Genomic DNA, 57,671 nt, shown 5'->3' on the forward strand with positions numbered 1-57,671 from the left:
TACTGTTGATCTTGTATTCGGTTCAAACTCCATTCTGCGTGCCATTGCAGAGGTATATGCGCAAGACGATAACCAAGAAAAGTTTGTGCGCGACTTTGTAGCTAGCTGGGTCAAAGTAATGAATGCGGATCGTTTCGATCTGAAGTAAAACTTACTTATAACCATGTAAAGCAAGGAGCAGTATTTAACGACAAATACTGTTCTTTGCTATAGTTTTATTAAAGTTCAAAAAAGAAAATAAAGGAAAAGAAGGGGATCATAATGAGTAAGGAGACGATATTAGACCATATGAAAGAAGAAGGGCTGCGTCTTACTCCCCAGCGCGTTCATATCGTCGAGCTCTTATTCGAATTGTCACATCCGACAGCGGATCGGATTTATACACTAATGACCGAGAAATTTCCTTATGTCAGCCAAGCGACAGTCTATAACACGCTAAAGAAATTGAAAGAAATTGGAGTCGTCAAAGAGCTCAAGAATGGCGACAAATCCAGTAACTTTGAAGTCAACGAAATGGAACACTGGCATTTCAATTGTAAGGTTTGCGGTGAGATCTACGATTTGGAGCCGGCGAAGACCGAAGCATTGATGGCAGTTGGTACACAAAAAGGTGCGTTCCAGGTTGAAAGCTATCAGGTCGAGTTTTATGGCGTATGTGCGAAATGCATGAATTCGTTGTGAGAAAACCACAGTATGCAGCAGCCAGTTAAGTTTTAACAGGCTGCTGCATGCTGTGGTTTTTTAAATGTTATTTGAACTTTAAGGAATTTATTTAAAATGTCCCCGTGTTGATCTAACTGACGGGGGAGCTAAATAACAACGCCGGGTGTAACGGTAGCCGCGTTACGCTAACGGGCAGGTTAATTCCAATATGTGGTATAATTATACAAACCATATTCATTCTTTCAAAGAGGCTTTTTATGAACGTTGTGAATGCTACAAAAGATGATCTGAACGGATGGTTGGAATTGGCTATTGAAGTTGAATACTTATTTGGCCCAATGGTAAGCGATCCTAAATTTATTCAGACGCTAGAGAAAAATATTAACCAGAGCAATGCATTCTGCGTTAGGGAAGATGATGGAGCTTCAGGATCTTTCTTACTAGGTGGAATTTTATTCTCATCAGTAGGTGCGCCAAGTTACAAGATCGGATGGTTAGCTGTTTCCTCTCGAGCAAGAAATAAAGGCATAGCAACTGAACTACTGAAGCACGTACTAAAAGTCGTTGATTTCCCGGCAGAAGTAACAGTTATTACATTTGGTAATGATATCCCAGACGGAGAGCCTGCAAGAAGGCTATATCAAAAGTTTGGATTTGTACCTCAAGATGAACCGGTTCCGAATGGTCCTGAAGGTGGTAGTCGTCAAAGATTCAAACTGGTAATAACACAAAAGGCTTAACCTAACGAGAAACAGTAGTTCAACGATAAAACGCATAGTATGGAGGGACTTGTAATATGTCGATATGCGATGTATGGGTTTTACGTATCATTCCTGCGGATGCGGCGGACCAGGTTATAGGCCAGCAAGATATCAGAAGTTGAAGAGTTCATAATCAGAAATAAAGAATTTAGATCTGCTGGAGAGCTATTATTCCAAAAATTAACTATTAAAAATTAAAACCACATAAGAAGCTAATGTTACAAGCTAACCGGAGAACGTTAGTTCAAACAAAGCAGGGAGAAGATCGCCGCGGCAGCTGCCCTTTTAAAAATTAATACAAGACATAAAAGGTGGGTGATTCGTATTCAAACTATTTATGCCCGTGTTCGTCATTGGTTATTTTGGTACGGAGTTTATGAATTCTGCAGTCAGAGCTGTAATGATGAAATTACACTTTATTCTGATCAGGATCAAAAAAACTATTTAGGTTATTTTGAACTTACAACAATGACAGGTCTTAATAACTTATTGAAATACGATATGGATATTATAGGCGATGATAAAGAATATTGTGATGAGATTGAACAATTCATAAGTGGAAACCAAGATATTCACTATAATTACATATACCCAAGGGACTCAGAAGATGTATCTCGCCAAGTTTCTCATTTTGCTCCTACAAATATAGAGGGCTATAAACCAGTCTATATTAATATGTGGACAAAATTATCTAAATCTTGGGATATTAATGAGATTAAGAAAAGCGTGAGAATACTTGCAAAAGATTTTTTAGACTTGAATATAAAAAATGTTGAAATGATAGAAATTCCAACGTATACAGAAACAAAATTATCGTACGAAGAAGATTATAAGCCTTTCATAAGAAAAGTTGATTAAACTAACCGGAAAAATGATTGAATTGTAGAGGATAATTGAACGAACATGAAGAGAGAACAAGTAACAAGACGTGAAACAAGTCATCTGTAAAATAATATTGTCGGGTGACAAGAACATTATCTCATTAAAAGTCGCATAAATTGCGGCTCTTTTATTTTATGGGATAAAGTTCTTGTCAAAACCAAATGACAAGAACTTTATCCCATTCCCGACAGATGGTTGGGGTGAATGAGGTGGATATAGAACCTCCTAACCAGAGGGGTTTCTAAGATTTGAGACCACACTTTTTGACAAGCAGTCAACCCGTTAAACGGTTCAGGCAAGTTGCACAGGAGGTTACCGTTAGGGATACTGCAAAGCAGTCTAGGATTTATAAGTATGAAATAGCTTCCTGTGTTGTCCAAGTAGCACTGGCAAATGCTTTGTAATTCGTAACGGCTGCTTGAAAATCCCTTTCACTAATTGTTGCCGTGGCATCGTATACAATAGCTGTTTCAAACCCATTCTCGATTAGATGTCTCATATGTGACTCTACACAAATGTTTGAAAGTACTCCTGCAATGATCGTCTTCTCTTTTCTATGTTGTCGCAACTGATATACCAAGTCATTTGTTTGTGGACTAGCAACCTTGTGTGGAGTTGAAACTACGGTTCTCCTATCAAAAATATAAGGTTTGAAAGAATGAACAAAATCAGCTCCAACAGACGGTGGTGTATACTCATTTGCCTTTTGATACATTTTAAGACCTAATAGCATACTTTGTTCATTTCCTGTAAATTGCCAACCATAATCATGAGGGTATAAATAATGGGGTGATATGAAAAGTTGGTATCCTTTATTCAGGGCAGCTCTCATTAATAGCTCAAGGTTTTGTATAGTGTTGTTTTGCTCAATATTATCTTTTGTCAGATGATAGCCTTTCCCCCCAGGACTCATAAAGTCATTTTGAGGGTCTGTAATTACAATTGCGGTATTATTGGGATGTGGTTTAAACATCTTTTTTTTCCTCCTTCCCAACTTCATTTACAGCCATTTATATGTCATTTGCAGTTTGTCTAATGTACGTTGCTTAAAGAGTTAGTGTGCAACTTTCACAATTGGTTGATTTTGACGATGTTTTTTGTCTGGAATGGGATAAAGTTCCTTGTGATTTATGACATCAAGTATTAAAAACATCTGTTTCTTCAATTGCACCATTCCATCACTGCCTTCTCCTCGTATGAAGGTGAGTTCGACACATCGACGACAACCTGAGCGCCATTAAGCGCTTCGGCCTGCCCCTCGCCGGTGACGGCATTGATCCCTTTGGAAGGGATGCCGCCACGGCTTCATGGCCAGTCATCTTGTCATATTTTTGGAGTTTTCCTATAAGGAAATCAGAAAGAGAAAGGATACGGATAGAAGTGGGAAAGAGCTGTATAAGCAATATAAAGTGCTGCTGTTTAAGCTAGACTACCGGCTGAGGATCGGTTTCCGATGCGGAGGATGCGGTGCATGACGTGTTCCTGAAGATCTATGACGTACCGCCGGAGAGGCTTGCCGAGCCGAAGACTTATTTATGCAAGATGGTCACGAACTGCTGCCGGGATTTGCAAAAGGCGGCGCGAAAGAAAGTGGGAGCAATATTTCGGAGACTTGCTTTTTGAGCCGTTTCTTAGTTCGAAAGATTCAATGGAAACATCCGCTATTCGCGACGATCTCTTGTAAGCTGGGGTGGGCATTACGATTTCACCAGCTCACAAAAAAAATCTTTAATATTTGTATGGGTGTATTTATACTCATTTCCTTGCTGTTCTTTCTTTCGCTTGTTGCTTTCACTGGTGACGAATTTAAATAAATCGGCGTCGCTTAGGTGATCTACTTTTGGCAGTGGTACAATAAATCAGTTTCTGAATTATTTGACAACATTAGATTTAGACCTTAATGCAATGCTAGTAATTATAAATAGTAACGGGATATAGGCAAAGATGAAATAAAATCCTAACTCATGTATGAATTTTTCTAAAGCATCGATCTTCGTTCGTTCGTTAAACGTAAGCGCGACGATGAAAAGGGCCGCCAGTATAATAGGTAATGACAGTCGAGGTTTAAGCGTAGTAACTCTTTTCATAATTCTTGTACAGCACCAAATAGGGATACAAACCGTCGGGATGATAACCATAAGCCACATAAAAATATAAAAATATTCGAACCTTGCAATGAAGGATAACTCAATGATTTTCGACATCGCCAAAATTGGCCATAGAGTATGTTTCAGTAGTCCCTGACTAAAATACATTAGGGTTACAATGATAATTGCCGTATATTTGAATGTAGTGAATAGCAAGGCGAAATGCGCCCATTTTACGTTTTTTTCGGGTAATTTTAAGAAAGGAAAGTAAATAAGCAAAGCTTCAAGTCCGAAGAAAATGAAACTGGATGATTTAGAACCTTTAAGCAAATCAAGAAAAGAATGATTGAGTAAAGGCAATAAATTATGGAAATTGCCTTGTCGAGTCGGGAAGTAAAGCAAAAAGAGTATAGGGATCAGAGCCACGTAAAAAAAGCTAAACCCGGCAACAACCCTGAACCCGCCGGAAACGACATAAAATATCACGCAAATTAAGAACCCTGCCATAGCCCATGTTCTAATGGTTGGAAATACCCACACTTGAATGATTTCAATGTAAGCTCGGAAGTAAAATAGAGCCATTATGAAATAGTATCCGACTAATAACAGAGAAACGGCATTGCCTATGAATTTGCCGAAAATCGTTCGATGTAAGTCAATTACGTCTTTAGCTGGATAACCGAGCATCTTATAAACCATCCAGATGATTAGATGCAGGCTCAAACCCATGAGGATAATCGATATCCAAGCATCTTGATCGGCATCCCCAAGGACAAGACTTTGAAAATTTAAAATGTTAGCGGCAGCTTGGGAAACGCTGATTAAGAAAAATACAAAATATCCGGAAATCGTGTAATTTTCCTTTACCTGATTCTGCACTAATGTCCAACCCCTGAGTGTAAAATAATAATCTTCGTTTTAACTTCAAAATCCAGATTAGGATAAATTGTTCCATAAAATACGTTCTCTCTATAATTTCTATGCTGCCACCTATATTGCTCTCCGAAGCCGATAGGATCGACGTTGTTCTTTTGTAATCGGATTAGCATCGTTTTGATTTCCGATGATAATTTATCTTCGATTTGCTTCTTTACTTCATGCAAATCGTCTTTTTTCTGAATGTTAATTTTTTTCGGAATTTCTCTAAGCGCTATGGTTAATTCAAGAGATATCGTTGTCTTTCCGTTTTGCGCAATGGCTATGTTGCTCTTTCCGCTTAGAATGATAAAGGAATACATATCTTTTGGACCGGTCATGAAATCATATTGGCCTGTCAGGGCTTTGTCTTTAAGAAACTTTACATATAATCCTTCTTCGTTGGTCAACCAAAGCTTTAATTCGTCTCCTTTAAAGACGGCGATACCATCCATATGCAATATGCCCTGATCTTTATTGATAACGGGTAAATAAACATCCTGTCCTTCTCCATAATATTGATTTACGAATGAATGATAATTTGTCATCGGCGTATTCCCATTGTTCATATTTTGTTCGATAAGCTCAGTCAAGAAAAAGGGTGGTTTTTTTGAGGTTTCGGATATGATTGAGCTTGCATGTTGTTTTGTTATAACAATGGTAGCATTGCTGCTTTTAATGAAATCTCGATTGATGTAGTCGGCAAGCTCAGAGATGGCTTCTCTTGCGAATTTTTCGCTAATTACCAATGTGCGCATTTGTCCCAATTCGACAGGTTGAGAAGACTTGGTAGTTAGGGCTGTGAAAATCCCGTACATATTTTTCGACTCCGCGGTTATCGGGGATACGGATTGTTGCCGAGAAGCTTTTATATACGTTGGATAAGAAGCGCTCAACTTAATTGTCTCGCCTTCGATGTCTACGCCCATACTTTGGATGATATTTATCCGGTTGACTATCCGTTCTTGCGCGCAACCGGATAATAGGCAGCAACAGAAGAGAGCTAGGATATGCTCTTTCATTATTTCATCCTCCAAACTGCATACCACTATTCATTATTATAATCGTCGCCGATATCTTTATTTTTTTGTACGGAATATCTTTTTGTCGAGAGCGGACGCGGAGTAAGAAATCGTCTAGAAGTAAGGGTGAAGGAAGAGCGTATAAAACTGTCGCTGAAACTGTTGTGGCGAAAAGGGAACAGGGGTACAATATATGGCGCACCGAGCGATTTCAAACGCAATAAATGGCCTAAAATAAACATTAACCCAATCATTATGCCTAAACCACCGCAAAAGGATGCCAAGATAATCAATGGAAACCGCAAAAAGCGTATCGTATTGGATATTTTAAAGATAGGCGTGGTAAAGGAAGCCAATGCCGAAAGAGAAACGATGATAAGCAAAATATTACTGGTTAAACCGGCTTGCACAGCTGCTTGCCCAAGTATGATACCTCCTACAATGCCCAACGTTTGACTGACTTTTGTAGGCAATCTCGAACCGGCTTCGCGCAACAACTCGATGGTTATTTCCAAGAACAGGACTTCCAACACAGGAGGAAAGGGAACGTTTGCTCTAGATTCAATAATCGGACCTAAAAGATCCCTGGGAATGACGGTGTAATGAAAGGTAAGAATCGCAACATAAAAGGAGGTAGCCAGTATGGAAAACGTAATCCCAAAATAACGAATGAGACGAAAGAACGAACCCATAATCCATGGCAAATAGTAATCTTCGGGAGAAATGATAAAGCTAAATAAGCTCGTGGGTCCCGTAATAATAGAAGGAGAACCGTCGCATATAATGGCTACTTCCCCGTTTAACACAGCATACATGATTCTGTCCAGGCGTTCACTGGACAAAAATAACGGGAAGGGAGAATTCGAGTTGTCAGTGATAAGTTGTTCCAGAAGAGAAGTTTCAAATACCACGTCAAAATCGAGATCCATGAGCCTCTGCCTTGCCGTATTGACATGTTGAGGATTCGTAATACCCTCTAAATAAGCGATTACGACTCTCGTTTTTGACATAGAACCAACGATGAGTTCCTCAAATTTAAGTTTTTCGGTTACAAGCCCTCTTCGAAGTAAATTCAAATTGGTATCTATATTTTCGACAAAACCGACCTTCGGACCGAGTACGCTGTATTCATTTTCGGTATCATTATGATCACGATGGCCCAGTTTTAAATCCGCGATGCCCACTATAAGTCCTTCATTTAGATGGGGATCCAGTTGAAGAAAGATTGAACCGCGAACCAAGCTTTGTAAAATTTCTTCCAGGTTTGAAGTAACTTTGATTCCATCAATGGGAATCAAAGCTTTCAAATCATCCAAATTTTTGATTTCATAATTCGGGATTTGAAAAAAAGAGAGTAAATCATGGTGAAATTGTTCATGGTTTATAAGCGTTTTATAGTAAGAAAAATGAATAAGATTATCTTTTATATTTATGGTTGTTTGCAGAAAATCATCTGATTTTGAGATCTCTTTTAAAGACTTATGTATATTTGGGAGCAAACGACGTACCACCTGTCTAAGAAAAATTACTCGTTTTATTATGAAGTTCTGATGTTGAAGTTATACCCTTTTTTTAATAAAAGCGCAATCGGGCAGGGGATCTATAAATTGCTCTTGTTTTTCTTCGATCCAATATTTTTGAGATTAATGTCACACATGAACTTCGCCAGTTGTCATATCATTGAACCAAAATGCATTTGAAACAGTAAAACTGAAGACATCACCCACATGAGACACGATACGATTTCATATTTTCATATGCTTTTCTTATACTTATGGATAAACTGATACCTTTGGAGCGAGCTGTGTTTATATTACGAGAAGTCTTTGCATATGAGCATAGTGAGATTGGCGAAATGTTCAACAAAACAGAAGTCAACTGCCGTAAGATCTACAGTCGTGTCAAGAAAAAAGTAGCTTTATTATCTTCCGAGAATGTTGAAATGGCACCCTCGCATCGACTTGAGGAAAAGGAATTGGTTACTCGCTTCATTTCCGCTCTTTCGAATGGGAATATTCAATCAGTGGTGAACATGTTAACCGAAGATGTAATATTTATTGCCGATGGTGGCGGGAAAGTGTCCGCCGCAATTAATCCTATTTATAGTAGAGAACGTGTTCTGGTCATTTTAAACGCTCTTTCGTCAAGTCGATTCCCTCAATCAGAAGCAAAGCAGGTCGAAGTCAATGGTCAGCCAGGGATATTATTAACAAAAGATGGCATTCTAACGGGGGTCATTTGTTTTGAATGGGATGTCCAATCGATGACCGTACAACGAATTTACTTTATTGTGAATCCAGATAAATTACAACATGTAAACTAAATCAAATAGATCGTGGACATTATTTTTCGTTCGTTAAGGATGAAACACTTTGAACATATGCAATTGTCCGGTTTGCCTTGTTGGTGTTGTTAAGCCTTTTGGTTATATTGAATTAAAGGAAGGACCGTTGGAATTCAAGCTTAGTCGATTTCCACCTGACAAAAAGACGGCTATTACCATCGGGATATGTAGTAGGGAACCTTGTCAGCATATAGGAATGGGGGCAACAAAGAAATCCACTACACTGGCCAAAAGTCTATTAAGGGAGCTGGTTTTATCCTTGGAAAAAAATTAAATAAAAAATCGTTTTATGTCACACATTGAAGGTGCCAATTGTCTTAATATTGTATCAAAAAAATAGGAGGTATATCGAAATGACACAGCGAATTAATTATATGCAGCAATCACCAGAGCTTTTCAAGAAAATGATGGAGTTCAGCAACGCAGAGAAGGAAAGTGCAATTGAAGAGAAAATCCTTGATCTCGTTCACATCAGGGCATCGCAAATAAATGGGTGCGGATTTTGCTTGGACATGCACGTTAAGCAAGCGAAGATTCATGGAGAGAGCGAGCTTCGCCTTTATCATACTTCGATTTGGAGGGAATCCAATCTTTTTGATCCACGTGAAAGAGCTGCGCTGGCTTGGACTGAGATCCTGACCAGTCTGCCTGAACACGGTGTGCCAGACGAAATTTATGATGGCGTTTGTGGTCAGTTTAGTGAAAAAGAAATCTCTGACCTGACATTCTCGATCATGGCGATTAATGCTTGGAACCGAATCAATGTAGCATTTAAGACTGTGCCGGGTTCGGCTGACGCAGCATTTGGGTTGAAGAAAGCTGGACTGAGCTGACCAAAATTTTCTGCGCCGCCATGGCACTTTCGGCCAGCTTAATTGCAGCGGCAATCTTGCGAACGTTCGGGCAATGGGCAACGAATGTAAAAGACTATTAGAGAAATGAAATGGAGGAGACCTGACGGTAGTGTATTCAGGTCTTTTCGGTTGTTCACTAAGGTTCCTATATTAAGACATCTTACTTGGATAGTGCGGCATCTTCATAAAAGCCGGTTCAAGTCATCGATGCAATAAAGTATTTTTACGAATGGGATAACGTACACAGAGGGGTTCATACCTTGGGCTCATGTGCGACCGATGCCTACTCTTGCGAGGGAAAAAGTTGCTCATTTTATTCATGCGCGATCGGAGCAGGAAATTATCTTCACCCGCGGAACCACATCAGTAAAGTTCTTGTCATCCGACAATATTGTAAGAGGACAAGAACATATATCTATAGAGATCCGCGCTCAGCGCGGATTTATTATTTTATGGATGTAAGTTCTTGTCTTTTTCGCAAGACAAGAACTTACATCCTTTACCAATACTGGACAAGAACAAACATCCTTTGCCGTGGTGGAGTTCAACGCATCATAATTCATATTTAAGAAGTGTTACATATAACTTTTGCCGTAAATATAGACAAGAACTTATATTCTTAGCTGATTTTTTGGACAAGAACAAAGTATTATTGCCATGGCATGAAATTTTACAACAAGAGGTGATTTGTTAACCTTTACAATTCTCAATCAGACGGTCAAAATCAACGCATTGAACGAATTTCCACATCTCACCTTGTTGTGGGTATAGATATCGCGAAGGAAACTCATGTAGCACAAGCAACTAATTTCCGCGGCATCTTACATTCTCAAATACAATTGAAGGATTCGAATTATTAGAACGATGGATCGAGGGAATTAGGGAGAAACACCGCTTAAAGGCTCTCATAATCGGCATGGAGCCGATCGGACATTAGTGTACGACTGCAGAATCGGATCATTCGTTGGTTAGACATTCGGTTCCTCGAGTATTTCTCGGTGTTTAAAGACTGGACCTGCAAACATTCCTTAGCTACTCTTAAGAAATTTCCTTCTACGGCAATCCGATGGGCCCGATGCTGTTGACCTCCTCGGGACAACTGCGACGGTAAAAAAAATCGCTCTTTCCGGTCTCAAGACGGGGAGAGCGAATAAATATTATTATAGAGGTTATTCGTCTGGGGAGGATGAGATCGTGAACGGAAATAAAGTAGCGATTATCGGGTCGGGAATCGGTGGACTCACGTTAGCTTACGCATTAGCCAAGGACAGCCGGTTTCAAACCACAATGTTTACTTACAAAGATGCAGAGGAAATTCGAAACGGTCGAATTCCATCAACTCAAGTTCACTTTGACAGATTGCTCAACACTGAAGCACGCTTTGATATACCGGATTATGGAGATGTATATGAAATCAAAAAACTCGAGTTCCTCGTCAACGGACAAAAGATGTTTAAAGGGAATGTGAAGAATAGAGCTGTTAGCGTAGATCAGCGTATTTATCTGTCTGTTTTACTCGACGGCCTCGGCAATAAAGGAGTGGACATTCGAAAATCCCGTATTTCCAAAGAATATTTGTCCGATCTGACGGACGAATTCGACATTATCGTTGATTGCACCGGTAAAATCGGTCCGATCGCTCCTTTCCCGGTATGCGGAGAAATCATGAATACTCCTCATACGCCGTTAAGAGTTTGCTCCGCCGGCTTTTTTCATGGGTTGGCGTCGGATGAAGGCAACAAAATGAGTTATAACATAGTTCCCGGGCAAGGCGAGTTATTTGAACTATCAACCACGACCAAGCATGGATTAGTCCGTACTTTATTTCTCGAGGCAATTCCCGGAAGCGAATTGGATCGAATGAAGGGCGACAAGGGAGCGGAGGATTTTGCGATTGGATTGAGGGATATACTGGAAACTTATTTTCCTCATATTTTCGATAGAGTCAATAGGAAGGATTTCCGCCTTGTGGATCCTATGGCTTACATTCGAATCGCAATTAAACCGGAGGTTCGCATTCCGTATACGACGGTTAACGGTACGTTAATACTAGGCTGCGGAGATAGTGTAGTTCTCAACGATCCTATCACAGGTCAAGGAGCCAATGCTGCTTCATATTGTGCCGAAATGCTATACAACGTATTGTCAGAAAACATTCATACGAAATGGGATGGTTCCCTAGGAGAATTATATTGGGAGCGAATCAAGGAATATATGATCAAGATGTCGGAATGGACGAATGCCATGATGGGCCCTTTGTCGGAACCATTTACCAAGTTTCTGGGAATGGCATCACAAAATCAGGAAATCGCCGATAAGTTTGTAAATATGTTCACAAATCCGATCGAAGCACACGAAGTTTTCTTTAAGAATGGATAATAATAGAGTCATCTGAAGCAGGATTCAGTTAACAGAGAAAAATAGTTCAATATTATGAGGGCTACCGTCGGGTGGCCCTTCGTTACGCTAACGGTGAACTATAGTTGAGGAGCATGCTTCGTGGCTGCTCCTCTTTTTATTCGTTCAAAAGAGCAGGATAACGTGGGAAGTTTAAGTTATAATAGCTGTTAGTAAGAGTACCAAAGGGAACCTCGGAAACTAATGTTTTTCCCTTTACTGTTTACACTAAGCTTAAAGGTACGCGGCTAGCCCCATTTAAAAAACCTCTTATACATCACCATATTTCCTTGAAGGGGGACATCTGTTTTGGATGCGCAGTTTCTAGATTTATTGGCCCAGAAATATGATACGGAAGAAAAAGTTGTAACAGAAATCATCAACCTTGAAGCGATCTCCAATCTTCCCAAGGGAACTGAGCATTTTGTCAGTGATTTGCATGGGGAGTTCCAGGCTTTTCAGCATGTACTAAGAAACGGTTCGGGTACCGTAAAAGAGAAAATCAAAGACTTGTTCCGTGAGGTTTGGACGGATCATGAAATCAATGATTTTACGGCGTTAGTTTATTATCCGGAAGAAAAAATACAGCTGGTTAAAGGAGACCTGTGCAATAAACAAGCCTTGAACCGATGGTACAGAGAAACGATTGAACAAATGCTTAAGCTCATTTCTTATGCCTCTTCCAAATATACGCGCTCGAAATTGCGTAAAGCTCTGCCGGAGGAGTTTGTATATATTGTAGAAGAGCTTCTATACAATACGGATTCGACCAACAATAAGGACCCTTATTACGAAGAAATATACCGGCAAATTATTTCCTTGGGCCAGGCGGACAAGCTCATTATCGGCCTTGCTTATACAACCCAGCGCCTGGTGGTTGACCATCTTCATGTGGTCGGAGATATCTATGACCGCGGGCCGGACCCCGATGAAATTATGGACACGCTGATCAACTACCATTCTGTAGATATTCAGTGGGGGAACCATGATGTCCTGTGGATAGGCGCCTATGCGGGTTCCCTGGTCTGCCTTGCGAATATTATCCGGATCTGCGCCAGATACGACAATCTGGACATCATCGAAGACGTATATGGAATCAATCTTCGCCCACTGCTAAACTTGGCGGAGAAATACTATGATGACAATCCGGCCTTTAGACCGAAGCTGCAGACCGACCATAACGGTTCGGAGCAGGAAATCCTGCAGATTACCAAAATTCATCAAGCTATAGCCATGATCCAGTTTAAGCTTGAAATCCCTATTATCAAGAGACGCCCATACTTTAATATGTCTGAAAGGCTTTTGCTTGAGCAAATCGATTACGACAAAACTGAAATCAAGATCGGTGGAAAAACTTACCCGCTGGAAAATACCTGTTTCTCAACCGTAAATCCGCAGCAGCCTGAAAAATTGCTGGAGGAAGAACAGCAGGTGATGGAAAAGCTGCTCTTCTCCGTTCAGCATTCCGAAAAGCTGGCGAGACATATGAATTTTTTTATGAAAAAGGGCAGCCTTTATCTAAAATACAACGGGAATTTGTTATTTCACGGCTGTATTCCTTTGGATGAAGAAGGAAACATGGAAGAAATGCAGATTGAAGACAAGACGTATTCGGGCCGTAAGCTGCTCGATGTTTTTGAATACTATTTACGTTACGCCTTTGCGCATCCGGAAGAGACAGATGATCTGGCTACGGATATGGTATGGTACATCTGGACAGGGGAATGTTCCTCGCTCTTTGGAAAGAGAGAAATGACCACCTTTGAACGGTACTTTATCCAAGATAAAGAAGCCTATAAGGAGAGAAAGAACCCTTATTACCATTTGCGTGAAAATGAGGATATCTGCCGGAAAATCCTGCTGGAGTTTGATATGAATCCGGATCATGGACATATCATTAACGGCCACACGCCAGTTAAAGAAATTCGTGGAGAGAACCCTGTTAAAGCTAACGGGAAAATGGTTGTCATTGACGGCGGTTTTTCCAAAGCCTATCAATCCACAACGGGCATCGCCGGATATACCTTGTTGTATAATTCCTTTGGCATGCAGCTCGTTGCCCATCAAAAATTTAATTCAAAAGAAGATGTGCTATGTAATGGAACGGACGTATTGTCGATAAAAAGGCTGGTGGACAAAGAACTGGAGCGGAAGCTGGTGAGGGAAACCAATGTCGGGGAGAAGCTGCTGCAGAAAATCTCAAATTTGAAGAATCTCCTGGAATATCGCTACATGAAATGAAAACTGCTAAATGAAACAACTGTTACAGCCGCGTTACGATCCCTCGAAATGATTCAGTTTCCTCACTCAGACTCATGAATTCGCAGGATTTCATCCTGTAGATAGTATGAAGAAGTGGATGGAGGAGGAGCCGGTAGCTTGGGATGGGGAACTATTCATGCATCTATTAACAAAATTGGAAATTAGTAAGTAGGGGGTGAACAAGCTTACGACTGCTGTCTAGTGACAAGAATATAGACTGATAAGCATCCGCAGAAATTGCGGATTTTCTACTTTATCGAAATAAATTCTTGTCATTTCTCAAAGACAAGAATTTGTTCCGATTGCCGATCGAGGACAAGAATATGTACTGGTTACCGGTACCGATTGACAAGAACATTATCTCATTCACGAAGGATTGTAGGAAGTTGGAGCCCATCGATCCGTCAGATTAACGCAACAATGGGTCCTAAATAAGTGAAATCGATATAACCATTTTATGGTAATATATGAAGGAGATCCGTTATATTCGTTTCTCCTGAAAAATTATAGCTAACCTTTTAGAGAGAGGTAGTTGTACATGTTAAAAAAGCTACTTTGTTGTTGAGTATCGTCTTATTCATTTCGAGTTGCAATCAAATTTAAATAAAACCCCCATCTCCAAATTAAAAATAAGAATGAAAAACGGGGATATTGCAGTTATTGAACCTGCCTATAATTGTATTTTTGAAAACCAAAAAAAGACATGCACAATAACAGATGGCGAGGTTATATATACCCAAAATAATATAAAAGTTCGATTAAAATCACTAGAACTATATGATTGGCTCTTAGTTGGTTGGAAATATGAAAGTGTTGGAGCTCCCAAAGAAGAGTTGCTTGAAGAAACTTTATATACCAGATATTTTTCCTACCTCGACAAAACTTACTCAGACTTTATCATGTGTCCAATAATAGATAAAATTGAAAGAATAAATGGCGATACAAGAAGACATATCGTTCATGCAAGTGCGTTAAATTATGGTGCACATCATAGTGACGTTCCTTATGATAGAATTCATATTACGTTAACTGATACTCCAGAAAATGGTATTAAAATAAATATCAGGGCATATCCGTCTTGAATAACGCCGAATATAGCGCTCAGTGTGGAAAGGAGATGGAGCACGCGTCCTCTAAGACCATGAAGCGCAAGCTGTTCCAATTGATCCTCCCGCTCCTTTAACCGGTCACTGAGTGCTTTAAGAAATTTGAGCGCGAGCTGAGGCGATTGATCATCAGCCGTTCGAACTGAGGCTCGGACATGGTGCAAAGAAGCGACGATTCCATCGTTTCAATATAACCCCCCCTGGTTCCGAATGAAAATGAATTTAACTCTCCGAATATATTTCCTCTTGTGCGATAAATACCAGAGCTTGTTCATCGGATATATCGGTCCTCCAAAATAATGTTGGTAAAAGTCATTGGCATTCGTTGCAATAACATTATTGCAACGAACGGATTTTTTTTAAGGCTTCGGACGGTTCCATCCGCGTTCTATGGTTTAAATCTGAAGCACCGGCTATGACGGTTCCTTTTTTATCGATAATATATGTGGCTGTGACAGGAAGCTCAAATGTAGGGTTACCGTTATATTGATGTAGCTCAATACCAGATCTTTTTTGAATGGCTTGCATAAAGTCAGGCAGCTTGTATTTAAGATTATAGTTTTCCGCTGTTTTGTTGTTCGCATCGCTAAGGACGAAGAAGCTCAGTTCATGTTTTTCTTTCGTGGAAAGCGAATGATCCGGTGTTTGCGGGCTAATGGCAATCAATTGAGCACCGGCAGCTTTAATCTCATTCATGATGCGCTCATAGGCCTTCAATTGCAAATTGCAGTACGGACACCATTCACCCCGATAGAACACGATAATGACGGGGCCCTTGGCTAGTTCTTCAGATAATGTGACGGGTTTGCCCGTAGCATCTTCCAGGGTAAAATCGGGAGCCTTATCTCCGATATTCAGTCCCTTGCCTGCACCTTGATCTCGAAGGTCCTGAAGCAATCTGGCAAATGTCGCCGCGGCATCTGGCGACATATTACGGTTTTGAGCCTGGAGTGCATCAAATTCATCTTTTAAGCTTCTTTCCCATTTAGAAACACTGTCCTGGACCATAAGCGAAATCGATTTTTGAATTGGCGGAAATTCAAATCCTAAAGATGCTGCTCTGGCATTCAATATCTTCCAAGTATAAGGAAACATGGCGTAGGGGGATAAAGTTTGTTCTTCATGTCGGCCTACATGAAACAGCGGGGTCTTATTCAAGCGGTCCCCTATCTCATAACAGAGTTCTTGGATGCTTAAGTAACCGCTATTCGCCGCATTGATTGGTCCGACAAAATCGGATTTGGCTCCGATAAATTTAAGAAATTCGGCCGCATCCCACGCTGTCACATAAGTAATAGGGTGCTCGACTTCCAACACGCCGATAGATTTATGTTCAGCAACATGCTTCACATAGTAATCAAAACGACCTGTATAATCGTCGATACCCGATACGACCATGGCTACGCGAACCGCAACGACGGGAAATACCGTATTCCGGAAGAAATAGGCTTCGGCTTGGCGTTTTCCTTCGGCATAATCATATTTCTGAGTGTCTAAATCATAGCTGTATTGTTCCGGCATGAAATCGTCTTCGGTGATTTCAGTATCTTTACTGTTATAAACCGCCATACTTGAGGTTAATACATACCGCTTAACGCGGTTTCCAAACACTTCCAGGGCAATTTTGGCATCTTGAGGATTAAAGCAGATTTGATCGTAGACGACATCATAATAACAATTGCCGAACGCTTCCATCATGGCATCTTGATTCGTCCGGTCCACCTTTATTCGGGTCACGGCGTCGCCAAAATCATCCGGTGTCTGACCTCTTGTTGCAATGGTCACATCGTGGCCATCCCCGAGTAATAAATGGACTAACCGGCGACCGAAAAACGCTGTTCCTCCTAAAACGAGTATCTTCATCCATATTCTCCTTTCACGTTCGTATTCTTATTTTATTAATTAAGCGAATTTTCTCCTGCCATCCAAGACAAATTAAAATTGAATGATAACTCAATGGTTCTTGGCGGTTTAGTTTACAGATTAACATACCAACAGAATCGGCATCTGTCATCTATATTACAGAACTCCGATTTTTTTAGAATTATAATCAAGGTATCATTCGATATTGGAGGTTTCAGAACGATGAGCAACCAAAATTTAACCGAWCAGCTGGAAGTGGCCACACAGCAGTTTAAGGCCAATGCGCCGATTGAAGCGCAGATCAAGATCGGTCAAATGATTGAGGAACTTCAGAAATCGGGGATCGCTTCCGGGAAGCAATCAGGCGARAAGGCGGTGGACTTTAAATTAACAAACGCACTAGGCCGGGATGTAATTTTATTTGAAGAGCTCGCGAAAGGACCGGTTGTGCTGGTCTTCTATCGCGGCGGATGGTGTCCTTTTTGCAATATGCAATTAAAGGCTTACCAGCAGATATTGCCGGAAATCCAGGCGATAGGAGGGCAGCTTATAGCGATTAGCCCGCAAAAGCCGGATCACTCGTTATCCCTTCAGGAAAAGGAAGGATTGGAATTTCAAGTCCTTAGCGATCCGAACGGCTTGGTAACGGCCAAGTACAATCTGCTCTTCGATGTTCCGCAGGGAGTAAGGGAACTCATGGAAGGNGGAATTTCAAGTCCTTAGCGATCCGAACGGCTTGGTAACGGCCAAGTACAATCTGCTCTTCGATGTTCCGCAGGGAGTAAGGGAACTCATGGAAGGTAGCGGACTCGATCTTGCGGAGTATAACAATACCTCGAAATGGGTTTTGCCGGTTCCGGCTACTTTCATGATTGATGAGAGCGCCATTATTCGCTCCGCTTATGTCAATCCGAATTTCATGCAGCGTCAAAGCCCGGAGGAAATTTTGCGAGAGCTAAAAAAACTGTAACGATTTTTGCATCATACATTAGTGAGCAGAATAATCGATTATGGTTAAAACAAGTCTGAAGAAGCGATGCTTAGTATTGGATATCCGTGGGCGGAGCGAGCGGCTGAAGCGGGTTAATGAGGCAGATGCAGGCGGCTGTTGTACATGGGGCAGCTATGCATCTATGCATCTATGCATCTATATTAAATTTTAGTTAAGAAGGAGAATATATCATGACAATGACCAAGAAAGAAATTTTGGAAGCTTATCGTTTTCGGCATGCTTGCAAAGCATTTGATACCAACAAAAAGATTTCGGATGAAGATTTTCACTTTATTTTGGAGACTGGAAGATTGTCTCCAAGTTCATTTGGCTTCNCATGCTTGCAAAGCATTTGATACCAACAAAAAGATTTCGGATGAAGATTTTCACTTTATTTTGGAGACTGGAAGATTGTCTCCAAGTTCATTTGGCTTCGAGCCGTGGAAGTTTGTCGTRATCCAGAATGCAGCTCTTCGCGAAAAATTAAAACCTGTATCTGGCGGTGCCACGGGACAACTGCCCACTGCCAGCCATTTTGTAGTTATATTGGCCAGAAGAGAAGAAGGCTTACGGCCTGACTCGGTTCACGTGAACAAAATGTGGAAAGACATTCATCATATGCCCGAAGAAGTTGTGCAAGATTGGTACGATTTCTACAAATTCTTCGTCGAAACAGAACTCGAAGATAATGATCGTCTCATTTTTGAATGGTCAGTCAGACAAACCTATATAGCATTGGGAAACATGATGACAGCCGCTGCTCAAATCGGAATTGATTCCTGTCCGATCGAAGGTTTTGATAAAAAGCAGGTGACCGCTATTTTACAAAATGAGGATATCATTAACGGCGACGATTTCGGTGTAGCCTGTATGGTCGCTTTCGGATATCGTCAAAAGGATCCCAAACGTCCACAAACAAGACAACATCTCGATGAGATTGTTGAGTGGCGATAAACTTAAGATGATATTTCTCAACATCAGGGGACATGTTTCGCTAATAGGTGCTCAAGTTTAAGAATAGGGTTGCTGCGGGTGCGGCAACTCCTTTTTTATGGTGCTAACGGGTAGGGTTCTTTGGGGGAAAGTGAAAAAAACATTTTAGTACAAGAATGTAACGGCCGCTCACAAGATATGCCTGCACCGTCATCAGTGACGGTAATTATAATATCTTCGCCAATTCTGACGGCTGAGATCTCAATGCTTTAAGATTGGCTGCAAAATATAACAACGCTAAAAGAGGAAATGTCATTTATTTGGGATTTCATCAATTTAAGAAAAGGGAGCGTTTGATTTAACATGGCACAAGTTCTATACATTACTGCTAATCCAAAATCAATTGAAAACTCTGTTGGTCATCGAGTAGGACAAGCTTTTCTTAAAGCATATTGCGAAACTCATGCAAATGATAAGATTCAGGAAATAAATTTATATGAAGAGGAATTTCCAATCGTGGATCTCGATATCCTTACCAGTTGGGAGAAAATGCGTCGAGGGGGAATGCCATTTTCAGAGTTGAGTCAAGTCGAACAGCAAAAAATCAATGCTTTAAATCAATTTATAGATCGAGTAACGAGCGCTGATAAATACGTATTTGTATCTCCTATGTGGAACTGGAGTATTCCACCACGATTAAAAGAATTTATCGATTCCATTGTGGTGGCCGGAAAAACATTTCATTACACCGAAAATGGTCCTGTCGGACATTTAATAGGTAAAAAAGCCATTCATATTCAAGTTAGCGGCGGTATTTACTCGCAAGGACCTTTAACGAAAATGGATCATAGTCACCCGTATTTAAAACAAGTGCTTAACATCATAGGTATTCATAATGTAGAAGTATTATATGTGGAAGGACATGATTTTGACCGAGAGCGAGCAAATGAAATTATTCGCAAGGGTATATCGGATGCAGAAAAGCATGCGATGACATTTTAATCACGATGTCGATTTCGCCCCCCAGCTCGTGGCGCTGTTTCCGAGTGCGGAGCATTGCTCGTCGTCGTCGCCAGAATTAGATGATCCAGTCCGGATGCTCCTCATGGTGCTTGGCTTGTTCATGGATAATTGACGACAACTTAGATTACAAAATAGTGGTTTTACTCAAGCGGATAATCATAGCGAATGAAACCCTTGTAATTGGCAACCTTGTCATAGAGCAAACGAGCTGTGGTATTGTCTTGACGAGTATGCCAGTAGAATCGAGAAGCGTTATTTTCTCGCGCCGATTGCGCTACCCGTTCAATGAGTGCCCGAGCCACCCCATGCCCATGGGAAGCCTCGTCGACGAATAAATCTTGCAGATAGCAGGCATCTTCCATCCAGATAGTGCGATGGAACTGGTATTGGGCTATACCGACTAAATTTCCTTGTAAGTGCGCGCCAAAACCATATATACCATCAGCATTCAACAAACGGTGCCACACCTCATCATATATTGAGTCGTGGAGATCAGTCTCGTAAAAGGTTTTATAACCTCGAGCCAAGATGTTCCAGCTGTTACGATCCTCTGCTCTCAGTGGCACAATGTTAATCGAGATTTGTTTGTTCGATATTCCTGCCATTTTGGCTCATCCTTTCAATTATAGTAAGAGTAGCAAAGGTTAGTATTTATAAATTATTTTAGCTTATTGGGATAAGATATAAAATACTAATATCTTGAATCCAGGGAAGTGCAACCTGCTGGAGCAGCTTCTCATCGACTAATGTTTTGTAATAGGAAATGACTACTTCTTGCTTTCCCAGTGAAACCGTCGTCGTCTTAAAATCGCTCGATTGTGCGGATAGCTGCTTCAGTTGATCCTGTTGTTCGGATTTAAGGCGATTGTTCAGCTTCATAACCCGACTCCGGCGTTAATTTGATTGGCGATGTTATTTTGATGCGGGGAACCCATAACTATACGTAAGGCACAACCCGAAAAATAACACTCGTAATGTGAAATATTTCGCAGAAGGATTCATCTCATTCGGTTAAGATAAGCTCATGAAACATACATCACAATAATAAGGAGTGTTCAAGCATGAAAAAAGTAGCTATTATCGTACATGCCACGGAGAATGAAGGGGGAAGAGTATCTCATGCCCTGCTGTATGGCCAAGAGCTGCACGGGGCTAACTTCGATGTCAAAATTTATTTCGACGGCCAAGGTACGACCTGGGTCAAAACGCTGGAGGATCCATCCCACATGTTCAATCCTCTTTACAAAGCTGCTAAAGGGCTGGGCCTCATCGCCGGAGTTTGCAATTTCTGCGCGAACGTTTTCGGCGTGACCGAGGATGCCAAATCCGCCGGCCTCCCGACATTCGCGGATGTGGAAGGACACCTCAGCATTTCGAAATTGATTGCGGACGATTACCAAATCATCACCCTTTAATTTCGAAGCGGCGTAAACACCGTTTGACAACAGGAAGATGGGCTGGTCAAGACACCTTGATCAGCCCGTTTTCGCTTTCGCTTGACTCTCTCCCGTTTCGGCCATCATACCGCAGGAGGTGTTTAAAATTTACTCCTTACTAAGTAAATAGTTAGAATACAGTCATGGAGAGCAGAAAAAATCAAAATGCAAGCGGATTTCGAATCGATGCCTGAGGCGCTGCAGCACAAAGTAAAAGAAGTGAGCGAAAAGGAACTTTTTATCCTGATCCATATTCTTAAAGCGATTCAGGAAGAAGGTGGCATCGACTCTGCAGCGGAAATCGAACCGCTTGCGATCATGATATTGGCAGGCGGTAAAGGGATTTTGCAATATATCACCGGGTATTCGGAAGGAAATTATCCCATGTTTTTTTCAAACAAATCAATCGGCTTATTCAATAACCCGGCCGTAACTGGCCGGTTCTTATGACTTCAGCGGGAGCAAGGGGGAGACGGAAATAAAGAATGTCTTATTGTATGGAACCGATCATTGCGCCGCATGCGCCGAAGCCATAAAGTTCTTTCAACAGGAAGGAATTCCTTACCAATACAAGGACGTAGGAACCGACAAGGAGGCTTTCGCTGAAATGCTTCGTCTCGGCGGTATCGCGACGCCGTTCATCGTAGCCGGTACGCACGTATTTCATTCGTTTGACCGCCAGAAATTGAAGGAGGTATTGAAACCGCATGGATAAGCTTTGGTATTTATCGAGAATCAGCATTTTTGACTCTCTCTCTCCGGAGGATTTTAAGGAGATCGATATGATGGCTCCGGTAACCCATTTTAATGCAGTTCCCAAAGGCACGCTAATCCAGACTCCTGAACATCATCGCGACGGCTTGTTTTTCGTAAAAACAGGCACGCTCCGGATGTACAAAGTGAACGCCGAAGGCAAGCAGTTTACCGCTGCGATCCTGGGGAGCGGCAATATGTTCGGCGAAATCGACTCCTTATCGTTCGGAACGCACGACATGTACATCGAAACGATCGAAGAGACCTTGATCTGCTCCGTTCTGCGCGAGCATTTCGAAAAGTTCCTCCTGAAAAGACCGGAGCTGGCCATGCGATTTCTGAAGGTTTTAAGCAATCAGCTGAAGGAGAAAGAGGAGCTACTTGAAAAGCTGGCCATCGGTAATATCGAAGATCGCGTGCTGCATTTGCTGCTTAAATTATCCGAGCAGTTCGGCACGGAAAACGACGGCTTCGTCAAAATCGATTTTCCTTTGACCCACCAAGAAATTGCCAATATGATCGGCGTAACGCGCGAATCGGTGACCACGATTTTGAAGGACTTGTCCCAAAAAGACATCCTCCGAACCGGTCGAATGCAGATATCGGTTCATTCGCAAAAATTCAGAGCATACTTGAATCATGCTGAGTTTTAACAATAACGAGCGATTACATGCAAAACGAAAGGGGCGCGAAATAGATCCATTTCTCAATAAATAATGAAGAACCTAGATAAAATGAAGAGACCATATCTCGTTGCTTTGGTCTCTTTCTATGAAGCCGTCAGTAAAATTACTAATTACGAAATTCGCCTCACTCACTTCAACTGTCCGTCAAAGCCTACTGCTGAACCGTTTGATCGCTTCCTCGGTCACCGGCGCGAAGAGGTTAACCAGGTTGCCGTCGGGATCGCGAAACAGCACAGCACGGTTCCCCCACGGAATCGTGGTTGGTTCCTTTACCCACTCGTCGACATACGGCTTCAAGCGCTCGTATTCGGCATCGACATCGTGGACGCGGAACTCAATGATGACAGTGTGATTGTCGGCCGCCACTGCGGAACCGGCACCGAATAGGTACACCGTCTGGGAGTGGCCGATCGCCAGTGTGCACGATGGCACAACGAGTTCGGCAAAGACGGGGGCGGGGCGTTCCGCCGAAACACCCATGACTTTCTCATAGAACTCGACGAGACGATCCACGTCGTCGGTAATGATGCGTACAGAAGCAAAATTCACAAGTTACCATCCTTCCTATAATAAAGGATACAATACCGTATCCTATCATTTTGGCCCAAATACTTCGCATTTATCTCCCACTCCTTTACGAGTACTTACTCCGATAAAAAAACGCTACTGACAACAGTATGTCTGTAGCGTTTTAACATATTTTGGACTTCCTCCTTTAAGCGGGCAAGCTACATCACGGACAAGGCCCTGCTCAATATCGAGCGGGGCCTTTGTTTAGGTAAGCGCAGAGTCTATCCTACAGCCATCCTCCACTTCAACCCGTTTACATATTGGATAAACGTATACTTATGTCGTAATTAGAGGTGTTCAGAGGGTTCAAGCTGAATAAAATCCAAATGTTTCATTCGGTTCATGACAGATAATACTTCATTAATTCTAGGTAATTCAAGCCATCTTTCGAAATCAGGAAAAAAGGAAGAAAATACAATATCCACTCCTTCTCTCTCCATATCTTCGAGAGCTTTTTTGATTTTTTCATGAAGAAAGATGAGGCGATCCTGATTAGTTATAGCGATTTTTCGAATTAAAAAGGCAATAGCTGCAAGCTGGGCGTGTGATGTGATATTGTAAAGCCCTCTGATATCAATTTGTTCATCACCTATCATGATGTATCCCATGGTTGAAACCATCAGCTTTTCTGTACCACTGCCCTGTGGATAGCTCGAAAAGTGATCGGTGGTTATTTTTCTTTCTATCTCCCATTTTGTAAGGGGGATACGTTCGCGTGGTTTGTCGTGTTCACATAATTTTTTTGCTTCCTGGGTTACGTTTTTTGGCATAAAATTGTCCATCAGGATGATTTGATCGGCAACGGATAAAAATTCACCGCTACCTCCAATAACAAGAACGGAAGATACGTGGGCAGCCTCATAAAGCTCCCTGACACGTTCCGTAAAAGGTGTAATGGGTTCATGCTTGATTAATGAACGCATTTTGATGTCTTGAATCATAAAATTCGTCGCACTTCTGTCTTCATCAATAAGAAGAAGCTTACACCCGACGTTTATGGCTTCCATAATATTTGCCGCTTGAGATGTGGAACCTGAGGCGTAGTCAGTCGAAAACTGTTCAGCCGAACTATTGGGTATCCATTTTATGAAAGGCGTAATATTGATATTTTTTATGGAACGGCCTTCCTCTGCAGATATTTCCATTGCACTTTGATCTGTAATCACAAATTCTCGGCCGTCGCCTATGCTGTGATTGTAAATCCCCGAATTTAGTGCATCCAGCAATGTGCTTTTACCCGAATAACCACCGCCGGTGATGACCGTCACACCTTGTTTTATGCCCATTCCTCGCAAACCACAAATTTCAACTTCAACATCTTCCGGGGATGTAAAAGGCAAGGCATCCTCCAGTGGCCCGCTGTTGTCTTTATTTCTTGGCAAAATGCTGCCATTCGCAATAAACGCACAATAATCACTGGATTTCAGCCATTCGCGAATCATATTTTGTTTTTTCACCAATTCATAGGCAGCATTTACTTTGATGAGATCAAACTTAGCAATAAACTTCTCCACTTCTTTTGGAAGCATTTTGCAGAGCATGCGCATAGCTTTTTCATTATTCCTGAATGGAAGTTGAACTGTAGTCATTAAGCATAGATACCATTTTTCCGAGATGACTTCGACAAAGGATGCATTACGTTGCAACACCACATTGGTTGGACGAAAACAATAAAAAGCACCATTTTCTTTATCAGGACGTGACCGGTTATAAATCAATTCATTTAATGCCTCAATATGATCAACCCATTCTCTTAATGCAAAATCTGAGAGAACAACTTGTTCCATATTTTCATCTAAGCCGAGACGGTCAAAAGGTATTTTTATGGTGATACATGGTTTATCCAGTGTGAGTTTATGTGTCCGTTCAATGTAATAGGCAACATCATTATTCCAATAGGTTGGGTCAGGTTCATAAATCATACTGTAAGATGACTGCGCGGATTGTAATGAGCGAAAATATTGAGCGAGTCTTTTAATAAAGCATCATCCTTTCGTATTTGGAAAGCGGTGAATAACGGGAAACGAACCGAAGTTGAAACGATATCTCAAGAAGGGGGCCCCTTATCCTTTGGAACAAGGTAAAGACGAAACGGACCGAGCCTACTCAAACATAATTTTCCGCGAAAAATGAATTCCATCCTAAGTAATTCAAGTTCAATACATATTCCCCCTAATAGAGTTTAGATCAATTTGTAAGCCAAACGATTAAATCCTACCAATTTCAAAATAAAACCACTATTGTTGCCTTGACCAACCCTTTTGTCCAAAAAAAATAACAGCCACTCCGTAAGTGGCTGTCATAGACCGGCAAGAAAGCTTAAACGTTCCTTCTGCCTAAATATAAAAGCCCTGAGAGTCCTACCTCAGAGCCTAATGTATTCGTAAAAGAATAACTAAAAAGCAACATGAGGATAAGACATATATTTTTTTGTTTTCATTGTCCTCACCTCATTACGATTTATTTTTACAACAACACAAATATAACATTAAGATCATCCACAATGTAGGGAAAGATTAATTATAATTAACTCAAACCTTGAAATAGGTAAAAATGCCCCCATAGAATGAAAATACTGGACACGATTTTAGTGAAAATAAGTATTAGACTGGCAGAACGTCATTAAACTAACGGGCAGTTTAGTTTGGAAAAATCATAAAAATACTATAAATTATTTGTTGTATATGCCCAAAGAATGTAATGCACTATGCACACAATAATTAAACAAACACATTGGATATATATATGGTTTTGCTTAATGCTTGTAAAGATTTTACTTAGAGAAAAAATGTATGCAAAAGCAAATATCAATATCATAAGTAGGCTCAAAAATGTTTCGTGATATAATACATAACCACTTGGTCCCCAAAATCCGAGACGCATTGACAAAGGTAGTGTTAATATAAAAAGAAAAGCGTAAAAAAGACTAACTAAAGTTGCTATAAATATTTTCATGTGTAAAAACTCCATTCAACTTATTGGATATTAAACTAAAGGTGAACGATAGTTAAACATCTGAAGGGCTGCCATCGTGGTAGCCCTTCACTCCGAGGGACGGCAGATTAATTCAGCAACTCCTTGATATAATTCGAGGATATAGCTAACTGTTTCATGTTATCTCCTTAGATCGCTTGGTTGTTTCATTTATTTTATCAAAGCATTGACCATTACGCTAACGGAAACGATAGTTTCAATAAAAACACGGAAGCAGCCGATCATTGGGGTCGGCTGCTTCATTACTCTAACGGGCAGATTATCGCAATAGATGATTGTTCATTTAGGACACGGTTCGCCGCAAATTAGCTTACAACCTCGCTGAGTTGTTGGCTAATTTTCTATTTCAAAATTCGTTGATTAGAATTTGAAACATTTCAAATCACTAATTTAAGATTTTAACAGTTGAAATTCTTAAGCCAAATAGTATTTCAATAAATTTACTTTTTGACAACGAAATACTGGTGGGAGAAGGGTTGTATAGGCTTCTGAACGGCTTTGATATGCGTCAGGGAAAGCGTTTTGCGTGGCGTTCAAACAAGCCTTAGAAGGCTGTCTAGGAGTTCTGATGTTGTTATGTTTTAGAAGGTTGGGGGTTACATCAAAATGATGTTGTTTGTGGTGAAACCCCTATAGTGCTTCCACCGTTCGACTATGAGTGAAATTTGAAACGATAACGTTACAATTGAAATGGTTTTTATTGTTCTTACATTAAAAAATCTCAAAAATAAATGTAACCTTTTTAAGATTGAATCGTCTACTCTCCAAGAGGTGAATGAGTTGGACTTTACATACCTAAAATATTTGTCTAAAGGACATGACAAAAAGCAAATACTTCATGATTTAATGCTGGCATATGGTCAAGATGTGTGGAACTTTGCTTTTTCTTTGACTGGACAACGCAATCTTGCTGATGATATAAGACAAGATGTTTTTGTGAAAGCCTTCAATAAACTTGAAACGTTTCGTGGAGATTCCTCACCAAAACTATGGTTACTGTCAATCACTCGTCATGTTGCATTCGATTATAGAAAATCAATGTTTCTTCGTAAAGTTTGCCTTGTTGAATACATAACAGAAAAAACCACTAGTCAATCTGCTGAAAAAGAATATTTCAAAAATTGTTTAATAAAGGATACTTGGCAAGTCGTTTTATCTTTACCTGTGAAACTTCGAGAAGTCATGGTGTTATACATCCATCATCAACTGTCTATTGAAGAAATAGGTGAATTGTTAGATATTTCGGAATCGGCAGTAAAAGTAAGGATTCACAGAGCCAGAAAAAAAGTTAATACTATTTGTAATGAAAGGAAAGGTGAGATTAGTGAGGAAGTTTAAGTATAATTGGGAAAAAGATTTAATACCTCCTCCTCTTTCAAGTGAAAATTCGTCTAATGAATGGATGGACGATGTTAAAAACCGAATTATGAACAAAAAAAGGAGAGTTTTTAATCGTGTTGTACCTCTGGTCGGAAGCATATCCGTTATAGTTTTATCTGTAGGAATATTTGTAGTAAAAAATGATAAGATAATGGATTTGATACCTTATTGGAGTGAAGTTTTAGGGTTTTATGCTACGCTGACAACTTATGAACCAGTCAAGTATCCACCAAGAAACAAAGTATTTGAGAATCAAGAGCAACTTTCAAAAGAGGAACAAAAAAAGGCTGATTTTATACAAAAGATGGCATATGCATATCAAAATATTAAAACATTGAAAGGAATAGCTGAAATAAATATGGATGCTCTTGTTTCAAAGGTTGAATTTCAAATTCGTGAAGGCAAGAATCCAGCTTCATACGAAGTAGTCACTCAACCTGATGGGACTAGAAGTGAATATACAAATGATAATAATTATGGTTGGACACGTTTCAACGATGGTAAGGAGGATGATGTACTACGTGTTGTGCCACGTAATCCAGAAAAGGAACCAAATCTAACATTTGTATCTACTACAGACGGAAATCCATCTTATTACTTACCTAATGACCCAGCTTGGACTAGAAGTGCATCAGATATAGTTGCTCCTTTACGTAATCTTGGATGGATGGTGGTTGACTTAAAATTGTGGTCAATCATAGGCGATGAATCTTTTTTAGGTCGTAACGTCAAAGTTGTTGAAGGGAAGTTACCTTCTTATAATGCTCAAAAAATGCATGCCGTTACATATAAGGTGTGGGTAGATGATGAGACGAATATGGTTCTAAAAAAACAAACTTATGACAGTAATGGTAATGTTGTTGAAGGTATTGAGGTTACTTCAATCGAGGTAAATCCACAACTGGATAATAGTATCTTTGACACTTCGCAAAGGAAAAAATGAGATTTATTAAAGGATTATAAGCCAGCTATAAACTGAATCAATTCAAAAAGGTAATAGAGTAACAAATTTGTGTTTAGATACATTACTGTGAACCTAGCATTAATGGAAGTCAGGTCGTTAAGTAACGCAGAACTATGGTTAAACAAGCAAGGAGCAATTCTGTCGCGGCAGCTGCCCCCTGTTTTCATTCAAGTAACGGGCAGCATAGTTCAATTGGTAGAAGGAAAATATTTTCTTTATAATGGGGAATATTACCTTCAAGTGGAGGTTGAGTTATATTTGAAAACATTAGATCGCATGTTATTCCTTGTGGCAGTATTTAGTCTCCTTTTTGCTCAAATAGTTGGGGCATCAGATGGAGCGGAAGTGTTGGATATTAAAAAAGGTGAGATAATCCTCACAATAAAAAACTCTAATTCGTTGCAGAACCAGGTTAAAGAATGGTTGTCCTCTGTGAATGGTACCGTAGGTTCCTTAAAAATTGAACCAAGCGAGGTCATAGCCATTAAGATCCCTCTTATGCAACCTTACAAAGTTAATAACGATTGGATTACTGGAACAGTTACGGAAGTAGTGATGTTTATTAGTCCGTCCAAAACTTATTTCCCAACTCTACTCGTATTTACGAAAGAAGTAGGTCTTGTTGCTGTTCATGTTAAAAATCACAGTTTAAAGACTTTTTTAAAGAAAAACAAATTATTCAATCCAGAATTAAATCTAGCCGAACTTCCATTACGCTAACGGATAATCTTAGATTCATAAAGACATTGCAAACAAAGCAGGCGCCGTGGCGACCTGCTTTGTTCATTGAGGGACGGGCAGTTTAGTACAATGCGAAAGGGGAATAATGTTCTGTAAAACATGAAGGGTGTTGTTTTTTTGAAAAAATTCAAGATTATTTTTGTTTACATTCTTTCACTAATTGCCATAGTTGTATTAACAATTGGGATTTATATGTTGATTATAGCAGTTCAAGAAAAATTGTTTGTGTCTGAAGAGTATTTAATGTGGATTTTTAAATACCCTGCTTCAAGGCTGGTGTTTATTTATGAGATATATCTATTCGCGGGATTTTTCTATATTTTTAAGAAGGAATTTAGGGAAATGGGTACGGGAGCTTATAGTGCAAAAGATAATTTTCTTAAAAAACACAGAAGACAAATTATACCTATATTTATAACCCTTAACATTGCTTTGTTTTACGTTATTGTTTCTGCTGTTACTGTTATAACTAATAGCAAGATTATTGATTATTCATTTCTTTCACCACAGGGTCGAGAATATAACTACAACGATGTTGTTAGTATTAATACAGGTGTGTATGGAAAGAAACTATACATTCCGTTTACACATTCAAAGGGTGACTTCTTCTACATAATAGAATTAAAAGACGGCTCAAAAATTGATTTAACAGAAGTCGGCGGAGTTAAAAATGAAGAACATGAGGTTTTTATCATCGAAAAGCTTGACAGTGAACTCGTAAAGATGAATGTCCCTAAAGTATCCAGCATGAAAAATTTCAAATATAGCACCGAACATCTAGATAAAATTTATACGGATAAAATACGAAATATATTAGAAAACTCGCAAGCCCTCGGCTGGAAGATGTTATCACGCCGAGCTCAATGCCGAAGAAAATGAATACCAGCTGTGGCTGGAATATATCGATGGCGTAACCGGTTTAGACTTGACCGGTGACATGTATGAAAAGGCCGCGCTGGAGTTAGGGCGCTTTCAAGGCAAGTTGTATGCGGAGCAGCCCGCCGTGCTGCAGAGCCTGACCAACCTGAGCCATGCGGATCTCATGAAGAATACGTACCTGCATTATCGGTCATGGCCGGTCGTCTACGATTATATACGCTCGGAGGACTGCGAATTCCCGCTGCACGTGCGGCAAATGCTCATCGACATCGATGAGCAAGCAGACGAGATATTCGCCCGTATCGAAAAATTACCCCTCGTGCTATGCCACCGGGACTTCTGGGTAACCAACCTGATCTATGCTGAAGGGAATATCGCGCTCATCGACTGGGATACCAGCGGATGGGGCTACCTGGGCGAGAATCCCGCAAGCCTGATCGCGGATGAACCGAGTATCGATCACATGGTCGAATACTACCAGCGATGCGTCCCCGCGTATTACAAAGGCTTTTCGGAGTATGCACATATATCCCGAATCGCCGATCATTGTGTCTATGAGATAATTCTTCTCGTATTCGGGTACAGGCTTGTAGAGGGGTATTGAGTATAGAGCATTTGATTGATCGAGAACGAGATCGTGATTTCTCTTTAATCGTACTAATGTGTGGAATAGCTGGTTCGGGAAAAACTACCTTTTCTCAAAATTTAGAAAAGTATGGTTATATACGTCTTTCTATTGATGAAGAGGTTTGGTCTACTAATGGTCGATATGGAATTGATTATCCCGTTGAAAAATATAGGGAGTACTTGGAAGAAGCGCATATAAGATTACGTAATAAGCTAATAAAGTTAATTGAAGATAAAAAACAGGTTGTAGTCGACTCCAGTTTTTGGAACCGATCCGAAAGGGATGAATATAAGCGGCTTATTAAAAACTCCGGTGGGAAATGGAGACTTATTTACTTGAAAGTACATCCTGATGAATTACGAACGCGCCTTAAGATTCGTAGCCAACGTTTTGATGCCAATGCAGCCTTTACGATAACTGAGGATATATTAACAACTTTTCTCAATGGGTTTGAAGAACCAAGGGATGAAGGGGAAATTGTTATAGAAAATTAAAGAAAGTTCCATACAAGCATAATAGTTACAAAAAAACGTGAACTGTTGCGCTAACGGAACGATAGTGGAGGAGCTTGCAGCGATTCCTCTTTTTCATTGAAGTGGGCAGCCTAGTTTAAAAATAATGGGTAAAGACTTATTCCAATTTAATTAGATCTGGGTTACAAATTAAAATTGATGAATACGTTAAAGCGTTTAATGTTATTTGTCCTTCGTGATGAGTTATTTAAATATGCGACCAGACACGAATGCTAAAACCCAGGCATAATAATAATTTCGTTGAAAATATAAAAAAACCACACATAAACATGCAAAAAGTTCATTTATATGTTTTCAGTCACATGGTATTTTTAAGGAAACGACATAAGGTGTGGATCTATAAAATGAAGATGCCGTTTGAAGTACCAGAGAAAAAACAAATTCGCGTTATCATTAATTCAATAGTTATGCAAGGCGTTTTCCCTTTGAAAGGAAGCGGTTACAAATATCATCGCTTAAACTCGCTTCGCTGTTTTCCTAAGGACACTAATAATTTCAATGAATCTGAAAATTAAGAAGATTTATTTTCCAGGAAACGATGATGCAGAACGTCCAGGATGGGATGGGTTTTTAGAGGGAAATTCATTTTTGGGGGGTGATGGATGTGTAACAATAACCGCAAGAGTAGGGGAATACCAAGGAGTATAAATATAAGGAGGTAGGAACTTATGACCAGAAAGTTAATACCATTATTATTATCCCTATTTGTAGTGATGGGGAGCTTGCAATTTGGTAATGTAGTAAAAGCTGAACAGAATGGTTCCGATGTGAGTGAAGTTGTAAAACTTATTATTGTGGAAAAAGATGGATTTGTTCATCCGGGAATCAGTGTCGATCCAGAAAAGTTAGAGAATACAAGACAAGAATTGATGAAAGGGAACAACCCCTGGATAAGCTATTATAATGCAATGAAACAAACCAAGTATGCTTCTTTAAAGTTCGAATCAGCAAACTTAAAAGCCGGAACGATCGATACACCAAAAGATTCGACATTTAAGAAGTCAGCTGCGAATGTAAATTTAAGCAGTGATGGCTTTAGGGCATATACACAGGCAGTGCTTTATTATTTAACTGGTAACAGCCAATATCGGTATAATGCCATTAGGCTTGTCAGGATATGGGAAAATATGAACCCTAATGAATTTCAGTATTTTGCTGATTCTCATATTCATGTAGGGACACCATTTTACTATATGGTCAGTGCTGCGGAGCTATTGCGATACACCACTGTAGTGGATGCGGTGTACAATGATGGACAAAACGGAATTATGAACTATAACTTGACATGGACAGAAGAAGATACAAATAAACTTACTAAAAATCTTATAGATCCCGTAATCAGCACCTTCTTGTATTCCAATTACAGGTATATGAATCAGCACCTTTATCCGGTGATTGGAGCTATGGCAGGATATATTTTTAAAGATGATAAGGCCCGATATGAAGAAGCGGTCGAATGGGCCATGGTCAATTCCACTACTGAAAAACCGGATATCAACGGCGCCTTGAAAAATCAATTCCATTTAATTGAGGCAAACGATCCAAGAAACCCTACTGGCGTATCATATATACAGCATTTGGAAATGGGTCGTGACCAAGCTCATGGTTCTGGAGACGTTATCGATCTTACTGGGATAGCACGTATTCTGACCCAACAAAAAACAAAGATAGATCCTATAATTGGAACCGTATCAACAGCAGTATATGCCCAGACCCCATACACTTTTCTCAATCAGCGTATTTTAGAAGGAGCTGAGAAGCTTTATAGATATATGGGAGGGTATACAATCCCCTGGACCGAGCTGGGATATCAGGATTTTGGCGGACAAGTTTCAGAAGCATATCGCGGTCGTACAGGCTTATATTTTAATATGAGCGAGCTTTACGATGCTTACAGATATATGGAGGGAATGACAAAAGAAGAGTTAGAAAAAAGGGCTCCTCAACTATCATTTATGGCTAACCATTTAACTTCTCCTAGTTTTTATAATGGATCGAATTTAACTAATTTTTGGGGAAGTTTTAGTGATAATAAAATGACGGAAATAGGGTGCGAGTATTGGTTATCCATTCCAAGCGAACGTAATTTAGACAAGGAGATCGCTATTCCGGCGCAGGCTCAAGATAGTTCTGTTTCATTTGTTGAAAGAGGGGCTATTTTAGATAAATCCTTAGCTTCAGTTAAAAAGGAAGAAGAAACAACTTATATTCGTGTAAAATCTTCAATAAATCAAGAACAGATTAAAGAAACGGATTATGACTCTCAATATCCGAAAGATATAAAAACAATACGTGGAGGAAATCAGATTGCTTTGCCTTCATTAATAAAGATCAATAAACCTGAAAGTGAATTCAATTCCTTGCGGATTCGCTCGAATGGTAATGCCAAGTTATTGATTAGCAGCAATAATTATTATGGAGAAGCCTATCAGGAAGTAACTATCCCCAATACACAGGGGGAGTGGAAAAATATCGTATATAACACAAATGGGAAAAAACAAATTTCTAGGACTGCTAGACAATTGGCAAACTTAGATTTTTATTCGGTAATTTCTGATACTGATGTTCAAGTAGACTTCGATCGTTTGCAATACATAAATGCAAATGGTGGATTGAAAACGAATGTACCAACCTTTAAAGGGAATCTGAGTCAGGTGCAATATCTTCTCAAAAAAGTTCCATTTGAACAGAAAATGGAGTTGGATAATGCCGATAACGTAACATTTAGTTTTGTGAACGCTCCAAAAGGAATGACGATTGACAGCGATGGAACGATTAAATGGACACCTGATAAAAAGACAGACGAACCCATTTTAGTTACGGTAGTCGCTGATAATGGCGTGGTTGTTAATACAGCTCAATTAAAATTTGTTGTTTCCAATAATCACCATGAAGCATATGAAGCTGTTTTATCAACTTATAATCAGAATCAAGTCTATACACAAAAAAGTTTTCTGGAATTTTCGAAACACAAAGAAGAAGTTGAAACATTGCTTAAGGGAAGTACAGAAGATAGCATATTCTTAACAACTTTAAATGAAATGGTGACAAGCATAAATGCGTTGGAACTGCTGAATCCGAAATTGGAAGATGGAACCTTTAATTATTATGCCTATGACTCTATTATTCCGTCTGCAACAACCATGAATAAGGATAATATTAAATGGCTGGTAGATAACGATACGGCAACATTCAGCGGTGATTTGAGAGCACCAAGTATTTTTGATTTTGGACCAGAGTATAAAATCTCAGCGAAAGCATTTTCTTTCCAAGCTAGAAGAGGTTTCCCTAACCGCTCTGAAGGAATGAATGTATATGGATCCAACGATGGAGTGAATTGGATTATACTAACGGAGACTTTTACGACAAAGACAGAAGCAATGGAGACCCTCCGAGTAAAGGATTCTTTAGTTAACGAATCATTCAGATATTTAAAATTCCAAGTGGATTATCCTGGTATTCCTACGGATCCTTCATATCCTGGTATCTCATCTTTCGCGGAACTTAGGATAGATGGAACCAGATATGAAGTGAACGAATAAAGCGGTCGTTAGGGTTCAATAGGTTTCAATATTGGCACAAAATATATAACTTAAAATGGCACAGAAATTGAAGTCCTGTATTGACAAAACCTTGTCAGTACAGGACTTTCTGCATTTTAGCAAGTGCAGCCGATAAATGACATTGTATTGAGATGACATCAAATTATGCATCAATAAAAGTAAGATGATCCCTATTTAGAGGATGACGTTTATGATGATTTAACAGATAGAGTGGTAGAATGGTACTTTAAAAATCAAGAACCGATTTTTAAACCATATGATCCGAACCAGTACCGATAATTCAAATGAGATTCAGGGTAACGTTAGTACAGTTGGTGAATTATCCATTGGTCAAAAAAGGGGAGATTCGGATGTGTGTATCGGTACAGACTCTTGACATTTATCGGAAGAAGTTTCTGACGTTCGACAAAGCCATTTTTTTGTCGGGTGACAAGAACATATATGGTTTCCTGAATCAGGACAAGAACATGGCTTCCCGTAGTTGAGAAGTGTTTTCAATAGTGTGCCAACTAGGAATCATCCTTATAAAGTTATTAACGGGTACGAGAGCTCAATAGACATCAGTGAAGGCTGCCGATAGCAAGATCGGCAGCCTTCATTCAGCTAACGGGCAGCATAGATCAATTAATACCTAATTTGCATCTTCCATTTTGTGTTCTATTTATTGCATCATTAATTAGAGAATTATTGAAACTATATGAAACGATTGGGGGAATATACTTTGAATTTTAAATTAGTTGACTTATATAATCATCTAAACCAGTTAAAAGAATTAGAAAGAACTTCATATTATGAATTTCTTAAGGTACCATCAATGAGTGTAGGGCTCTATAAACTAAATAAAGGCGAGCAGGATAAACAAAAGCCACATACAGAAGATGAGATTTATTTGATAATTGAAGGTAAAGCTTTGTTTCAAAATGGAGACACAATTGCTGATATTAGTAAAGGGGACATCCTATTCGTAGAAGCTAACAAAGAACATAGATTCTATGATGTAACGGAAGACCTAACTACCCTGGTCTTTTTTTCACCAGCAGAACACTCAAATAAATAGGTACTACTTTAAGCTAACTGTAACTATAGCACAATAATTCAGGCTGCCGTTAGGCAGCCTGTTCAAGTAAGGGCAGGATAGTTCCAAAATGTGTTAACATATGAGAGAAGTATTAACATTTTAGGGGGTGTGTTGAAATGAGCAATAAGGGGGATTTTATTGAATTTATGGTTAAATCAAATGTTCTCATATTCGGTGACTTTGTAGCTAAGAGCGGTAGAAAGACACCATACATGATAAACACAGGGAACTTTCAAACCGCGAAGCAAATCGCAATTTTAGGCGAATACTATGCTGATTGTATACACTCAAAATTGGATGAATCAGTAAATGTTCTCTTCGGTCCTGCCTACAAGGGTATTCCTTTGGCGGTAGCTGCCTCTACTGCTCTATATAATAAATACAATAGAGACATCTCGATAACTTTTAATCGAAAAGAGAAGAAAGATCATGGTGAAGGAGGACAAATCATTGGGTATATACCTCAAAATAACGATTGCATTGCAATCATTGAAGATGTGATAACCGCGGGCACAGCTGTAAGAGAAAGTATAAATTTACTAAATAACACCGCGGATGTAAAGATTACAAATTTAATCGTTTCAGTCGACAGATTAGAGAGAGGACTGAGCAATAAAACGACGATTCAGGAATTAAATGATGATTATGGTATTCAAACAAATGCCATCGTAACCATAGAGGATATCCTAAATTATCTACATAATCGCGAAATTGATGGAAAGATTGTAATTGATGGGCTCATGAAAAATACAATAGAAGACCATCTCAACCTTTATGGAGTTAGATAGCTTAGATACTGGGTTTAATTGCAATAACGAGGAACTATTGATCGATCACGATATGACGGCAGCCGGTCACACGATCAGCTGCCGTTGTGCGTTAAAGTAACGGGCCAGTTTAGCGTGGAAGTGAAGACATTAAGCAGTTTGTTGAGGGGGTTCTGTGGGAACTACGATTGACTGACTTTGAGCAAACTATAAAACCGCTACCATCCCAAATTATGGTACTATATAGAAAATTACATAGGGGTATAGTTATATCTTATTTTCATTATACGGGAGTGAAACTATGGGGATTAATGTATTCTTATTGAAACCAACTGTGGAGTTAAGGGATGAATACCTATCATTTTATCAAGAATGGAAGGTTAGCGGAGAAAACATGATTCCGTATGTAATTAAAAGAGACCCTACAGATTTTGAGGAAATGGTGCAAAAGCTTCTTGATAGAGAAAATGGTGTGAATCTCGTTGGAGATAGGGTACCCGATTCTACTTATTGGTTAGTAACTGGAGATAAAAAGGTAATTGGTGTAGTTAATATAAGGTATGGATTAACAGATAAATTAATGAATAGTGGTGGTCATATTGGTTATGGAATACGTCCGTCAGAAAGGCAAAAAGGGTACGCCACAAAATTATTGGCACTATCCTTGGGAAAGCTGAGAGAATTGGGTATAAAAAAGGCACTTGTTGTATGCGATGAAGGTAACATTGCTTCAGAAAGGACCATTTTAAGAAATGGTGGAGTGCCTGACGCAAGTTTTACTGAGGAAGATGGAAACGTTGTAAAAAGATTTTGGATTGAGTTATGAAGTTTAGATGTAAAGGCTTTACAGGGCTGACAGTCCATTAAGCTAACGGGTACAGTGGGGGAGCTGCCGCGAGGACAGCTCCTTTTTTGATGCTCATTGAAGTAACGGGCAGGAATCTTCAAAAATTCTTGTTTTTATACTCATTACAATGGTAAAATATAACAGGAACGTGCGTTTGTGTTTTTGGAAATTATCTGCGTTACAGGAGGAGAAAAACGTGGTTGAAATCGTTGAAAAACAGAAATTTTCGGTTATTGGTAAAACGGGAAAAGGGCTTTCTAATGAAGGTCCAAAGTGGATACCGCCATTATGGCAAGAAGCAAATAGTAACTTTATTGAGATAAGCAACCTCGCTAAGTTGGATGCTGAAGGCAACATTGTTGGAATTTGGGGTGCTATGAGTGATGTTGATGATAACTTTGAAAGATGGAAGGTTGAAGGAAAATATTTAGCAGGATGTGAAGTTGTTGACGATGCAATCACACCGAGTGGATGGGAAAAGTGGGTCATTCCTGCATTTAAATATGTCGTGGTTAAATGTACGCAAGACACGTATAATGAAACTTTCCAGCAGATGATTTCAAATTTCACTCATAGTCGGTCTATGGAAGTGCTAACGGCTTATCTAAAACCGACAAACACGAAAAAGGTGTAAACCATCTCCCCACTCCCTCCACCTCATCAGACCCACTAAAATCCATACTGACGGCTTGTAGACTTTCACATGACATGGATTCTATAAAAAATTGATTGTGCATTATAACAGTTGTTGGTATAATTCCTCCTAAGCAATCCAGTCATATGAGATGAGAACAGTTGAGAAAAGGAAAGGTGAGATGAGATGAGTAGAGCAGAAGTTAAATTAGATTTAAGTCGTATTGTTTTTATTGGAAGAACATTTGAAGAATACATGTTAATGTTCAACCTATCTAAAGAGGAATTGAAAGGGCGAAAAGTCCTTGATTGCCCTGCAGGTGCATGTTCTTTCACTGCAATTGCAAACCAACAAGGTGCAGATGTTACTGCGACTGATATTGCTTATTATCATCCTTTTGAACAGCTTGCTGAAAAAGGGTTTGAAGATATTGAACATGCTATGCTTAATATGGAAAAGGCACAGAAGAATTACAAATGGGATTATTTCAAGTCTGTAGAAGGTTTAAGAAACCATAGAATACAAGCACTAATTGATTGTGCAAATGATATGACAAAATCCCCTAATCGTTATGTACCTGCTGTTTTACCTGCATTGCCATTTGAAGATAAGGAATTTGATTTAACTCTATCTGCACATTTCTTATTCATGTACGCTGATAGGTTGGATTATGACTTCCACTTGCAATCTATACAGGAGTTAATGCGTGTTACAAAGGAAGAAATACGCATATTCCCTTTAATTGACCTATCCTGCAATAGATATGAACATTTGGATAAGTTTGTTGATTTTATACAAAGTCAAGGTTACATTACAGAAGAAATCAAAGTTGGTTATGAGTTTCAAAAGGGTGCTAACAGTATGTTAAGAATTAAGAAAGTTTAATAGTGTCTATAAGTTGTAGTGTACTTTTTGAGTACCCTATTTTACAGTATTTAAAGAAAAAACCACTCCAATTAGTAGGAGTGGTTTTTTCTTTAAATACTGATGTATATCCTATGGTCAAATTGTACCTTGTGCTTAGATACATTACGGTGAACCGTACCATGGATGACAGGTCAGGTCATTAAACTAACGGGTACTATAGTTGAGGGGGTGCTTCAGGCAGCTCCTCTTTTGTTTATTATAGTAAGGGGCGGTAGGAATGTTAAATATGAACGAAACAAATACATGGCAAGTACGTCAGATAATGTAGGGGGTGAATCAGTGAAAAAAATAATATTTATCGTGGCGGGACCTGTTGTTATCGTCTCATGCATTTTGTTATTAATAATAATTGGATACTTTAAAGACCCAAAAATTGAAGGGGCAAATAAGATTAGTCAAATGGAGAGAACCTCCACATCAGAGAAGATATTTAAACAGAACAAAGACGCGGACATTCTATGTGTCTATGGTGCACGTTTTTATAAACGTGTCGAAGATCAGGAGCAATATAAACAAATGGATTTGAAAATAAATCATGAGTTAGGCGAGATAAGAAAAGAGTACAAAGATGGAAATATTTTTGAAGATTACATGGCAACTAAACTCCAAGTTGGGACAAAGATATTTACGATTCAAGGTCAAATGCAATCTGAATTGCTTCTTGTACAACTGGGAGAAAAATACGTTGTTTATGTATATCAGAATTCAAAGGATTTGTAAAAGACCCCTCGTGTGAAGCGATTCATGAAACTAACGGCGAACGATAGTTCAATTACGATATGAAGGCAGCCGGCACACGATCGGCTGCCTTTGTCTATTGAAGTAACGGGCAGTATAGTACGGAAACTCATCTAAGCTAAACTGGGTTTCCTATTGAAGTAACGTGCGATTCCTAATTATGGTAATATAAGAGCAGTGAAATATTTATCTGTGGTTCTGAGGGGGGGAGTATAGGTGGGATATTCAAAACGTAGGTGGTCTTTTGTTATAGGCAGTATAATAATTGCCTCTATTGCTTTAGCAATTGTTGCACCAAACTACTTTATAAACAATCCTCCAGAAAATCCTGTTATAAGAACAATCGCATCCAGCAACGCTTTTGATGTAACCGATACACGTAGGCTTGTCGGGTGGGCAGATAATGTATTTGTCGGGAAAGTATTAAAACAGGATGGAACTAAATCATTGGATGGCACTCCTGAAACTCAGTTTAAGGTGGAAGTGTCTGATAATGTAAAAGGTAAATTTAACGGAACAGTAATCGTAAATCAACAAGGTGGATTCAAAAGAAATGAATTAATACTAATTGAAAATGACCAATTACTTCACGAAGGACAATCATATTTATTTGTAACCAAACATTTGAAGGAAGAAAATTGGAATACCTTAGTACCTGTTTACGGCGACATTCTAATTGCCAATGAAGAAGCAAAAATAGAACTAATTGAGAAATTTACAACTTATAAAAATGAAATACCATTTAATATGAGAGCAAGTCATTAAACTAACGATAGCGTAGGAGCTGCTTTAAAGTTGCTCCTTTTTGGTTTTCGATCGAGGGTTTGATTGGAGGACGGGCAGTTTTGCGTGGTATGGTATACTTTACTTATAGATTGAGTTTTGTATTGGAGTTGAATTAGGTGTTCATTAGAGAGATAACATTAGATGATGCTTCAGATTTTGTAACGCTAGTTAAACTGGTTGAAAAAGAATCAGAATTTATGCTGTTTGGGGCTGGTGAAAGAAAAATTACACCCGAACAACAACTTAATAGAATCGAAATTATGAAAAAACAAGAAAACTCTACAATATTCGTTGCGGAGAATGATTTAAGTGTATTGGTCGGTTACATGGTGGTTATTGGAGGTTTTGCGAACAAGAGCAAGCATTCTGTATCACTCGCAGTTGGCGTTTTAAGACAATATTCAGGACAAGGAATTGGAACAATGATAGGGCAATTGCTCTATATAAGAAAATGGGATTCGAAATTGAAGGAACAAAGAGGGATTCACTTTTTTTAAACGGTAAATATATTGACGAGTATTACATGGCGAAATTAGTTTGACTTTTATTCATAAATCGTTGAAAATACGAGATTGAGCTACGGGGAATGTTAGTTCAAGAAATTACAAATTGAGGCAGCCGCCGCGAAAACGAGTGGCAGCCTCATTAAGCTATCGGGCAGGATAGTTACAAAAAAAGGAAAATATATAGACGTACCGAATATAATAAATATCGTTAAAAAAAAAGGATTTATAAGATAACAGAATCAAAATGAGGAGAATGTTAATGGGATGGAATCCAGATCCTTCAACTCCGTTACTTAATCGGATTATGTTCTTGTTCGTAGATAGGGTATGTAGTATCAATCACGTTCGTGAGCAATGTATAAACTTAGGTTATGCCTCAGAAGACATTGAGTTGGCAATCACAGAAGCTTTAATACATCTAAAATTCACTCCCGCGAAAGATTATTCGGATAACACATAATCCTTGCTGTTGGACCAGTTGACATTGAAGTGGCTTAAACGATGAACGTTGGTGTAGCTGAAAATATATTTGGAGGAGGTATAGTTCGGAATATGGATGTTAGAGAGGATTTTTTAGTCAAAGTAAAATTGCATGAAGATTATCTAAATAGTAAATGTACAATTGGGAGTAACCTTGAAATAGTCGGAGTTAATTTATCAGGTATAGATTTATCAAACCGTCATTTAAGTGGAGCCGATTTAGTTGAGGTAAATTTCAACAATGCCGACTTTACAAACGCTGAATTGTACGGTTGTTTATTGTTTTCGTCTTCATTTAACGAGGCGGATCTATCGGGAGCAAAATTTAACAAAGCAAAACTGAGTGGTGCTTCGTTAGATAATGCTATTTTAACCAATGTATCTGCACTTAAGGCGGAATTTAATCATGCTAGCTTAGTTAAAGCAGATTTATCTAACGCATACTTAGTAATGGCGTATTTTGATGATTCAAATCTTAGAGGCGCTAATCTTAAGGGTGCAAATCTTAAAGAAGCATATTTCACAGGTGCCTTGCTATTTAAGGCAGATTTGCGAGAGGCAACTGGGATTGATACGATCCGAGCAGATTGGATTGATGTAGGTCCCGAAGGCGCACCTCAGAAACTAGAGGGAGAAGAAATGTGGCAATGGTTTCGTATTGCTGCAGGTCATTGAACTAACGAAAAACGACAGCTCCATAATATTGTACTATTTAGGCTGCCGGTGAATCGCTCGGCGGCCTATTTCGCTAACTGGCAGTCCCTTTAACTGAACTCGAACTAAACTTGCTGTTGTCGATACCTTCTACATGGTGTAATCTGGGAATATCTTCATTTAAGTAAGAAAGGGCGGTTTAATAAATGAAGTTTATACTTATATTCGGTCCCCAGGCTGTAGGAAAGATGACAGTGGGGCATGAAATAGAGAAAATCACGCCTTTGAAGTTGTTCCACAACCACCAGACGATCGAGCTGTTACATCCTTACTTTGGCTTTGGACCTGAGATGTGGAGGTTGAGCGATCTATTTCGCAAGGAAATCTTTGAGCAGATGTCTAAAAGCAATAGTTCCGGATTAATGTTTACATATGTATGGGGATTTGATTTACCTGCTGACTGGGAGTTTATCGATCAAATCTGTAACATTTTCGAATCTAAGGGCCATGAGGTATGTTTTGTTGAACTCGAAGCTGACATTGAGGAAAGGCTTGCGCGAAATAAATCCCCTCATCGTTTACATCATAAGCCGACGAAACGGGATGTTAAACGATCAGAAAAGGAATTAATTCATACGATGGAGAATCACCGTTTGAACTCATTACCTGGTGAGATCACAAGGGAAAACTACATTCGAATTCAATCAACTAATCGAACAGCGGAAGAGACGGCACTATTGATTAAAGAGCGATTTCAGCTTTAGATCTTTTCGCTAACGGAAACGTTAGTTCAATAAACAGCAACGGAGGCAGCAGACTTTATTTTTCCAAGTCCTAGTCCGCCGCTGTTTCTTTTACTATATGCCTTGACGTATGTAAATTAATATGTATAAGAATTCCTTACACTCCACATTATAATATAACACCTAGAGAAGGAGTTGGCATAAATGGCTAGAAACAACACATTAGTAGTTCCACAAGCAAAAGCTGCTTTAAATCAGTTGAAGGTTGAAATTGCTCAAGAACTTTCAATTCCATTTCAACCAAATGCATATAACGGAAACCTCACTACACGCGATGCAGGTGCCATTGGTGGCAACATCACAAAGAGATTAGTACAAATAGCTGAACAGCAATTGCAAGGCTTCAATCGCTAATTCTTTGATGTAGAAGCAAGCATAAAAAAAGACTACAAACACCTTTCCTCCTTAAGGTGAATGTAGTCTTTTTTTGTTTATTGAAATCTAAATCATTATTCTTGAGCTGGGTATTCACTTTTGATTAATTCAACTGAAGTATATTTAGCAGTTTCAAAAAGTAATTTAGATACAGATTTGTCCGTTTTTTCTTTCTCGAAAATGAACATTGTCTTATCTAGTTCTTTGAGTAATGGATATTTTTCAATCAGTAACAACACCTCCAAAGGAGTATAAGTTGCAAGTAAATGGGTCGTACAATCCGTCAATACTACTAGAAGCTTGATAATGAGTTTTTAGTTCGACATCAAGATATTACACCATTTTTAATATAGTTTTATTACACTAATCATGTTGTTATAAATTGGATATGATATGAGGTAGAATTAAATGTTTAAGAAATTACCCAGTAGTACTCGTGTCATCTTTGCATCTGTTATGTTATTTGTGGCTTTCTCTTCATCAGCGTTTGCCCATCAATGTTATATTGCTAACAAGCCTGATGGGGCAGGTGCTATCACAAGTGAGGAACAAATGTGGGTTAACAAGGGAGGGAAAGATGTGATGCAAGGTGCATTTGTAAACCCTTCACTTTGGGGTTTAGAAGGATATCAAGACATTTTTATCCGTGGTTATTTTGATACAGCAGCCCAAAAAGGAAGTACAACAAACGGCGTTCAGGAATACGTAATTCCCGAATAAATTCTATTATTTTATCGAGCTTGTAGATATATAGCGCAGAAGGCTGCCGATCATTCCTGTCGGCAGCCTTCTCTTGATATTAATGGCAATAACCCAGTGATGTTGATTAAATATACTCAATTCTTCCTATCACTTCGGATTTTAAAAGTAAAAAGGTTGTTATCCCTAGGAATTCCTAAAGATAAAGCCTTTGAATGGGGGAATACCCGGAAAGGGTATTGGCGTATTGCAAGCAGCCCAATTTTACAACGAGCATTGGATAACCAATATTGGGAGACCAATGGCTTGAATAGTCTGATGGACAGATACAACTCTTTACGGAATATTTCATGAACCGCCGTATACCGAACGGTATGTACGGTGGTGTGAGAGGTCGGGGGCTAGCCGCCCCCTCCTACTCGATTTTGCTCGCTCTTAATCCCCGTAAATCAATCCATCATAATGGCTTTATAAAGGATCGAAGCCACTTCCGATCTTTTCGCTGGGTTGTTGGGAGCAAAGCTTCCGTCCTCATACCCATCAACCAAACCTTCGGTAGCAGCGGTTCGCACATAGTTTACCGCCCAATTAGGAATGGCATCCCGATCGGTATATTTTAAGGAATAATTAGTGGCAGCAGGAAGATGAAATCCTTTTACCAAGATAGTGACGATCTCGGTACGAGAAATTGGCTGGTTCGGACGAAGTGAGCCATCTTCATAACCATCGATCAGACCGGCCTGCACAGCTGTCTGCATGGATTGGCTGGCCCAATCAGGGATTTGGTTCTTATCATAGAAGGAAAGATCGGTCGATACCGGTTTCAAACTCAAGGCATTCGCCGTCATAGTAATAAATTCCGCACGGGTAATATTTCGCTCTGGTTTAAACTCGTTATTTTCATAACCATTAATAATATCCATTTGCTGCAACATTGTCACTGGCTCATAAGCCCAGTCATAGCTTGGAACATCGGCAAAAGGTTCAGCTTGCATCAATAACTCAGTCTTTGCTATTAATCGAGTGGGACTGGATTTATCAAAAGAATTCAGAAGCTTAATATCCTTCTTGACTTTTTCTATATTTACGATGTTTCCTTCGGATGGGTACTGGATATCAAGATTCTTGTTATGATTCCAGATTTGTTTCGATATAGTCAGGTTTAAATCTACCTGGTATAAGTAAATGTTGGTTAAGTGGTTTTTTGCATTTGTATCCAAGGTTTACTAAAAAATTAAGAGGATAATTGTCGGATTAAACGGACCTTTTTAAGTCCGGATTTTTTTAGTGCAAAAAAGGCTATGTTTTCTCCGCTGTGGCGGCTGCCCTCATTCATTGCACGTATTAGTGATTTAATGCTTTAATTCCGGCTGAAACCGAGCATAAATTGAAATATAGCGCTGAGAAATTGACATACTGTCTAATGAAATTCTTAATTACGAAGATGCATTAGTGCTTTTTAAAGCATTCATTGAGAAAAATGAAATGCCTCCAACTGATTACAGTATAAGGGAAACAACAAGTATGTTCGTTTGAGCGTTGAGCTAACGGACACGATAGCTGAATTTAGACACAACGGCAGCTGGTCAGTACAATCGGCTGCCGTTTCCACGCAATCGGGCAGATTAGTTCAACATAAAGTCTTACAGCCATAGGGATATACTCCTGCCTTTTCCTTTTAATTTGGGAATACTAATATAAATACAATAAACCGGGAGGAATCCGCTTTGGGCGTCAACTGGAATACCCAGATTCGAATCAATGATCCGTCGGCACTCGACCGTGATCAGATCGAGAATGAATTACGACAAGGAAAACATGTCATCGTGCAGTTTTCTCATCCATCATTCTACGGCTCAATACTCCACGAATTAGACGAATTATGCGCCCATTGGGATGAGAACTTGGGTGTACGCTTTTATGGGCATTACTCTTTATCATTTGATTGCAATACTATTCTACAGATTCCAAATGTCAAAACTTTGTATGTTGATTGTCTAGTCCATGCTCATAATACCGAGGCACTAACCCGGCTTGAGAATTTGTACTATTTGAATTTGAACATATACGAGTTGGAAGATACAGAGATCCTGAGAGGCGAACCTCTCCAAAACCTTTGCATGCTTACGATTTTTTCTGAGAAAAAGACCGTGAATTTGGCACATCTAAAAGGCTATAGCCGTTTGCATACTTTGATCGCAGGTGGTAAGGTCAAGAACCTAGACGCTATTGGACATTTAGCCAAACTCGAGTTTCTCTCCTTAAATTCGATCAGTAAAACGCCCGTTCATTTTATTAACAAATTGAGTAAGTTGAAAACTCTTAAGTTCATTCTAGGGGGAAGAGAAAGCGTCCAGGAGATTGAAGAAAATGAAATCGAGACCTTAGAAATTGTAAGAGTCAGGGGGTTTAGCAACATTCAAAATATAACGAAATTCCAGAAGCTTCGGAAACTTCTCTTTGAAGATCAAATTCAGCTAAATCAGATCAACTTCAATGAGCCTCAGAGGGAATTAGGGGAAATCTCGGTCTTAAATTGCAAAGGTTTAACTTCCTTGACCGGTCTGGATCAACTGCCTTCGTTACAGCTGCTGCGTATCTACAAAACCTCGATTGATTTTGATTCCTTTATAAGGCAGAAACTACCAAACTCTTTAACTACCTTATACTTTGCAACTTCGAAAAGTAAAGTGGATCACGAGATTCAAAAGTCATTGTTTGGGATGGGGCTTCAAAAGAATTGAAATGAGATTGATGTCGGTTATACCGGACAGCAAAAACGGTATTCATTGAACTATCGGAAACGATAGCTGAATCAAGATACGACTGCAGCCGACCAGAACGATCGGCTGCTTTTTAATTAAAATAATGGTAGTTATGTTTAAAGGAGGCAATTATTTATATCAGAATCAGATTGGAAATCTAGCTATGGTAAAATTAGGGTGAATAAAAACAACTAAATTGAAGGGGATTAGATTAAATGGAAGATCAATGGAGGATATCCAAACACGATAGTGGTTGGAAGGTTCTGTTCAATGATATTGCTTTAAAATTGAGAAATTCATTAGGAGATTTGGCCATTCGTATTGATCATGTTGGTTCTACATCGATCGTAGGTCTGGATGCAAAACCAATCATTGATATCCAAATATCTGTTCTAAATTACGATGACATAACATCCTATAAGACCAAAATTGAGAGCGTTGGTTTTGTATTTCGCGAAGAAAATCCGGACAAAACTAAGAGATATTTTCGAGAATTACCGGGCACTCGAAGAACTCATATTCATGTTAGACAAGTCGGTAGTTTTTCTGAGCAAGTGACTTTGCTCTTTAGAGATTATTTGCGTGAGCACCCTCTAGATTGCTTAAGGTATGCTGAGGAGAAACATCGATTAATGGAACTGTTTAAAAATGAACGCCCAAAATATGTTGAAGGGAAAGGTCCGATTGTTTGGGATATCATACAAAAAGCGCATAACTGGTCTCAAGAAGTGGGTTGGAAGTCAGGCACATCTGATAAATAAGTTAACCTGGTTCATTGAGCTAACTGGAGTACTTTCATATGGAGATGCGTAATATTTAAGGAGGAGATAATGTTTTGAAAAATCATATCTATATAAATTTATTTGGTGAAAAAAACAGGGGAACACAATATGGTAAAAGAGTGTCTTTAAGTGTAAAGGAGGAATGATCCATGATAAAGTTAGTTCGTGCCGTATTCTTACTGTTAATCACCGTCCAGATTTTAACGGCTTGTTCAAAAGATACTACTGCGACCACAAAAAGTATTAATTTTGAGAATGAGAAGTATAAATTCGGCCTTACGTTACCATCCAAATGGCGTGACAATTATAATGTTGTTGAACTCAAGCATGAAGAGATTATAGCCTTCAGATTTATCACAGAGGTTGGAAAGGGCGAGTTATTTAGAGTTGAGATTTGGCCTAAAGATCAATGGGAAACCAAAGGGATCGAACTGGCTAAAAATATTCGCATTTCTAAAATTGGTGAGCTAGGTGATACTGTTTATGCATTTGACACTCCAACGGATGTGCAATATGATCCCAACAATCAGAAGGATAAAGAACAATACGCCTTATTAGAAAAAGATGTCGAACAGATAAAAGCCAGTTTTGAGATTAAGAAATAATCCTTGAAATTCTTCTTCGGGGTGTATTCAATATGTAGGCTGATGCGGCTATCGATGGTAGCACCGTTAAGATAACGGCGAATGATAGTTGGGAGACTTGTTTCAAGTAGGAGGTATAATATGGTTTCAATCATTCAAATGAAACTCGAAGATTCTTTTAAAATACGAGATATCGATCGTTCAGAAACAATAAATATCATCTATAAATGTAGAAGACGATTATAATGAAATCAAATCACGGTATGAGTATGAGCTCGAAAACGGTGGTACAGCTTTTGGAGCGTACGCTGGGGATAAGTTGATTGGATTCGGAGTCTTAGCTCATAAGTTTAGAGGCAAAGAGCATGACCAACTTCAGATTGATCTTTTGTATGTTACACGAAATTACCGAAGGCAAGGAATTGGTAGTCGAATAATCGAACAGCTGAGTAAAGCGGCAATTGAAAAAGGTGCGAAGTATTTATATATCTCCTCTACAGAAACAGAATCCGCAGTGAATTTTTATTCAAGCTGTGGGTCGACAATTACGTCAGAAGTAGATCAGGAACTATTCGAAAAAGAGCCCTACGATATTCATTTGATTAAGAGACTTTAACAGTAAGAACGATAGTTCAAATCACGACATGACACGGCGCCGGTACAGGATCGGCTGCCATTGCCCGTTAAACTAACGAGTACGATATCTCAACAGCGGGCAGAAGGCAGTCGATCACTTTTGGATCGGCTGCCTTTATTCAGCTAACTGTAGTAATGCTGCTTCGGCACGTTTTGAATTTGGATACCTTTGCTGAACGGAGGGATAATATACAAAAAAAGGTATTGGTAAAATGAAAAAAATTCTGATTTTGTTATGTCTGATGACAACTTTTTCGAGTATGGCTATATCCCACGCACAGCCACTTGAAGGAACAAATGCTTGCAGCCTTATTTTAAATGCTAAAGATAATGTTCCTTCTATTAATGCAAAAGGCGTGGCTCTTCTTATCCCATCAAAAGGTTGTTTAGCTCTGGAAAAATAAGCTTAAGCATTCATGCTCAATACTTGCCAGATCCCTCTTCTATGGGGAGCTATGACCGTTATGAAGGCTTTGCTCAAGTACCTGGTGTTATCAGTTGGAGATTCACATTATACCCCATATATGATTATCAAAAAGATCCAACATGGGCTGGAAGGTTGGATGAAATTTCTGGTCCATACTTAGAAAATGCTTCTGTACAAGTTCGTCTATCTAATTCAAAAGAAAATACACTAGGACCCATTGTTTTAGAGAACCACATGGAAAACTGTAACTTCCAGGTATCTCGCTAACTGATGTCTATCGCAGGGCAGGATAGTATAAAGTCTTAGCAACATAAAAATGATTATTGGTTGGAAGCAGGAGGCAGAGCAAATGAGGCAAATTTGTCTGAAACAATTGTTGGTCATTTTGTGTTGTTTCGTTTTCCTCTTAGCTTGTAATTCTGAAAGTGTAGTCACAAAACAAAAAGAATTTACAAGTGAAGAATTGCGAGTAATACAGGAAAAGTTAAGAAATTACTGGGATGAATTAGGGCGAACATATTCCATTAGGATAATGTCTGTTGGTACAACGCAAGAACACCTTGAGATAGAGATTAGAAAGTTTGGTGAATTTGAAAAGAATCTGTCTGGGGAAGAAATAAATTCAATTAAAAAATCACTGTTTAAATTTGTTGGTCAGGAGTTTCCCTTGAACCTTGAAGTTATTCAATGTTGTAGACAAGAAGCCAATATTATAGGCGAAATCATCAAAACTGATATGGTCAATAAAAAAGTTCTTATTGAAAATCAAGAAAAGAAGGCAGGGAATAGTGATAATCCAGATGCGACTTGGGTTACTTTAACTGAAGATGGAATAATATTGGCAAAGGATAGTAAACAGTTACAGGTATTTAGCGATTTATCTATTGGTCAACAGGTTAAGGCATGGTCAGTGGGTATTAGCTTTCTAAGTTACCCTGGTCAAGCTGCAGTGGTAAAAATTGAATTACAATCAAATAAGTAAAAAAATAGGATTTCATTCAGCTAACGAAAAAGGAACAATTCAATAGCTTAATAATTGAAATAACACGAGGTTGCTGTTGTATCGAACGGTGGTCTCGTTACGCTAATGGGCAGCATAGTTGAATAACTTACAGTTTACGTTCCATTAGATATTCGATATTCTGAAAGTGAAAAGTTCATTAGTAAGTCGTTGGAGGTATAGCTTTTGAAAACTTTGATCGTAGATCGTACCGAAGTTATAGTAGGATCATTAAATATGGCTGTAGTGCACCTACATCAAAAAGATATTGGAATAATTGTAAGAGAAGAATTAGGTCATATTTTACTTATTGATACAAAAGATTGCTCTGAGATGTTCATAATGTCTAGCCTCTTTAAGCATGTCAGTGATACTAATGATGTTCTTTTTCTTCAGAGGGAAAGCCCTTCTCATGCTGATCTTTTTATATTTAATGGTGCTATTAACCCATTGAATAAAAAGATTATTAAAGAAATTAAATTAGCACTAAAAAATATTAAATCGAAGAAGTTTGAATTAAAATTGATAAACAATCATGATGAGTCTATCTGGGATAAGTGGGAGAACTGGAAGTACGAGGAACAATTGAGAATTCAATCCGATCATTATTTAGCTATATTGAACGCTTCGAAACTTGGGTTTGAGTTGCTGACGCATCAATGTGCTTATTTGGCTTCTTCCTATTCTGGTCATGCTCATTTTGATTGGAACTCAACTTCTACATCAATTGAGCTTATCATTCGAAACATAGCTCGAAATACTTAAGGGTTTATTACGCTAACGGAAACGATGCTCATTTACGACATGACGGCAGCCGGCACACGATCGGCTGCCTTTGTCTGTTGAAGTAAACCGAGGGACGGGCAGTAGAGCGTGGTGACAACTGGCTGCTTTTATTATGGCTCTAATTCATTTATGGTACGGTTCACCGTAATTTACCTACAACCTTACTGAGTTGTTGGCGAATTTGATATTTCAAAATACGTTGATCTAAATTTGAAACATGTAGGAGGGGGGTGGTTTTCATCAAAATGAAGTTGTTTGGATAGTGAAAGGGGTAATAGCACTTCCACCGCTCGACTATGAGTGGAATTTGGAGCGATACGACATTATATAAATTCCAACATATGGTATAATGAGGTGACAATAATGCGTTGATGAAGGAATGATTTTTTGAGGTAGGAGTGAATTCATTGCAAGGGGTTTTGCTAACTTGGTTCAGTTTTTTTAGTGGCAGTTTCCTTATTTTACGATTGCTCAGTCCTTGGTCAAAGACTTATTGGAAAAAAGAGCTTACTATTGCATTTGCCCAAGCGGTTTTATTTACGATTTTTTTGTTAGTAATTTCTCAAAACAATTCAAGCTAGGTTAAACGAAAGTAAGATCTTGTTAAAGTAAGGATGATGTAAATGAAGCAGTTGATTCATATTTTGTGTGTGACTATTATACTGTTCTATATTTCAGGTTGTTCATTTAGTAATTCAAATGGCATTTCCGAAAATACTACTTCTCAAACACCCATTTCTCTCGGACCCGCTATCCCTATATCTTTTGAGCATCCAATTGAAATAAAGGGTGACACACACCCATTTCATTCAGACCAAGAAATTATTATACAACCTAGAAAGAATGATTGGATAGGTAATAGTGTGACCTTATATCGTATCTTGTCTTCAGCAACAAAAGAAGAAACCAATGATTTTCTTGTGAAAAAAGTGTTACCCTCGTATGTTAAAAAAATTGGAACTGCTTCAATCAATAATAGAACGTGGTCATTCCCTTGGAAAGTCCCAACTCAATCGAGTAAAGGACAATTATGGTGGGTTTTGGATTGCAGTAGAAGCTGAAAGCGGAATAGTAAGCGGTGAATCTGGGGCGACATTGAATTATAAGAAGTTAGAGGTAACACCATCAACTGTTCAATTAGGGCAACAATTAAAGGTGATTGGCGAAGGGTTTCATAAGGACAGCGACATTGAAATTTATTTGGAACGTGATGAACCGCAAATTCATACTAATAGGCTTGCAAAATTAGGTTCACTTCATACAAAGAATGGTTCATTTACGTATTCGCTTGAACTTTCCAAAGTGATGGATGGTCATGAGATAACTAAAGGTGAATACATTATTGGGTTTATTGTTATCCCTAAAAATGAAATAAGGCAAAGAGTTGATGCTTTTATTAAAGTTAATTAATTTGACTTAAAAGCCGTTAAATGAAAGAGTGGATTTCATTAACCAGTAGGAGGATATGTTGAAGAAAATTATTATTATTATTTCATCTTTCCTTATAATCATTATCATCAGTTTTGCTATTTATCAATTTAATCAACCAATCCTAACGAAAAATGATGCTATAGCAAAAGCAGGTATATATCTAACTACTGTAAATGAAAATATGAATCTTCCTTATAACACGAAGAACGTAGAAGAGAGCAGTTGGTATATCAGTAAAAACGATTTTTGGAATAAGGCAATTGGCAATACAAGATGGATTGGTTTTATTGATGGAGTTGGTATTGACATAAAAGCGGCTACAGGAGATTTTATTCAAATGATATTTCCACTAGATGGTGTCATAACGAAAGAGGAACATCCTGATTGGTTCAAATAAAAGAGAAGTTCTATCCAAAGAAACCACTCCATTGTCAGGAGTGGCTTTGTCTTATATACTGATTTATATTTTATAGTCAAAACTGCACATTGTGTTTAGATACATTACTGTGAACCGTATCATAAATGACGGGTCAGTTCATTGAGCTAACGAGAAACGATAGTTCAATAACATCAAGAGGAGGCTGCCGAAATTAACACTATCGGCGGCCTTCTTAGTTAAACGGGCAGTTATCTTATATTAAATATTGTTTGTATACAATCAGTTACTAGTGATATAAAATGGGTTTAATTCCCAACCGAAATGAGGGATTCAAATGTCATGCTTCATTTGTGAAAAGCATTCAGGTAATACTAATCAACCTCCTGGTGGGTACATTTACGAAGATGAATACTGGATGGTTTGCCATTTTCCTGCCCAGCAATCTATTTTAGGGCGAATAGTTTTAGAATCAAAGCGCCACTTCCTCGACTTTTCACAAATGACAGAAGAAGAAGCTTCTTCTTACGGAGTTTTGCTTAAAAAGCTGTACTCTGCAATCAAAGAGGTCACTGAAGCAGAACGGGTGTACTCACTAGTAACAATTGATGGTGTTCCTCATTTTCATGCACATTTTATTCCTCGAAAAAGCGATNCAATCAAAGAGGTCACTGAAGCAGAACGGGTGTACTCACTAGTAACAATTGATGGTGTTCCTCATTTTCATGCACATTTTATTCCTCGAAAAAGCGATAGCTCAACAAAAGGCATAGATTTTATTAAACAAGATGGTACTTGTAGTGAAATAGATGCGATTAATTTGGCGTGGAAACTGAATCTTATTCTCAACTCAACTAAAAAGAACATTTAGACTGATGGTTAACCAATGAACTACTGAGGAACTTTAGTTGAGGAGCATGCTTCGTGGCAGGGCTCCTCTTTTGTTTATTAAAGTAACGGGCAGTCTTGAGATAAATATAAGCAAGCACTAGATTTAGTACTAATTAATTAACCCCAAATACTTTATACTTCTGTTGTAGGAAAGAGTTAATACAGGGGAAATTTATTGGGGAGTGAAAATATTGAATAATAATTTTAATCCGAATATTACTAAGTTATTCTACATTCAGTGTGCAACATTTCTTTTTCTAAATGTGTTAATTGGAATGTTTCAGTAACAGTTTTCATCTTAGGGCTTCCCTTAATATGGGAGTTAGAGTGGTTTCTATGTTTTCTTATATGGGCTGGATATATAATTTGTTGTCTTTGCTTAAATATTTTTATTTTCAGAGGGATGAGTACTGGTTTTCGGTGGGGGATGTTTATATTAGGGATATGTATTATAACAATTAGCAGAATCTTTTTTGGTGGAATAGTAGCTGAACAATTTTAATTTTAAATCAACATTGATTAACATGCTAACTGCTACGCTAACGGAAACGATAGTTCAATCACAAAGATCAAAAAGGCTTCCGATGATAACCTCGGTGGCTTGTTGTGCTTACGATCAGAAAAGCGTGATACCCTACAAAGGAAACGGATAAGGAGGAACATATATAGATTACTTAAATTACTATGTATGAGATGGGGCGCACTATGAGTGTTAATGTAAGGGACTGCAAAATGGAGGATATTGACGATATCGTTTTCTTAATGGGCGAACTGGGCTACCCGACAAGCTATAATATGTAAAGAATGTTTTATAGATTTTAAAGATCAGTTTGATTGGAAAGTAAAAGATTAATAAGAATCTTAGGTTGACGGTTAAAGAAAGTTGGTTACTTCATTCTCTGTTTAACTTATAGGACTCTTGCCTCTTACTTCGCAAAGAATAGGGAAGAGATATAAAAAACCGTAAGTATAATTCCCTACGGTTTCATTTACTTTTAGTCAGTCGCTACTTTTCCATTGTTATCCTCATTGTCTTCATTTTTATGCGATTCATCTAGTATGTAACCATGACGTTCATGAGCAGAAAGATCTTCATAGATAGTAATAGGATTTCCATCAGTTTCTTTTTCAATTTTGTCATTAGGCATTAAACTCATCTCCTTTTGGTTAATACAAAGCTTATCATTTACATCAATTAGGTTATTTATTCCATTTGTGGAAATCGTAATGATACTGGAGAGTTATAGCCAATGCCTTAGAACAAGTTTTACGACTTAAAGAAGATGGATATAATGAGACTAATTGTATGGGGGGTTGATTTTATGGTAAATGATAATAAACTAACTGAAGTTGATATCGAGTTTATTTTGAATGCAATTGATACATCAAAAGAAGCCTTGATGAAAGTATATACCAAGGATTGGCTTGAAACTAAAATTGATGTGATAAAAAATAAACTCGATGCACAACAAAAGGAATTGGAACAATATCAATAAATATAGATTTCGAAATTATAATCAAAGAAAACACCCGTGGTGGCAAAAAAATTTGTCGGGTGACAAGAACATAGTCGGGTGACAAGAACATTATCTCATTAATTGCCGCGTAAATCGCGGCTTTTTTATTTTATGGGATCAAGTTCTTGTCGCGAGCCAATGACAAGAACTTGATTCCATTCCCGATTTTGACAAGAACTTGATCTCATTCCCGACGGGATTATTGCAACGGCATCTGGCCAGTGGATCAATTGCCTTTTCTCAACTATTCCAGCTAATAGCTTGTCAATATTTAATTATTAATAGTAGGTTCATGAGGTGGTATACTATAAAAAGTGCATGGGAAAGAACCGTCCTATTAAGCACGGATATAGATTCCATATATTTCTATTTCTTGTTGTTCACTCTAACCGGAATGCTTTCTTAGTAGTTAAGATGGCAAAAATCCAGTGGATGAGTTTATTCACACAAGCAATTATCGCTACTTTGAACAGCTTTCCTTCAGCACGTTTCTTATCATAATAAGCTCTTAATTTCTTATTCTATTACTACGAATTCCACATCGTACAGCTTGGTATAGGGCTGTACGGAGCCTCCTGGAGCCGTGTTTAGTGATTTTATTTTGGGTAGCTACAAACTTACCTGAAGAAAATACACTTGGATCAACACCAGCAAAAGCCACCAGTTTCTTTGCGTGATCAAACCGGTCGATTTCCCCAATTTCAGCTAAAATTGTTGCAGCAATCTTAGTGCCAATACCAGGTATCGATTGGATTAAATCATATTCAAGTAGCTCTTCAGCCAGGCCATCTACCGATTTATTAAGGGTTGATAGATGATCCTGGTATTGAAGAAGCAATTTGATGAGCAGCTGCATGGAGATTAAATGGCTTGAAAAAGCCGTCTCCTTAAAGGGATTTCGCTTTGCTGCCGCTAATAAAATTTGGGCACGTTCCAAGCACCATGAGACGGATTTGCCGCGTCCAGTAAGACTTTGAATTGCAGTAGTAATCTCCAACTCAGACATTTCTAGGACTTCTTTTGATGTTGGGTGTAAAGCCAAAAATCGAAGAGACACCTTTGAATAAAGATCACCAAACACGCCATGATATTCAGGAAAAACTTGATCAAGAATAGCCTGGAACTGTAGTTTTGCTTGGACATACATACCTGTTAAAGCTTCATATTGGCGTGTTAGAAAGCGTAAATTCATGAGATGCTGCCCCCGCTTTTTGTAGGGTTCAAACTCTTCTTTATAGAACAGCGTCCCTAATAAATGGGCATCTGCGGCATCCGTCTTTAACCGTCGCAAATTGGTTTTCTTAGCGTTATGTGAGATTAAAGGATTAATGACGATGTTCAAATACTGGTGCTCATCCAGAAACTGAACAATGGGGCTTTGATAATGACCTGTTGCTTCCATAACAATGGTAGGACGAATCCCTGCTACCGATTCCACACTTCTAATATAACTTAGAAAAGACGCTAGACCTTCTAGATCATGATTAAACCTAAAGATCTTCCCATGAGGTACTCCACGGTCTAAAAAAGCTTGTGCATGGCTCTCTCCCTTTGAAACATCTACACCAATGACTGGATTCATGACATCACTCCTGTAATATTTTCACCGGTAACCCCTAACCTTCTTGTCTTCCACACTATCGCATGTGATACGGGATTCATTTCCCAACCAGCCTAACCTTGTTTAAACAAGTAGGGGGGATGAACTGAATAGCTCTCGGAATCCAAGTCCCACGGGCAGAAACGTTCGATCCCCGGCTACCGCTATAATAAGACCATACAAAAATGAGGTCTACCAGAAAGATCTGGTGACCTCATAATACGAACGGGCAGGATAGTTCAAATACTTGGAAGTGGAGAAAATGGTAAAATAGATCGAGGATATTACAGATTAAATTGAGAAAGGAGTGAACAACTTGAATGTTACTTATGAGGAGATCACCAAGAAAGGC

Annotated in this window: 57 protein-coding genes and 7 pseudogenes (2 of these 64 cut by a window edge); 52 read left to right on the forward strand and 12 right to left on the reverse strand. The window is 38.9% G+C overall.

The window, feature by feature from the left end; translation table 11 throughout:
• From katG to ASG93_RS27990, 4 genes are all read left to right on the forward strand, one after another.
• Window positions 1-148 carry the final stretch of a catalase/peroxidase HPI gene (katG, locus tag ASG93_RS27975; RefSeq protein ID WP_056837413.1) on the forward strand. Its footprint begins 2,045 nt before the window's first position, so only the last 148 of its 2,193 coding nucleotides appear in the window; its start codon lies off the left edge, out of view; it ends in the stop codon at window positions 146-148.
• Window positions 149-261: 113 nt separating this feature from the next.
• A complete protein-coding gene (locus tag ASG93_RS27980; RefSeq protein ID WP_056837415.1) occupies window positions 262-681 on the forward strand; it encodes a Fur family transcriptional regulator in 420 nt (139 codons plus the stop codon).
• Between the two features lie 239 nt (window positions 682-920).
• Window positions 921-1,403: a GNAT family N-acetyltransferase gene (locus ASG93_RS27985; RefSeq protein ID WP_056837417.1), complete on the forward strand. Its 483-nt coding sequence runs from the start codon at window positions 921-923 to the stop codon at window positions 1,401-1,403.
• A 336-nt stretch (window positions 1,404-1,739) separates the two neighbouring features.
• Complete coding sequence (locus ASG93_RS27990) at window positions 1,740-2,282, forward strand: hypothetical protein (protein ID WP_056837419.1); 543 nt, start codon at window positions 1,740-1,742, stop codon at window positions 2,280-2,282.
• A 370-nt stretch (window positions 2,283-2,652) separates the two neighbouring features.
• On the opposite strand, the gene ASG93_RS27995 is transcribed toward ASG93_RS27990, so the two are convergent.
• Window positions 2,653-3,279 carry an isochorismatase family cysteine hydrolase gene (locus ASG93_RS27995; RefSeq protein WP_056837421.1) on the reverse strand — a complete coding sequence of 209 codons (627 nt, stop codon included), beginning with the start codon at window positions 3,277-3,279 and terminating at the stop codon, window positions 2,653-2,655.
• A 503-nt stretch (window positions 3,280-3,782) separates the two neighbouring features.
• Here ASG93_RS27995 and ASG93_RS36630 point away from each other — a divergent pair.
• A complete protein-coding gene (locus tag ASG93_RS36630) occupies window positions 3,783-3,929 on the forward strand; it encodes a hypothetical protein (protein ID WP_235550999.1) in 147 nt (48 codons plus the stop codon).
• Between the two features lie 248 nt (window positions 3,930-4,177).
• Here ASG93_RS36630 and ASG93_RS28005 read toward each other — a convergent pair whose 3' ends face one another.
• From ASG93_RS28005 to ASG93_RS28015, 3 genes are read right to left on the reverse strand one after another with little or no spacing between them, the layout of a single operon-like run.
• Window positions 4,178-5,272 carry a GerAB/ArcD/ProY family transporter gene (locus ASG93_RS28005; protein ID WP_056837426.1) on the reverse strand — a complete coding sequence of 365 codons (1,095 nt, stop codon included), beginning with the start codon at window positions 5,270-5,272 and terminating at the stop codon, window positions 4,178-4,180.
• The gene (locus tag ASG93_RS28010) at window positions 5,272-6,330 is read right to left on the reverse strand and encodes a Ger(x)C family spore germination protein (protein WP_056837429.1); all 1,059 of its coding nucleotides are present in this window, start codon (window positions 6,328-6,330) and stop codon (window positions 5,272-5,274) included. Before ASG93_RS28010 ends, ASG93_RS28005 begins: the two co-directional genes overlap by 1 nt.
• Before the next feature lie 26 nt (window positions 6,331-6,356).
• On the reverse strand, window positions 6,357-7,829 hold the full coding sequence (locus tag ASG93_RS28015; RefSeq protein ID WP_082615140.1) for a spore germination protein: 1,473 nt from the start codon (window positions 7,827-7,829) through the stop codon (window positions 6,357-6,359).
• A gap of 275 nt (window positions 7,830-8,104) precedes the next feature.
• Between ASG93_RS28015 and ASG93_RS28020 the strand changes: the two genes are divergently transcribed.
• The 7 genes and pseudogenes from ASG93_RS28020 (at window position 8,105) to ASG93_RS28045 (ending at window position 15,269) form a co-directional block, all read left to right on the forward strand.
• Complete coding sequence (locus tag ASG93_RS28020) at window positions 8,105-8,653, forward strand: sigma factor-like helix-turn-helix DNA-binding protein (protein ID WP_082615141.1); 549 nt, start codon at window positions 8,105-8,107, stop codon at window positions 8,651-8,653.
• A gap of 374 nt (window positions 8,654-9,027) precedes the next feature.
• A complete protein-coding gene (locus ASG93_RS28030; RefSeq protein ID WP_056837437.1) occupies window positions 9,028-9,507 on the forward strand; it encodes a carboxymuconolactone decarboxylase family protein in 480 nt (159 codons plus the stop codon).
• Between the two features lie 170 nt (window positions 9,508-9,677).
• Window positions 9,678-9,894 (forward strand): annotated as a pseudogene (locus ASG93_RS36635) (aminotransferase class V-fold PLP-dependent enzyme); the annotation flags it as partial.
• 365 nt (window positions 9,895-10,259) lie between these two features.
• A pseudogene (locus ASG93_RS37320) lies at window positions 10,260-10,583 on the forward strand (hypothetical protein); the annotation flags it as partial.
• 139 nt (window positions 10,584-10,722) lie between these two features.
• Complete coding sequence (locus ASG93_RS28035; protein ID WP_056837439.1) at window positions 10,723-11,907, forward strand: styrene monooxygenase/indole monooxygenase family protein; 1,185 nt, start codon at window positions 10,723-10,725, stop codon at window positions 11,905-11,907.
• Window positions 11,908-12,234: 327 nt separating this feature from the next.
• Complete coding sequence (locus tag ASG93_RS28040; RefSeq protein ID WP_056837441.1) at window positions 12,235-14,166, forward strand: fructose-bisphosphatase class III; 1,932 nt, start codon at window positions 12,235-12,237, stop codon at window positions 14,164-14,166.
• 656 nt (window positions 14,167-14,822) lie between these two features.
• Window positions 14,823-15,269, forward strand: a complete 447-nt coding sequence (locus tag ASG93_RS28045; protein WP_056837443.1) for a hypothetical protein — start codon at window positions 14,823-14,825, stop codon at window positions 15,267-15,269.
• A gap of 360 nt (window positions 15,270-15,629) precedes the next feature.
• Here the strand turns inward: ASG93_RS28045 and ASG93_RS34560 are convergent, their stop codons facing one another.
• A complete protein-coding gene (locus ASG93_RS34560; protein ID WP_082615142.1) occupies window positions 15,630-17,156 on the reverse strand; it encodes a redoxin domain-containing protein in 1,527 nt (508 codons plus the stop codon).
• A 315-nt stretch (window positions 17,157-17,471) separates the two neighbouring features.
• Between ASG93_RS34560 and ASG93_RS35510 the strand changes: the two genes are divergently transcribed.
• The 4 genes and pseudogenes from ASG93_RS35510 to ASG93_RS28065 form a co-directional block, all read left to right on the forward strand.
• Window positions 17,472-17,860, forward strand: a 389-nt coding sequence (locus ASG93_RS35510) for a peroxiredoxin-like family protein (RefSeq protein WP_235551000.1), incomplete at its 3' end; no start/stop codon positions are given.
• A 484-nt stretch (window positions 17,861-18,344) separates the two neighbouring features.
• The coding region (locus tag ASG93_RS37325; RefSeq protein WP_414858896.1) for a nitroreductase family protein at window positions 18,345-18,482 on the forward strand (138 nt) is incomplete at its 3' end.
• 1 nt (window position 18,483) lies between these two features.
• Window positions 18,484-19,101, forward strand: a pseudogene (locus ASG93_RS28060) (NAD(P)H-dependent oxidoreductase); the annotation flags it as partial.
• A 342-nt stretch (window positions 19,102-19,443) separates the two neighbouring features.
• Window positions 19,444-20,082, forward strand: coding sequence for an FMN-dependent NADH-azoreductase (locus ASG93_RS28065; RefSeq protein WP_056837445.1), 639 nt, complete (start codon window positions 19,444-19,446; stop codon window positions 20,080-20,082).
• 161 nt (window positions 20,083-20,243) lie between these two features.
• Here ASG93_RS28065 and ASG93_RS28070 read toward each other — a convergent pair whose 3' ends face one another.
• Together ASG93_RS28070 and ASG93_RS28075 are read right to left on the reverse strand one after the other, a co-directional pair.
• Entirely contained in the window at window positions 20,244-20,708 is a 465-nt protein-coding gene (locus ASG93_RS28070) for a GNAT family N-acetyltransferase (RefSeq protein ID WP_056837447.1), read from the reverse strand.
• Between the two features lie 58 nt (window positions 20,709-20,766).
• Window positions 20,767-20,982, reverse strand: a complete 216-nt coding sequence (locus tag ASG93_RS28075) for a hypothetical protein (RefSeq protein WP_056837449.1) — start codon at window positions 20,980-20,982, stop codon at window positions 20,767-20,769.
• Window positions 20,983-21,164: 182 nt separating this feature from the next.
• Here ASG93_RS28075 and ASG93_RS28080 point away from each other — a divergent pair, with 182 nt between their 5' ends.
• The 4 genes from ASG93_RS28080 to ASG93_RS28095 all read left to right on the forward strand — a co-directional run bounded on the left by ASG93_RS28080 (window position 21,165) and on the right by ASG93_RS28095 (window position 22,945).
• A complete protein-coding gene (locus tag ASG93_RS28080; protein WP_056837451.1) occupies window positions 21,165-21,518 on the forward strand; it encodes a DsrE family protein in 354 nt (117 codons plus the stop codon).
• 186 nt (window positions 21,519-21,704) lie between these two features.
• Complete coding sequence (locus ASG93_RS28085) at window positions 21,705-21,989, forward strand: hypothetical protein (RefSeq protein ID WP_056837453.1); 285 nt, start codon at window positions 21,705-21,707, stop codon at window positions 21,987-21,989.
• Window positions 21,990-22,032: 43 nt separating this feature from the next.
• Window positions 22,033-22,254: a glutaredoxin family protein gene (locus ASG93_RS37330; RefSeq protein WP_056837456.1), complete on the forward strand. Its 222-nt coding sequence runs from the start codon at window positions 22,033-22,035 to the stop codon at window positions 22,252-22,254.
• On the forward strand, window positions 22,247-22,945 hold the full coding sequence (locus ASG93_RS28095) for a Crp/Fnr family transcriptional regulator (RefSeq protein WP_056837458.1): 699 nt from the start codon (window positions 22,247-22,249) through the stop codon (window positions 22,943-22,945). The genes ASG93_RS37330 and ASG93_RS28095 overlap by 8 nt, the downstream gene beginning before the upstream one ends.
• 177 nt (window positions 22,946-23,122) lie before the next feature.
• Here the strand turns inward: ASG93_RS28095 and ASG93_RS28100 are convergent, their stop codons facing one another.
• Both ASG93_RS28100 and ASG93_RS28105 read right to left on the reverse strand, forming a co-directional pair.
• Window positions 23,123-23,527 (reverse strand): VOC family protein, encoded by a 405-nt coding sequence (locus tag ASG93_RS28100; RefSeq protein WP_056837460.1) that lies wholly within the window; start codon window positions 23,525-23,527, stop codon window positions 23,123-23,125.
• 308 nt (window positions 23,528-23,835) lie between these two features.
• Complete coding sequence (locus ASG93_RS28105) at window positions 23,836-25,470, reverse strand: P-loop domain-containing protein (protein ID WP_056837462.1); 1,635 nt, start codon at window positions 25,468-25,470, stop codon at window positions 23,836-23,838.
• Between the two features lie 1,852 nt (window positions 25,471-27,322).
• On the opposite strand from ASG93_RS28105, the gene ASG93_RS28110 reads away from it, so the two are divergent.
• From ASG93_RS28110 to ASG93_RS37335, 20 genes and pseudogenes are all read left to right on the forward strand, one after another.
• A complete protein-coding gene (locus ASG93_RS28110; protein ID WP_414858892.1) occupies window positions 27,323-27,880 on the forward strand; it encodes an RNA polymerase sigma factor in 558 nt (185 codons plus the stop codon).
• Window positions 27,867-28,865, forward strand: coding sequence for a sigma-E factor regulatory protein RseB domain-containing protein (locus ASG93_RS28115; protein ID WP_056837464.1), 999 nt, complete (start codon window positions 27,867-27,869; stop codon window positions 28,863-28,865). The genes ASG93_RS28110 and ASG93_RS28115 overlap by 14 nt, the downstream gene beginning before the upstream one ends.
• 69 nt (window positions 28,866-28,934) lie before the next feature.
• Window positions 28,935-29,606, forward strand: a complete 672-nt coding sequence (locus tag ASG93_RS28120) for a hypothetical protein (RefSeq protein WP_056837466.1) — start codon at window positions 28,935-28,937, stop codon at window positions 29,604-29,606.
• 138 nt (window positions 29,607-29,744) lie between these two features.
• The gene (locus tag ASG93_RS28125; protein ID WP_156411071.1) at window positions 29,745-30,506 is read left to right on the forward strand and encodes a hypothetical protein; all 762 of its coding nucleotides are present in this window, start codon (window positions 29,745-29,747) and stop codon (window positions 30,504-30,506) included.
• A pseudogene (locus ASG93_RS28130) lies at window positions 30,472-31,107 on the forward strand (phosphotransferase); the annotation flags it as partial. The gene ASG93_RS28125 and the pseudogene ASG93_RS28130, both read left to right, overlap by 35 nt.
• Window positions 31,107-31,628, forward strand: a complete 522-nt coding sequence (locus ASG93_RS28135; protein WP_056837470.1) for an AAA family ATPase — start codon at window positions 31,107-31,109, stop codon at window positions 31,626-31,628. The pseudogene ASG93_RS28130 and the gene ASG93_RS28135, both read left to right, overlap by 1 nt.
• A 707-nt stretch (window positions 31,629-32,335) precedes the next feature.
• Window positions 32,336-35,209 carry a hypothetical protein gene (locus tag ASG93_RS28145; RefSeq protein ID WP_056837473.1) on the forward strand — a complete coding sequence of 958 codons (2,874 nt, stop codon included), beginning with the start codon at window positions 32,336-32,338 and terminating at the stop codon, window positions 35,207-35,209.
• 742 nt (window positions 35,210-35,951) lie between these two features.
• Window positions 35,952-36,287, forward strand: coding sequence for a cupin domain-containing protein (locus tag ASG93_RS28150; protein WP_056837475.1), 336 nt, complete (start codon window positions 35,952-35,954; stop codon window positions 36,285-36,287).
• A gap of 137 nt (window positions 36,288-36,424) precedes the next feature.
• On the forward strand, window positions 36,425-37,096 hold the full coding sequence (gene pyrE / locus ASG93_RS28155) for an orotate phosphoribosyltransferase (protein ID WP_056837476.1): 672 nt from the start codon (window positions 36,425-36,427) through the stop codon (window positions 37,094-37,096).
• Window positions 37,097-37,382: 286 nt separating this feature from the next.
• On the forward strand, window positions 37,383-37,901 hold the full coding sequence (locus tag ASG93_RS28160; RefSeq protein WP_056837718.1) for a GNAT family N-acetyltransferase: 519 nt from the start codon (window positions 37,383-37,385) through the stop codon (window positions 37,899-37,901).
• Between the two features lie 217 nt (window positions 37,902-38,118).
• The gene (locus ASG93_RS28165; RefSeq protein WP_056837478.1) at window positions 38,119-38,556 is read left to right on the forward strand and encodes a GyrI-like domain-containing protein; all 438 of its coding nucleotides are present in this window, start codon (window positions 38,119-38,121) and stop codon (window positions 38,554-38,556) included.
• A 186-nt stretch (window positions 38,557-38,742) separates the two neighbouring features.
• Window positions 38,743-39,441, forward strand: a complete 699-nt coding sequence (locus ASG93_RS28170; RefSeq protein ID WP_056837480.1) for a class I SAM-dependent methyltransferase — start codon at window positions 38,743-38,745, stop codon at window positions 39,439-39,441.
• 165 nt (window positions 39,442-39,606) lie between these two features.
• Entirely contained in the window at window positions 39,607-40,203 is a 597-nt protein-coding gene (locus ASG93_RS28175; RefSeq protein WP_056837483.1) for a hypothetical protein, read from the forward strand.
• Window positions 40,204-40,437: 234 nt separating this feature from the next.
• A complete protein-coding gene (locus ASG93_RS28180) occupies window positions 40,438-40,986 on the forward strand; it encodes a hypothetical protein (protein WP_056837484.1) in 549 nt (182 codons plus the stop codon).
• A gap of 137 nt (window positions 40,987-41,123) precedes the next feature.
• Window positions 41,124-41,548 (forward strand): annotated as a pseudogene (locus ASG93_RS28185) (N-acetyltransferase family protein).
• A gap of 466 nt (window positions 41,549-42,014) precedes the next feature.
• Window positions 42,015-42,668 (forward strand): pentapeptide repeat-containing protein, encoded by a 654-nt coding sequence (locus ASG93_RS28195; RefSeq protein ID WP_056837489.1) that lies wholly within the window; start codon window positions 42,015-42,017, stop codon window positions 42,666-42,668.
• Between the two features lie 185 nt (window positions 42,669-42,853).
• Entirely contained in the window at window positions 42,854-43,411 is a 558-nt protein-coding gene (locus ASG93_RS28200) for a shikimate kinase (protein WP_056837491.1), read from the forward strand.
• 183 nt (window positions 43,412-43,594) lie between these two features.
• The gene (locus ASG93_RS28205) at window positions 43,595-43,804 is read left to right on the forward strand and encodes an alpha/beta-type small acid-soluble spore protein (protein ID WP_056837493.1); all 210 of its coding nucleotides are present in this window, start codon (window positions 43,595-43,597) and stop codon (window positions 43,802-43,804) included.
• A gap of 429 nt (window positions 43,805-44,233) precedes the next feature.
• Window positions 44,234-44,545: a hypothetical protein gene (locus tag ASG93_RS28210; RefSeq protein ID WP_056837494.1), complete on the forward strand. Its 312-nt coding sequence runs from the start codon at window positions 44,234-44,236 to the stop codon at window positions 44,543-44,545.
• 144 nt (window positions 44,546-44,689) lie between these two features.
• Window positions 44,690-44,878, forward strand: a pseudogene (locus ASG93_RS37335) (group II intron reverse transcriptase/maturase); the annotation flags it as partial.
• A 95-nt stretch (window positions 44,879-44,973) separates the two neighbouring features.
• Here ASG93_RS37335 and ASG93_RS28215 read toward each other — a convergent pair.
• Window positions 44,974-45,519 carry an S-layer homology domain-containing protein gene (locus ASG93_RS28215; RefSeq protein WP_056837496.1) on the reverse strand — a complete coding sequence of 182 codons (546 nt, stop codon included), beginning with the start codon at window positions 45,517-45,519 and terminating at the stop codon, window positions 44,974-44,976.
• A 732-nt stretch (window positions 45,520-46,251) separates the two neighbouring features.
• Between ASG93_RS28215 and ASG93_RS28220 the strand changes: the two genes are divergently transcribed.
• From ASG93_RS28220 to ASG93_RS36645, 10 genes are all read left to right on the forward strand, one after another.
• Window positions 46,252-47,268: a hypothetical protein gene (locus ASG93_RS28220; protein WP_056837498.1), complete on the forward strand. Its 1,017-nt coding sequence runs from the start codon at window positions 46,252-46,254 to the stop codon at window positions 47,266-47,268.
• A gap of 236 nt (window positions 47,269-47,504) precedes the next feature.
• Window positions 47,505-48,050 (forward strand): GrpB family protein, encoded by a 546-nt coding sequence (locus ASG93_RS28225; protein ID WP_056837500.1) that lies wholly within the window; start codon window positions 47,505-47,507, stop codon window positions 48,048-48,050.
• Between the two features lie 170 nt (window positions 48,051-48,220).
• A complete protein-coding gene (locus ASG93_RS28230; protein WP_056837501.1) occupies window positions 48,221-48,676 on the forward strand; it encodes a hypothetical protein in 456 nt (151 codons plus the stop codon).
• 229 nt (window positions 48,677-48,905) lie between these two features.
• Window positions 48,906-49,271, forward strand: coding sequence for a GNAT family N-acetyltransferase (locus ASG93_RS28235; protein ID WP_235551002.1), 366 nt, complete (start codon window positions 48,906-48,908; stop codon window positions 49,269-49,271).
• Window positions 49,272-49,503: 232 nt separating this feature from the next.
• Entirely contained in the window at window positions 49,504-49,695 is a 192-nt protein-coding gene (locus ASG93_RS35525; protein WP_056837503.1) for a hypothetical protein, read from the forward strand.
• A 372-nt stretch (window positions 49,696-50,067) separates the two neighbouring features.
• A complete protein-coding gene (locus ASG93_RS28245) occupies window positions 50,068-50,700 on the forward strand; it encodes a DUF3221 domain-containing protein (RefSeq protein WP_056837505.1) in 633 nt (210 codons plus the stop codon).
• 204 nt (window positions 50,701-50,904) lie between these two features.
• Window positions 50,905-51,483: a hypothetical protein gene (locus tag ASG93_RS28250; protein ID WP_056837507.1), complete on the forward strand. Its 579-nt coding sequence runs from the start codon at window positions 50,905-50,907 to the stop codon at window positions 51,481-51,483.
• Window positions 51,484-52,446: 963 nt separating this feature from the next.
• A complete protein-coding gene (locus ASG93_RS28255) occupies window positions 52,447-52,914 on the forward strand; it encodes a hypothetical protein (RefSeq protein ID WP_056837508.1) in 468 nt (155 codons plus the stop codon).
• A 55-nt stretch (window positions 52,915-52,969) separates the two neighbouring features.
• Window positions 52,970-53,332: a hypothetical protein gene (locus tag ASG93_RS28260; RefSeq protein WP_156411072.1), complete on the forward strand. Its 363-nt coding sequence runs from the start codon at window positions 52,970-52,972 to the stop codon at window positions 53,330-53,332.
• Window positions 53,333-53,648: 316 nt separating this feature from the next.
• The coding region (locus tag ASG93_RS36645; RefSeq protein WP_414858893.1) for an HIT family protein at window positions 53,649-53,966 on the forward strand (318 nt) is incomplete at its 3' end.
• 1,231 nt (window positions 53,967-55,197) lie between these two features.
• Here ASG93_RS36645 and ASG93_RS35530 read toward each other — a convergent pair.
• Window positions 55,198-55,350 (reverse strand): hypothetical protein, encoded by a 153-nt coding sequence (locus ASG93_RS35530; RefSeq protein ID WP_156411073.1) that lies wholly within the window; start codon window positions 55,348-55,350, stop codon window positions 55,198-55,200.
• Window positions 55,351-55,524: 174 nt separating this feature from the next.
• Between ASG93_RS35530 and ASG93_RS35535 the strand changes: the two genes are divergently transcribed.
• Window positions 55,525-55,698 carry a hypothetical protein gene (locus ASG93_RS35535; RefSeq protein ID WP_156411074.1) on the forward strand — a complete coding sequence of 58 codons (174 nt, stop codon included), beginning with the start codon at window positions 55,525-55,527 and terminating at the stop codon, window positions 55,696-55,698.
• A 401-nt stretch (window positions 55,699-56,099) separates the two neighbouring features.
• On the opposite strand, the pseudogene ASG93_RS28270 reads toward ASG93_RS35535, so the two are convergent.
• Window positions 56,100-57,301 (reverse strand): annotated as a pseudogene (locus tag ASG93_RS28270) (IS110 family transposase).
• A 325-nt stretch (window positions 57,302-57,626) separates the two neighbouring features.
• On the opposite strand from ASG93_RS28270, the gene ASG93_RS28275 reads away from it, so the two are divergent.
• Window positions 57,627-57,671: the 5' portion of a protein phosphatase 2C domain-containing protein gene (locus ASG93_RS28275; protein ID WP_056837514.1), read on the forward strand. The gene runs 816 nt beyond the window's last position; the window shows 45 of its 861 coding nt (coding positions 1-45); it begins with the start codon at window positions 57,627-57,629; the stop codon falls past the right edge of the window.

This window comes from Paenibacillus sp. Soil787, from assembly GCF_001429545.1.
Taxonomy (GTDB): Bacteria; Bacillota; Bacilli; order Paenibacillales; family NBRC-103111; genus Paenibacillus_E.

Bases quoted from the DNA above. Each gene is read 5' to 3' on its own strand.
- ASG93_RS27980 (WP_056837415.1), top strand. From the start codon at position 262: ATGAGTAAGGAGACGATATTAGACCATATGAAAGAAGAAGGGCTGCGT.
- ASG93_RS27985 (WP_056837417.1), top strand. From the start codon at position 921: ATGAACGTTGTGAATGCTACAAAAGATGATCTGAACGGATGGTTGGAA.
- ASG93_RS27995 (WP_056837421.1), bottom strand. From the start codon at position 3,279: ATGTTTAAACCACATCCCAATAATACCGCAATTGTAATTACAGACCCT.
- ASG93_RS28010 (WP_056837429.1), bottom strand. From the start codon at position 6,330: ATGAAAGAGCATATCCTAGCTCTCTTCTGTTGCTGCCTATTATCCGGT.
- ASG93_RS28020 (WP_082615141.1), top strand. From the start codon at position 8,105: ATGGATAAACTGATACCTTTGGAGCGAGCTGTGTTTATATTACGAGAA.
- ASG93_RS28030 (WP_056837437.1), top strand. From the start codon at position 9,028: ATGACACAGCGAATTAATTATATGCAGCAATCACCAGAGCTTTTCAAG.
- ASG93_RS28045 (WP_056837443.1), top strand. From the start codon at position 14,823: ATGAAAAACGGGGATATTGCAGTTATTGAACCTGCCTATAATTGTATT.
- ASG93_RS34560 (WP_082615142.1), bottom strand. From the start codon at position 17,156: ATGAAGATACTCGTTTTAGGAGGAACAGCGTTTTTCGGTCGCCGGTTA.
- ASG93_RS28065 (WP_056837445.1), top strand. From the start codon at position 19,444: ATGGCACAAGTTCTATACATTACTGCTAATCCAAAATCAATTGAAAAC.
- ASG93_RS28070 (WP_056837447.1), bottom strand. From the start codon at position 20,708: ATGGCAGGAATATCGAACAAACAAATCTCGATTAACATTGTGCCACTG.
- ASG93_RS28075 (WP_056837449.1), bottom strand. From the start codon at position 20,982: ATGAAGCTGAACAATCGCCTTAAATCCGAACAACAGGATCAACTGAAG.
- ASG93_RS28080 (WP_056837451.1), top strand. From the start codon at position 21,165: ATGAAAAAAGTAGCTATTATCGTACATGCCACGGAGAATGAAGGGGGA.
- ASG93_RS28085 (WP_056837453.1), top strand. From the start codon at position 21,705: ATGCAAGCGGATTTCGAATCGATGCCTGAGGCGCTGCAGCACAAAGTA.
- ASG93_RS28095 (WP_056837458.1), top strand. From the start codon at position 22,247: ATGGATAAGCTTTGGTATTTATCGAGAATCAGCATTTTTGACTCTCTC.
- ASG93_RS28105 (WP_056837462.1), bottom strand. From the start codon at position 25,470: ATGATTTATGAACCTGACCCAACCTATTGGAATAATGATGTTGCCTAT.
- ASG93_RS28145 (WP_056837473.1), top strand. From the start codon at position 32,336: ATGACCAGAAAGTTAATACCATTATTATTATCCCTATTTGTAGTGATG.
- pyrE (WP_056837476.1), top strand. From the start codon at position 36,425: ATGAGCAATAAGGGGGATTTTATTGAATTTATGGTTAAATCAAATGTT.
- ASG93_RS28170 (WP_056837480.1), top strand. From the start codon at position 38,743: ATGAGTAGAGCAGAAGTTAAATTAGATTTAAGTCGTATTGTTTTTATT.
- ASG93_RS28175 (WP_056837483.1), top strand. From the start codon at position 39,607: ATGACAGGTCAGGTCATTAAACTAACGGGTACTATAGTTGAGGGGGTG.
- ASG93_RS28195 (WP_056837489.1), top strand. From the start codon at position 42,015: ATGAACGTTGGTGTAGCTGAAAATATATTTGGAGGAGGTATAGTTCGG.
- ASG93_RS28200 (WP_056837491.1), top strand. From the start codon at position 42,854: ATGAAGTTTATACTTATATTCGGTCCCCAGGCTGTAGGAAAGATGACA.
- ASG93_RS28205 (WP_056837493.1), top strand. From the start codon at position 43,595: ATGGCTAGAAACAACACATTAGTAGTTCCACAAGCAAAAGCTGCTTTA.
- ASG93_RS28210 (WP_056837494.1), top strand. From the start codon at position 44,234: ATGTTTAAGAAATTACCCAGTAGTACTCGTGTCATCTTTGCATCTGTT.
- ASG93_RS28215 (WP_056837496.1), bottom strand. From the start codon at position 45,519: ATGCAAGCTGAACCTTTTGCCGATGTTCCAAGCTATGACTGGGCTTAT.
- ASG93_RS28225 (WP_056837500.1), top strand. From the start codon at position 47,505: ATGGAAGATCAATGGAGGATATCCAAACACGATAGTGGTTGGAAGGTT.
- ASG93_RS28230 (WP_056837501.1), top strand. From the start codon at position 48,221: ATGATAAAGTTAGTTCGTGCCGTATTCTTACTGTTAATCACCGTCCAG.
- ASG93_RS35525 (WP_056837503.1), top strand. From the start codon at position 49,504: ATGAAAAAAATTCTGATTTTGTTATGTCTGATGACAACTTTTTCGAGT.
- ASG93_RS28245 (WP_056837505.1), top strand. From the start codon at position 50,068: ATGAGGCAAATTTGTCTGAAACAATTGTTGGTCATTTTGTGTTGTTTC.
- ASG93_RS28255 (WP_056837508.1), top strand. From the start codon at position 52,447: ATGTTAAAAAAATTGGAACTGCTTCAATCAATAATAGAACGTGGTCAT.
- ASG93_RS28260 (WP_156411072.1), top strand. From the start codon at position 52,970: ATGTTGAAGAAAATTATTATTATTATTTCATCTTTCCTTATAATCATT.
- ASG93_RS35530 (WP_156411073.1), bottom strand. From the start codon at position 55,350: ATGCCTAATGACAAAATTGAAAAAGAAACTGATGGAAATCCTATTACT.
- ASG93_RS35535 (WP_156411074.1), top strand. From the start codon at position 55,525: ATGGTAAATGATAATAAACTAACTGAAGTTGATATCGAGTTTATTTTG.